This window comes from Clostridium peptidivorans (assembly GCF_900205925.1).
Classification (GTDB): Bacteria; Bacillota; Clostridia; order Clostridiales; family Clostridiaceae; genus Clostridium_AK; species Clostridium_AK peptidivorans.
Genome location: NZ_OAOD01000003.1, coordinates 1 through 57,671, shown reverse-complemented (window position 1 = coordinate 57,671; position 57,671 = coordinate 1). Strand labels below are relative to the sequence as shown.

Genomic DNA, 57,671 nt, shown 5'->3' with positions numbered 1-57,671 from the left:
AAAAGTATACCCTCTAAATGGTCTATTTCATGACAAAAACACTTTGCTAAGTCTCCTGTGCCTGTTAATGTAATTTCTTCACCATTTTCATTTAATGCTTGTATCGTTACCTTTGCTGGTCTTTTTAACTTTCCCCATCTATTAGGAATACTTAAGCATCCCTCTATGACTTCTTGTATCCCCTCTTGCTTAATTATTTTTGGATTAACTAATTTTATAAGTCCTTGTCCCATATCCATTACAACTAATCTTTTTAACATACCTACTTGAGGACCTGCTAATCCTCCACCGTTTTCTGTGTTATACATAGTATCAGCCATATCATTTAGAATTTGTTTTACTCTGTCATCTACTACTTCAACCTCTTTACACTTCTTTCTTAATATTTCATCACCTAAAAGTATAATTTGTCTTAATGCCATTTAACATTCACCTCTACTTTGCTGTGCTCTTGATTTTCTTTCACTTTCTTCAAATAAAAAAACTTCCTCTATTGAACTATTAAATATTTTAGAGATATCATATGCTAACCATATAGATGGTTCAAACTTTTCTGTTTCAATAGAATTAATAGCTTGCCTTGACACCCCTACAAGTTCACCTAATTGTTCTTGAGTTAATCCTAGTGCTTCACGTAATTGTTTTAGTTTATTTTTCATTTACTATCACTCCTGTAATGTTAACCTTACATTACAAATGTAACACTACATCTCATTTGGGTCAAGTCAACCTTACATAAATGAGAATTTTAGTCTGTATATTTTCAATTCTTATAAAAAAATCACTCTTATCGTTGCTTTAGCAACTTAAGAGTGATCCATAGGTTATAAAAATATTAATCTTATCCCTCAAATTCTTCTGGGAACTCAGCATTGTGATAAACGTCCTGAACGTCATCATCATCTTCAAGTTTATCTACAAGCTTTTGGAACAGCTCTGAGTCTTCCATTGAAAGACTAACTGTTGTATCAGGAATCATAGTTATATCTGCTGATAAGAATTCAAACCCTGCTTTTTCAAGTTCTTCTCTTACCGCTGAGAAGTCCTCTGGAGTTGTAATAACTTCAAATACTTCATCTGAAATTTCTACGTCTTGAGCTCCAGCTTCTAAAGCTACCATCATCATTTCATCTTCATCCATATCTTCTTTCTTTTCTATAACTATCTGTCCCTTGCTTTGGAACATCCAACCTACACAGCCAGTTGCTCCAAGGTTTCCACCATATTTTGAAAATGCTGGTCTTACATTACCTGCAGTTCTATTTTTATTATCAGTTAAAGCCTTTACTATTACAGCAACTCCTGAAGGGCCATATCCTTCGTAAACTATTTCTTCGTAGTTTACTCCTTCCATTTCCCCTGCACCCTTTTTAATTGCTCTTGTAATAGTATCTTGAGGCATATTATTTGACTTAGCTTTTGCTATAACATCTCTTAATTTAGAATTAGTGTCAGGATTAGAACCGCCATTTTTAGAAGCTATTGCAAGTTCTTTTCCTATCTTTGTAAATATTTTACCTCTTTTTGCATCTGTTTTACCTTTTTTAGCTTGTATATTATGCCACTTAGAATGTCCTGACATAGTACCTTCCTCCTCATGAAATCAAAAAATTTTAAAAATTCCTATGTAATAGTTTAGAACAACATAATAATAAATCAATATTCTGCTAAACCATCACTAATTTTTATAAAAACACCTCAAATATTATATCATATTTTATAATATAAACTCAAATTTAAGTGAATTTTATAATCCAAAGCTGATATTATAACTCATCTAGACCTCTTCTATAAGTCTATTGTTTAATTTAAAATAATGCTTTTCATCTGCTATACTAAACTCACATTTTCCTGATGTAATTTGTGTTATTTCCTTTTTTATAGCCTCTGCATCTTCTAAAGTACACAAAATAATGATTTTTACCTTATCTGTATATTCTGTATCTTCTATATGCCACATATTTTTCGCGCAACTATACTGGACTTTTCCCAAAAGGTCATATTCCATCGTTATGTGAAGAGCACACCCTAAAACCTTTTCTACTATTTCTCCTTCCTTTAAAGCCTCTGCTGCACCTTTACTATAGGCTCTTACTAATCCTCCTTTGCCAAGCAATATTCCACCAAAGTATCTTGTGACAACTACCGCTACATCTGTAACATTATTCTTTTTTATAACATCAAGTACAGGTACTCCTGCCGTACCTTGAGGCTCTCCATCATCGCTATATCTTTGAATTCCCATATTCTCTCCTATAATATAGGCATAGACATTATGAGTTGCGTCTTTATATTCTTCCTTTATTTTATCTACGAAAGCTCTTGCTTCTTCATCGCTATATACTCTTTTAGCATGTCCTATGAATATAGACTTCTTTTCTTCAAATTCACTACTAACTTCATTTTTTATGGTAAAGTATCCCACCTGATCACCTCTTAATTTATCTTAAATATTCTTATTCCTCTTCCAAATCATTATCTGGACTTAAGAAATCTTTGCAAGCTTTTCTTAAATATTCTTTATCTGTATTTTCCATAATATATGTAATTTTTCCCTTTACTAATTCACTTTTAAGTTCTGTTAGCCCTTTTATAGCATATAATAATACCTGAGGATTTTCATCTTCAAGTGCTCTAATAAAAGCTCTTTCAAAGCTTTTATCATTTATTTTTCTCATAGCTGATATTGCCATTCTTCTCACATTTACAAACTTATGAACAGAAGCTTTTGTAAGTATTTCATTACATTCTCTTTCTTTAAGCTCCCCTATAATCCATATAGCTGTTTCCTTATCCCTTGAGTACATATCTACGTAGTTATTTTTTATATATTGAATTAATCTATGCTTAGTATCTTCATCTAATGAATTTATAATATCCAACTTATCCATCTTTCCTGCTTTGCTTATGTTATGAATGAGTTCTTTTTCATTACTACTTTTAGCAAGAAGTCTATATTTTATCTTACCTTCTACGATATGTTTTTGAACTATACTTTTATCTAAATTTCTTATTTTACATATAGCATTTATAGACTTCCCTTCTAAAAATAAAAAATAAGTTATTTCTTCATCAGAATATGAGTCTATATCATCCCAATTTAACTTTACAAATCCTAAATTCACTTAAAATTCCCCTATTCTTATTATAATAGTGTATTTAATATGTCAATTCCATTTTCAATATCTTCATCTTTAACTTGAGAAAAGCCTATACGAAAATATCTCTTGCCTTCTTCAGGATTTAAATAAAATAATACTCCAGGAGTTATAAGAAGTGCCTTTTCTCTACATTTATAAAATAACTTTATAGAGTCTATATTATCATTCAAAATTTTCATATAAAAATAAAGCCCACCGCCAGGATATATGACCTCTACTTTATTATAAAGTTTTATGCTTAACTGCTTAGCAATAATCTCATATTTTTGTTTATAAAATTTATTTAAATCGCTTATATAACCTTTCCAAAGCCCATTATATACATATAACTCCAATACTCTTTGCATTAAACTAGATGTAGCTATATCTGTGCTTACCTTTGAATTTTGTATATTCTCTTTAAAAATCTTAGGACTTATTAAATATCCAAGTCTTATACCTGGTAAAAACACTTTAGAAAAACTTTTTATATATATAACTCTATCATTTATATCCATACTTTTAAAGCTTTTATATTCCATATTATTATATATAAGCTCTGATAAATAATCATCTTCTATAATATAAAAATCATATATTTCTGCCATATTTAAAAGTCTCTTTTTCTTCTCTAAGCTGTAGCTTATACCCGTTGGATTTTGAAAATAACTCATAATATATATACATTTTATCTTATTTTTCTTTACTAGTTTTTCTAATAAATCAAGGTCCATACCATCATCTTCAATAGGCACTTCAAATATGTTTGCTCTGCGCCACTTAAATACAGTAAGGGCTCCTCCATAAGTTGGCTTTTCAACAACTATATTATCATTTACATTAATCAACGCTTTAGAAACTATATCTATTCCCTGCTGCGCTCCTGAGACTATCAAAACATTATCACTACCTATATTTCCATTCCAAAAAAAATCATTAATGGTTTTTCTAAGTCCTTCATATCCTAGTGCCTCCTGATTTACTAAAGCCTTTACTCCATCTCTCTCCAAAACTTCATCTATTATATTTTTAAAAATATCTATATGAAATAATTCACTTGAAATACTTTCCCCAGTAAAATCTATATAATTAACTGACTTATCATCTAGGCTTTTTCTTATTACATCTCCATATCTCTTTCTAAAATTTAACACAATTTCTTTCTTTTTAGCATAGGTCCCGCTGCCGATTTTTTGAACAGCGTATCCTTCACCCTCTAGCTTTTTATAGGCATTTACTACAGTAATTCTGTTTACATTAAGCATACTTGCCATATCTCTAATAGGAGGAAGCTTTTCTCCATCCTTTATGATATTGTCTTCTATTAACTTTTTTATATGTTGAACTACTTGAACATACTTTGGAGTGTCATTATCTTTAAAACTTATTTTATATTTTTCCATAGTTATCTCCAATTACTTATTTTAAAAGCGAACTTAATTTAAAATCAAGTTCGCTCTTAATTACATGCTATACAAAGAATACTATTTCATTAAATAGTACTTTGCCATTATTAGTTTTAAACGGTCTTGTCTCTTTCTTTATAACTTCCTTTTCTGAAAGCTTTTCTAGAACAGCTTCTATAGCTATGTCAAAATCCGAAAAAAGAGCGTCCTTTTTTATATCTTCAGCACTTAAAAATGAATCCTTACTTTGCATATACTCTAGTAATATTGAACTTATATCCTTTAAATTGGCCTCTACATACTTTTCGATAAAAGTTAACATATTTTCAATTGCTTTTATTGTATCTTCTTTATTGAAAAAAAGCTCATCTACTTTTTCTTTAAAAGCATCATTTAAATCCATAGCCATTATAGTAGCATCTTTACTTATCATATATCCTAATAAATTCACATATAATTTTGCAAATTCTTCAGCACACTTCACAGCTGATGTATATGCAGTATATACACCATCGTTATGTAAATACTTTCTACAAACATCAATGTTTTTTAATAATTTCCCAAAATAAACCATATTCCATCTTTCTCTGTCTAAGTCCGGATAGAATCTACCTTTATCATAGTACCCTGTTATGTCTTGATCTTTTGAGAATACCAATCTAGACGAAGCAAAAATTCTATGCATAAAGCCCCCTTTTAAATCCATTGTATGAAGCTTTAAAAACTTACTTTTGCTCATGAATTTTACATGTACTGGTATTTCCATTTCTTCCATGTATATATTTTTTATATCACTAATTCTTTCACTAGTTACAACAAACATGTCTATATCAGATTTATCCCATAAGTCTCCTGTAACCATACTACCAAAAACCATTGCTGCAAGAATTTGTTCATTATTTTTTAATCTTTCTACCATATAATTGAATGCCTTTTGGTATTGAGAAATTGTCTTTTCCAACCGTCTTCCCCCTTTTTGGTATATCCACAACTAAAAATTAAATTATTCTTAATTATATAATATTATTAAGCAAATTAAAATACTATATGTCAACTTTTAACACACTTTTACGTACTAATTCATTACAACATTCACATCGAAACACATGAAAGCAATAATTTTCTGTATCTTGTATTGGCATATTTTCACTATAATCACCAAAATAGTCCTGTACTCTCCCATTATCTATGCAGCTTCCTCCACAGTTACCACAAATAGGTCTTATATCTTTTATCTCATTGCACACCGGACAAACCTTACTCATTTTAAAATTCCTCCTTGAAACTTTTTACCATACATTACTTTACCTTTTTCAGCTAGTATTTATACATAAAAACTGAAATTTAGTTAATAGTTAATATATTTGTCAAAATTTAACTAAATTAAATTTTAATATATTAAAAAGGAAGTTTGTTTTCTCAAACTTCCCTTCATTTTACTTGTTACTATCTTACTGATTGCTTAACTTAACAACCAGCTGTCCAGTCTTAACCTGTTCCCCTTCTTTTGCATATATCTTTTCTACTTTTCCATTTACAGAAGATACTACATTGGTTTCCATCTTCATAGCTTCTATTATTGCTATACTATCACCTTCATGTACTATATCTCCTTCTTTAACTAATATCTTATACATATTTCCAGGTATACTTGCTCCAATTTCATATACATCCTCTACATCTGCCATAGGCGCTTCTGTATCTTCTAGTAAATTTTTCATTTGATTTGCTTTATCTATTATTTCTATTTCTCTTCTGTTTCCATTTACCTCAAAAACTAAACTTCTTTTTCCTTTATTAAGCTTTCCAATTTGAAGTAATTTTACTATTAGTGTCTTACCTTCCGTAAGCTCTATTTCACTAGTTTCACCTTCATACAATCCATGGAAGAACACGTCACTTCCCATATGGCTTAAATCACCATATTCCTTTTTGTACTTGATATATTCGTCAAATACGTCTGGATAAAGTGCATAACTTAAAGCATCTTTATCATCAGCTTTTATATTGTACGTAGTCTCCAAATGATTTTTTATACTGTCAAAATCTTCTGCAGGAAGTAATTCTCCTGGGCGAACGGTTATAGGTTCTTCACCCTTTAATACAAGCTTTTGTAATTTTTCAGGGAATCCACCACTAGGCTGCCCCATCATTCCTTTAAAATATGAAACCGCAGAATCTGGGAATGCCATGTTATGACCCTTTTCATATATATTTTCTGGAGTTAAGTCATTTTTAACCATGAATATAGCTAAATCTCCTACCATTTTGGATGAAGGAGTTACTTTAACTATATCTCCTACCATATCATTTACCTTTTTATACATTTCCTTTACTTCATCAAATCTATGACCTAATCCAAAGCTTTCAATTTGAGGCTTTAAATTTGAATATTGACCTCCTGGAATCTCATATTTATAAATTTCCGCAGAAGCCACCTTTAATCCTGTCTCAAATCCTGCATATACAGGTCTTACAGCACTCCAGTAATCAGATACTTTTTGTAAATTATCTATATTAAGTAATGTATCTCTTTCAGTATTCTTAAGTGCAGCAACTATAGAGTTCATAGAAGGCTGACTTGTAAGTCCTGACATACTGCTAAAGGCACTATCTACAATGTCAACTCCTGCTTCAGCAGCCATAAGTATTGTAGCTACTCCATTTCCTGTAGTATCGTGAGTATGGAGATGTATAGGAATTGAAATTTCATTTTTTAATGCTCTTATAAGTTTTGATGCTGCATAAGGCTTTAATAATGCTGACATATCTTTAATTCCTAAAATATGTGCTCCTGATTTTTCTATTTCCTTTGCCATATCTACATAATATTTTAGTGAATATTTATCTCTTTTTTCATCTAATATATCTCCTGTATAACATATACAAGCCTCTGCTATTTTACCAGTTTTAAGCACTTCATCTATTGCAACTTCCATACCTTTAAGCCAATTTAATGAGTCAAATATTCTAAATACATCTATTCCTCTATCAGCAGATTCCTTTATAAATTTTCTTATTACGTTATCAGGATAATTTTTATAACCTACCGCATTAGATCCTCTTATAAGCATTTGAAGCAATACATTTGGAATTCTTTTTCTAAGCTCCTCAAGTCTTTCCCAAGGATTTTCCTTTAAATATCTATATGCTACATCAAAGGTTGCTCCTCCCCACATCTCTATAGAGAAAAGATCACTTGCTAGATTAGCTTCTGCTTTAGCAATTTTTATCATATCCTTACTTCTCATTCTTGTAGCCATTAAAGATTGATGAGCATCTCTCATTGTAGAATCTGTTATAAGAAGCTTCTTTTGTGACTTAATAAAATCAACTACTCCTTTAGCACCCTTTTCATCCAATATTTGCTTTGTTCCTTTTAATCCATCCTTATGATCATATTTAGGCACATGAGGCACATCAAAACTAGGCTTATTTCCATGAGTTTCATTTACTACCTTTTCACCTATATATGTTAATACTCTTAATTCCTTATCTGCCTTAGGTTTTATTTGTAAAAGTTCCTGATTATCGGCTATAAAGCTCGTAGTACATTTTCCCTCTAGAAATGTTTCATGGTTTAACACATTTATTAAAAATCCTACGTTGGTTTTTACCCCTGAAACTGTAAGCTCTCTTATAGATCTTATAGCTTTTCTTGCTGCATCTTTAAAATCCCTTGCCCAAGCAGTTGTCTTTACAAGTAAGCTGTCATAATAAGGACTTATTACAGAACCCGTAAATCCATTTCCTCCATCTAGTCTAATACCAAAGCCAGAACCACTTCTATATATGTCTATTCTTCCTGTATCTGGAGCAAAATTATTAGCAGGATCTTCTGTGGTAATTCTACACTGTATTGCATATCCTCTTGCTTCTACATTACTTTGAGATTTTATATTAATTTCTTTAGAATCTAATTCATATCCCTGTGCCACAAGTATTTGACTTTGTACAATATCTATACCTGTAATCATTTCAGTAACGGTATGTTCAACTTGCACTCTAGGATTTACCTCAATAAAATAGTGATTTCCATGAATATCTACCAAAAATTCTACAGTTCCTGCATTTCTATATCCCACATGTTTAGCAATTTTAAGTGCATCATTACATATTTCTTCTCTTTTTTGCTCACTTAATGAAAAAGCTGGTGCAAATTCTACTACTTTTTGATGTCTTCTTTGAACAGAACAATCTCTTTCATGTAAATGAACTATGTTGCCATATTTATCTCCAAGTATTTGAACTTCAATATGTTTAGGTCCTTCTATGTATTTTTCTATAAATAGATCATCAATTCCAAATGCTTTTTTTGCTTCATCCTTTGCATTTTTAAAAGTTTTAACAAGTTCATCTTTGTTTTTAGCTATTCTCATACCTCTGCCACCACCGCCGGCTGCAGCTTTAATCATTACAGGATATCCACATTCCTCTGCTATATGCAAAGCTTCTTCTTCCGATGCAATAGCCCTTTCTACTCCTGGAATTGTAGGAACTTTTACCTCTTTTGCAACTATCTTAGAATTTATCTTATCTCCTAATCTTTCCATTATCTCAGGGGTAGGCCCTATAAACTCTATTCCTGCTTCAATACATTTACGTGCAAATTCAGGGTTTTCTGATAAAAATCCATACCCAGGATGAATTGCATCTACACCTTTTTTAAGTGCCAGTTCAACTATCTCATCTATATTTAAATATGCTTCCACTGGTCCCTTATTTTTACCTATTAAATAAGATTCATCTGCTTTTGTTCTAAACAAAGCACATTTATCTTCATTTGAATATATAGCTACTGTTCTAATGCCTAATTCATGGCAAGCTCTAAATATTCTTATGGCAATTTCTCCTCTGTTGGCAACTAAAACTCTTTTAAATTTTTTTACCACTCTTAAACAGCTCCTTTTGTATTAACACTTTGTGTATAATTATAAACTTTTATGAATATTAACTGTATATATTTGTGATTTTGCTATGCATATGAATTAATAATTATATAAAAATTTCACTTATAATTAACTATTAAATTATAAATATAATGTTTAATCTGATTTATGAATACATTTTCATTAATTTATTTTACAAAATTGAAATTTATAACGAACATCTCTTGCAAATATCATATCTCAAAGTTGCATAATAATCAATATAAAAATAACATAAAAGGGCTGTATCAAATACTTGATACAACCCTTTTATGTTATTTTTTAGCTTTTAAGCTTCTTTTTCAAATTGATCTTTACCTACTCCACAAAGTGGGCATACCCAACTATCTGGTATTTGAGCAAATGATGTTCCTGGAGCTACTCCATTATCTGGATCTCCTTCTGCTGGGTCATAAACATATCCACATACTACACAAACGTATTTATCCATAATTAAATCCTCCTTAAAATTTCATGTAAAATTTTCTTTCCTTTATTTTACTACACAAGATTTTAATTGGCAATATTTTATCATATAATATTTATTATTTGTTAATAATTTAGCTAATCTCCTTATAAACAATAGTTATTATATTATTTAGTCATATACTCCTCACAAGTGTTATATACCATTTCACTTACTTCTGCACATACATAAGTTCCATCTTCTTTATATTCTTCAGAGATAACATTTGAATTCCTATGCAAATAAGCTACAATGGATTGCTTGTCATAAGGAATTAAATATTCTGCTTTTTTAAGCTTATTTGGAAGTTTTGAGCTTATAAGCTTTAAAAGTTCTTCTAAATTTATATTATGCCTTGCTGAAATTTTAATATTCATTTTATCCTTAAATAACTCATTTATTTCCTCAAGCTTTTCTTCACTAAGTTTATCAATTTTATTTAAAACATAAACATAAGGCTTATCGATGGCTCCTAATTCTTCTAAAACTTTATTTACTGCTTCAATTTGTTCTAAATAATTTTCTAGGGACACATCTACTACATGAAGTAACAAATCTGAATATATAACCTCTTCTAATGTTGACTTAAACGCTTCTACCAAATCATGAGGAAGCTTTCTTATAAAACCTACTGTATCTGTTAGTGTGATAGTTCTGTTATCTGGAAGAATTATTGCACGAGTTGTAGTATCTAGTGTCGCAAAAAGCATATCCGCTTCTAAAACACTTTCTTTTTTAATAGTTTCCTTTGCAGCTATCGTGCATAACGTATTTCTCAAAGTTGATTTTCCTGCATTAGTATATCCAACCAAAGATACCTTAGGAATTTCATTTCTACTTTCCCTTTGGGTAACTCTTGTTTGTTTTATCTTTTCTAATTCGCTTTTTAAATCATATATTCTTTCTCTTATATGTCTTTTATCTGTTTCAAGTTTCTTTTCTCCAGGGCCTCTTGTTCCTATTCCTCCCCCTGTCCTTGAAAGCACTGTTCCAAGTCCTGAAAGTCTTGGAAGCCTGTATTTAAGCTGAGCTAGTTCTACTTGTATTTTTCCTTCTTTACTCTTAGCTCTTTTTGCAAATATTTCAAGTATTAATGTAGTTCTATCAATAACTTTAACTCCTATTATATCTTCTAAGTTTCTTACTTGAGATGCTGTAAGCTCATCATCAAATATAACTACATTTGCCCTTTTAGCCTGCCTTAAAAGAGCTATTTCTTCTACCTTACCGCTTCCAACATAAAAAGCTGTATCTATTTTATATCTATTTTGAATCAATTTATCTACTACTTCTACATCACAGGCCTTTGCTAGTTCTTCTAATTCATCTAAGCTTTCTTCACTTTCTACTCCTACAAGTATTGCCTTTTCACCGGTTTCTTCTTCCACAGTAGTGGTTCTAATTAAATCTTCTATATACTTTATTTTATCTAATATAGGATAGTTTATAGCTTTTTCTAAGATAAGCTTCTTAGTAGTTTCTGCTATAAGCATGTTATCCTTTACACTGCAAAATCCAAGTGTTATATCTGTAATATCATTTTCGTCCACTCCAACCGCTGCAATACAGTCTAATTTTAGCTTTATTAAAGCAGATATATCTAAAGCAGATAAATGAGAATTACCATTGGGATGAGTATGAATAATTCTTACCCCTGATAGTTTTCTTTCCTTTATATCTATCATAGGCATTTCTACAGAAGTACTGTCACCAATTGCAACACTCTCAACCATTCCTTTTCTATTTATCGCCACACTTACTTCTCTATTAACGTCTAATGTAACACCTACAATTATATTAATTAGCTCTTCTGTAAACACTTCATCTTTCGGAATTTTCAAATCATATATATACTCTAGCTTTTTTAATGTACTGTCTTTTATACCCTCTATATTTCCATTTATCAATTACATCACTCCCATAAAAATTACTATACCTTGACAACTTTCATATTATTTTATACTATAATAGCAACATTGTAAATAACATATAATTATGTATATTTGGAGGGCGCTTATGGAAGTAAAAAAAGAAAATATTTTAATTTCTAAAGAAGAAATAGAAAAAAAAGTTGCAGAATTGGGTTCTAAAATTTCTAAAGAATATGAAGGTAAAAACTTATATGTTTTATCTCTATTAAGAGGAAGCTTTATCTTCGCTGCGGATTTAGTAAGACATATTACTGTTCCAACGAAAATAGGATTTATGACTACTTCAAGTTATGGTCATTCCGAAGTTTCTACAGGAAGTGTAAAAATTGTTAATGACATCCCAGACAATATAGAAGGCTTTGATGTTTTAATTGTTGACGATATAGTAGATACAGGAATTACTATGGATTTTGTAGTTAATCATGTTAAATCCTTAGGTGCCTCTTCTGTTAACTGTTGCGTACTTTTAGACAAACCAGAGAGAAGAAAAGTAGCTATTACTCCTAATTATTGTTGTTTCCAAATTCCAGACGTATTTGTTGTAGGATATGGACTTAATTATGGAGATTATTACAGAAATGTTCCATACATATTTAATTGGGAAGAAAATTAGTACATATTATAGAAATTTTGCGACTCAAAATTTCTAGTCACTAGTCACCAATCTCTAATCACTAGTATAGATTTGTAGGAATTTCGCTAAAGCGAAATTGCTTCCTTCAGCAGTTTAATGAAGACATTTTTAATGTTGAGAAGAGCATAGAATTTTCATCGTAGAAGACATTGAATAAGCTTTAAAACGGCTTTATTTATAAATTTAAAATACCGTATAGAGCTTCCTATTGTCTGAGCGACAGCGAGTTTAGGAGGCTTAGGTATTTTAAATTTATAAATATTAGCCGTTTTTAGCGAAATGAACGTCTTCCTAGATAAAAATTCTATGCGACCAACTCAACATTAAAAATGTCGCAATTTCCTTTTAATTTCCCCTAATTCTAAATCCTGAATTATCTAAACTTCCTCCTAGGAAGTTCTCCGGTATCTTTCCTACTATTATAGTTTCACAGACTGGTATTTCATTTAAAATCTCTACATCCTCACTTTTTGTAGGTATTATAACTCTAATATTACTCTTTACTTTAATATAAATTTTATGTCTTGTTTGATTAAAACCTACGGATTCAAAATCAGATATATATTTTGTTTCAATATATCCTATAGGACTCATTTTTACTGTAATATTTGGACCAAAATATGCAATCACATTATTTTGCGTTATATATCCCATAGGAATCTTCATTCCAACATCACCCATATCTTTTAGTTTTTGTTGACATTCTAATGCTACATCACAAGCTAATTTATTTAGTTTTAAAGTATCCGACTTAACTAGTGTTATATTCCCTGAACTATCCTTTTCTATTTTTATTATATCATCATATTGAAAGCTTTCTAAATATTTACTTACTATAGACTGATTTACAGTTTCTATTGCTTTTCTTTTCATTTCAGCATTTGCAACATCTAATACCCTAGAAGCAACCATTTTATCAAAAGCATATATAAAAACATTTACTATGATACCTATAAGCATTATAATTATCCATATTTTAATCTTAAGGCTAATTTTCCTTCTTTTAATAATTCTCACTTCCTTGTATTACTCACATATTCTTTATATTTACTTATTATGAAATTCTTTATTTTATTACTAAATATAACTTTTTATTATGTTTATATATTTTTTTATTATTAGTATATATCTCCTCATCACTAAACATATATATTTTATTAAAGCCCTTTTATATGTTATAATATTTTAAAGTTAGTCAGAATTAATAATATAAAATTTCAGGAGGAAAATTATGAGCGACAAAAAAATGGGGAAGAAAACAAAGAACACCCGTTTTAAAGTTTTTAAAATTACCATTATTACTCTCATTTTACTTTTTGTATTTGGTACTATAGCAACTATGGGGGTAGTACTTGCCATGGTAAAAACGGCTCCGCCACTTGATGTAAACAAAGTATTAAGTTTAAATGAACCATCGGTAATATATAATGATAGTGGACAATTTATGGATACTGTTATTTCAGATATAAATAGAAAAGTAGTATCTTTTAAAGATATGCCCCAAGATCTAAAAGATGCCTTTATTGCTATTGAAGATGAGAGATTTAAAACGCATAGTGGCATAGATATTAAAAGAATATTGGGTTCTACCCTTAGTAATGTATCTAACAAGATTACTGGAAAGCGTGGACTACAAGGTGCTTCTACTATAACTCAGCAGCTTGTAAGAAATACTATGCTTACTAATGAAGTAAAGCTTAAGAGAAAGGTACAAGAAGCTTACTTAGCTTTGCAGTTAGAAAAACATTTAAGCAAGGATCAAATCTTAGAAGCTTATATGAATACTATAGCACTTGGAGGCCCAGCTTATGGTGTAGAAGCTGCATCGATCCAATATTTTAATAAAAGTGTTTCCAAATTAAATTTATTAGAGTGTGCTTTTATAGCAGGTCTTACTCAAAGTCCATCTGTGTTTTATAACGCAGTTGTAACAAAAAAAAATACTTCTTCATATATAAATAGAACTAAGTCAGTTTTAAGTAAACTTCTTGAAAATGGATATATATCTCAAGATGAGTATAATAAAGCACTATCAGATTTAAATAATAATAAGCTAACTTTTAATCTTACTACACAAAGTAATAGCCTTAAGTATGAATGGTTTTCCAGAGAAGTAATAAAAAAAGTAAAACAAGATCTTATGGCTCAATATCATATAGATGAAGATGAAGCAAATAGAATGATAATGTATGGTGGGCTTAAAATTTATTCAACCATGAATAAAGATATGCAAGAACATACTCAAACCACACTAGACAATATGGATTCCATACTTGGCATGAAGTCTAAATATGTAGATAAAATAGCTCAACCTCAAGCTTCTGCTGTTATAATGGATTACCACACTGGTGAAGTTAAATCTATTGTTGGTGGTCGTGGCAATCAGCCTCCTCTTTCCTTTAATAGAGCTACACAATTTTATAGAGCTGCAGGGTCAAGTATTAAGCCATTAAGTGTATATGGTCCTGCTATAGACTCAAAACTTGCAACTGCTGCTACCATATATGACGATGCTCCAGTTCCTGCAGGAATAGGACAATTTTATCCTGATAATGGAAAACCTTATAGTCCTAGTAATAGTCCTGCTATTTATGAAGGTCCTATGACTTTAAGAGAAGGATTAACTAAGTCTAAAAATGTTATTTCTGTTAGAATTGAGCATCAGCTAGGTCTTAGCACTGGCGCTGATTATGCTAGAAAGTTTGGGCTTAAAATAGATAAGAATACAGATGAGTCAAGCATGGCAGCTATGTCACTTGGACAGCTCGGAGGAAATCCTGGAGTTAGTGGTACTAATACCTTAGCTATGGCTGCAGCTTATGGAGTATTTGGAAATGGCGGTATGAGAGTAGATCCTATTATATATACAAAGGTGCTAGATAGAACAGGTAAAACTATATTAGAAAGTAAATTTAACTCTACTAAGGTTTTATCTCCACAAGCAGCTTATATTATGTATGATCTTTTAAGGGGTCCTGTTTCTGGAGTAGGTGGTACAGGTACTGCTGCAAACTTTAGTCCTATGGCTCATGGTAAAACAGGTACAACTAATGCGTCCATAGATTTATGGTTTACAGGTTTAACTCCTTATTATTCTGGAGCAGTATGGATTGGTAAGGATGATCATGGAAGTTTTAATGAAAATTATACCTTTGGAAAATATATAGGAAGTAATGATGCTGCAAAACTTTGGGGAATTATCATGAAAGATGCTCATAAAAGCTTAGCGTATAAAGAAATACCTATGCCTTCTGGAGTTGTTCAAGTTCCTATATGTACAGTTACAGGAAAAATTCCTACGGATGCATGTCCTTCTACTACTATTCGTAATGAACTATTTATAGAAGGCACTGTACCTACTGGAATATGTGATTATCATGTTACAGTACCTAAAGAAGAAACTAATAAAGCTGATGATAAAATCGATAAGGATGCAAAAGATAATATAAACAAAGATAAAACAAATAAAGATGAAAATTCCTCAGATCCAAATAATAACTCTGGTGATAATGCTAATACAGGTACAAGTGAAGATAATACTGACAGTAATGGTACTCCACCGGACAACACTAATTCTGATGATAGTAACATTATTCATAAATTCATTAAACCTAAAGGTAAAAAATAAAAGATTAGGATGCTATTTAGCATCTTAATCTTTTATTTTTTTGTCTTTGGATTAAACAATAATGCCATTATGTATCCAAATATTATAGCTGCAGTTATCCCTCCTGCTGCTCCTTTTATTCCCCCCGTGAATGCTCCTACTAATCCCTTTTCATTAACTTCCTTTATTGTAGCTTTAGCTAATGAATATCCAAATCCAGGCAAAGGTACTGTTGCACCTGCCTTACCATACTTTACTACAATATCATAAACATTTAGCGCTCCAAGTATTACTCCTATGGTTACAAAGCTAACAAGTATTCTCGCTGGAGTAAGCTTTGTAGTATCCATAAGTATTTGAGCAATTACACATATTATTCCTCCAACTACAAATGCGCTTACATAATCCATATTCATGCTTTATCTCCTCCAGTACCATATTCTATAGATACGGCATGAGCAATACCTGGTATACTTTCACCTTGAAGTGAAGAAGTAGTGCTTAACAAAGCTCCTGTTGAAACTAATAGCACTCTCTTAAATTTTCCTTTGCGCATATTTTTATATATATATCCACTAGCTACTACTGCTGAACATCCACATCCACTTCCACCAGAGTCAGTTTTTTGTCTTTCATTATCAAATATTTCTTCTCCACAATCTATATAATTAGAATACATATCATACCCATATTCTTTTAAAAGTTTTTGAGTGATTTCCCTTCCTATTTTGCCCAAATCTCCTGTAGCTATTAAATCGTAATCCTTTGGAGTTCTCCCTGTATCCTTAAAATGCCGATATATAGTTGAAACTGCTGCCGGTGCCATAGCTGCTCCCATATTATTTGCATCCTTTATTCCATAATCTTTAACCTTTCCTATAGTTACATAAGTGATATATGGATAATTACCTTCCCTAGCAAGAACCATCGATCCAGACCCAGTTACTGTCCATTGAGCTGTAGGAGGTCTTTGACTTCCAAATTCCAATGGATATCTAAATTGTCTTTCTGCTGCAGAAAAATGAGATGATGTAGCTGCTATTACATTTTTCGCAAATCCTCCGTCCATTGTAATAGATGCCATACATAATGATTCTGTCATTGTAGAGCATGCACCATATAGTCCTATAAATGGTATTTCTAAATCTCTTGCCGCAAAAGTTGATGATATAATCTGATTTAATAAATCTCCTGCAAATAAAAAGTTGATGTCTTCAGGCTTTAATTTTGCTTTTTTTATACTTTCTGTTACAGATGTGTATATTAAAGTACTCTCTGCCTTTTCATAACTATCTTCGCCATTTAAGTCATCATCTAAAATTAAATCAAAATAATCTTTAAGTGGTCCATCTCCTTCTTTAGGTCCAACTACACTAAAAGTTGAAATTATTCTAGGTTTGCTTTCTATTTTTAATGTTTGCTTTCCTATCAACTTTAATTTATCCAAGGCTTACACCACCCTCTTTTATCTATAGCATTTTTAAAAAGTAATATATAATTCCTATAACTACTGAAGTACTTATTCCATATACTAGTACTGGTCCTGCAATAGTAAACATCTTAGCTCCTACTCCAAACACATATCCTTCTCTTTTAAATTCCATAGCAGGAGAAACAATAGAATTTGCAAATCCAGTTATAGGTACCACTGTACCTGCTCCTGCATAACTTGCTATCTTATCATATATTCCAAGTCCGGTTAAGAAAGCTCCTATGAATACCATAACTATTGCTACATAAGTACCAACTTCTTCACTTGGTACTCCCATATTTATAAAAAAGTTATTAAAAAACTGTCCCACATCACATATAAGTCCTCCTATGATAAAAGCATATATGCAGTTTCTAACTAAATTATGCTTTGGCTCAGCTTGAACAGAAATCTTATCGAATTTCTCTTTAACTTCTTTCTCACTTTTTTTCATAAAATCCCCTCCGATACTTATTTTGTGCATAAAAAGATTTTTAATTCAAAAAAGAAATAATAGGATAATACCCTTATCCTATTACTTCAGTTTTTCTTTCATTATTTTAAGTACCTTTTTTTCTATTCTTGAAACTTGAACTTGGCTTATTCCCAGCATCCTTGCTACTTCTACCTGTGTTTTATCTTTAAAGTATCTAAGCATTATTATTTGCCTGGATTTTATGTCTAGAGTTCCTATAACTTCTTTTAAAGCAAGCCTATTTACGAGTTCTGAGTCTTCTTCATAGTTATCACTTAATTTATCTATAAGCATAATAGGTGCACCATCTTGCTGATGTATGGTGTCATATAAATACTGCATGCTATTTGCTGATTCTGTAGCAAATATTATTTCTTCTTTTTCTATACCTGAATAATTAGATAATTCTTCTAAAGTAGGTTCTCTATTTAACTCTTTAGCAAGTAGCTCTTTATCATAATGTAATTTCCTAGCTGTTGTTTTTACACTTCTACTTACCTTAATCATGCCATCATCTCTTATAAATCTTTTTATTTCACCCATTATCATAGGAACAGCATAAGTAGAAAATTTCACTCCATAGCTGGTATCAAAATTATTTACTGCTTTTACCAGCCCCATACATCCAATCTGATATATATCCTCATACTCATATCCTCTATTTAAAAATTTTTTAGTTATGGCCGATACTAAAGGTAGATTTATTTCTATTAGTTTATTTAAGGCACTTTTATCTCCTTTTCGTGCTTTTTCAATGAGTCCTAGGTTTTCTTCATAACTATACGTACTCCTGTTTACTGCTTCCTCATTCATAATATTCACCTAACTTATAGCTCTAAAAGTTTTTTTCATTATTATTTTAGTTCCTTTGCCCTTTTCCGATTCTACCTTTAACCCATCCATAAAAGACTCCATAACAGTAAATCCCATACCTGAACGTTCTAAATCTGATCTGGAAGTATACAATGGCTGCATGGCAAGTTCTATATTATCTATTCCTCTACCATCATCATAAATTATTATAGTGAGTTCTCTATTCTTAATATAAGCTTCTATCTTAACAGTGCCATCTTTATTTTCATATCCATGTATAATTGAGTTAGTTACTGCTTCTGATACTGCAGTCTTTACATCAGTTAATTCATCAATAGTGGGATCTAATTGAGATGCAAAAGCTGCCACTGCAACTCTAGCAAAGCTTTCATTTTGTGACTTACTTGCAAATTCTATTTTCATAACATTATCATACATTATAGTTTCCCCCCATTAAATATTTTCTAATGCTTCTTCATTTGTTTTATATAATTTTATTATTTTAAACATGCCTGATAATTCAAAAACTCTATTTACGTTTTCATTTACATTTGTAATGCATATTTTGCCATTTTTATAATTTATTTTTTTGTATCTTCCAATTACTACGCCTATACCTGAACTATCCATAAAAGAAACATCTGAAAAATCCATTATAACCTTACTCACATCGTCTTTATCAATACGGTTATCTATTTTATTTCTAACTTCCTCTGCACTATGATGGTCTAATTCTCCTGCTAAACAAACTAATAATTTATCATCTACATTTTCGAATTTTAAATACATATATTTCCCCCCACTTATGTAAATTTGTGCAATTCCCATTTATACTTAAACTTATTCTACATATTACATAATTTTCCTTCTTTTTTATGAATATTTTTTATTTTATTACTAAGATATTTTTCATGTATTGTTTAAATTTAATCTTCTTGCCACATTTTTAAATCATTGCTATAATGTTTTTATTGTATCACATGATTTACGATATCTGTAAATCATAACATCTCAATATATTTGGGATGCTGAATATTTATATTAATGGGAGGTACTATTTATATGGATTTATGGCTAAAAGAAGGTCAAATATCAGATGCTGTTATGACTTATAAAATAAAGGAAACGTTAGTTACAAAGCAAACAAAATATCAAGATCTTGCTATTGTAGATACTTATGCTTTGGGAAGAATGTTAGTATTAGATGGTATAGTTCAAACTACTATAAATGATGAGTATGTTTATCATGAAATGATTGCACATATTCCACTATTTACTCATCCAAATCCTAAAAAGGTATTAGTTGTAGGTGGTGGGGATGGAGGAGCAATACGTGAAATATTAAAGCATCCTTCCGTAGAACAAGCTGTATTATGCGAAATAGATGAAGATGTTGTAAATGAATGTAAAAAATATCTTCCTGAAATAAGCTGTGCCTTAGATGATAGAAGATGTGAAGTTTTCATAGGTGATGGAATTAAATACGTTCATGAGCACAAAAATGAATTTGATGTTATAATAGTAGACTCTACTGACCCATTTGGAGCAGCAGAAGGACTATTTGGAGGAAGTTTCTATAAGGAAATATACGAGTGCTTAACTGAAGATGGAATATTTATTGCACAAACTGAAACCCCTTTCTATCTTCCAGAAGTAGTTAAAAGAGTTTATGATGATGCAAAAGCAATTTTCCCTGTTACTAAGTTATTTATGGCAGCAATACCTACATATCCATCTGGATACTGGAGCTTTACAGTAGGTTCTAAAAAACATGATCCAGAAAATGCTAATGTTCCAGAAAGTCTTTCTTTTGAAACAAAATACTATACTCCAAGATTGCATAAAGCTTCTTTTGTACTACCTAAATTTGTAGAAGAAGTGCTAAAATAATAGATAATAATTACGGAAGGAGCTGCCTCAAAATTTTATTTTGAGGCAGCCCCTTATTATATAATTTAATATCTGTAATTATATTTAAATACATTAATATGTTTCAATAATTATTATCTATTATTTATTATTTTAAAAAAAGTTACTCACAGGCTTTCTTCAATGATCTTTTTTTCCTCATCTGTTATCTCAAAATACTCATATAATTTATTTTCTTCGAAAAAAGTTATATCACATTTTAACGGTATCATTAATTCCATTAATGTATTAGGATAATATTCATATAAATCATCCCCTAGCTTTTTTGCAAAACAATGATAGTAAAATTCATATATACTACTATTCAATAAAAATAATAATGTTTTATAATCATAACTTGCATCTTCTTTTAAAATTAAGCTATATATATCTGCACTAAAAAAGCTTCCTTTATCTAATGCAAATTTATTACTATTACTTTTATAAGGAAATATTATCTTCTCTCCTTCAAAGATAAGAGGTTTTCTCCCCCATTGTAACTGATACCACTTTCTTATACCATTTCTGCACTCTCTTCTATTCATAAGTTTATATTCATAAGGTTTTATATGATTCAATGTATTAACATATTTATTCTCATCATCATTTATAAAATCAGCATAAATTATGTGCTCTTTTGCATCTTTTATATGATTTTTTTCTATATAACTACTTTTTATCCAAGGTCTCAGTATATCCTTTTCTAAATTTTCATTTTTAATAATTTCCTCAGATACTATAAATGCTTTATCACATCCTGTTATGATTCCTTGATAACTATTGCATATATCTTTTAACTTTAAACTAGACTTCTTTATAATTTTATCTAGTATATTTCTCTCCTCATTACTTCTAAGTATCCAAGTACTATTTTTTAAAGTATGTTCTCCTATACTAAATCTATTATAATTATGTGCTTTATTTAAAAATAGTGATTCATAAAACTCTTTCTTATTTTGTCCCTTAATTTTTAATGGCTTTATAATATTAATATCATTTTCTATATTAGAATTATTAGCATAAATTATAACCGGATCTACTCCTGTATTTTTAAAGGGCCTTAATCCATAAAAATCCACTATCTCTCTTATAGAGAAATTATTTGATATATATTTTCTTAAGCTCATTCCATTTTGAGCTTCTATAAAATACCGTGCTAAAATATATACTACTTTTCCTTCGTACTTTAATAATTCTTTAGTTTTCTTAAAAAAACAATAACAAATGTCTCCCTTGTCACTATAAACTTCTTTATAGGCTTTCTTTAACTTTACTGAGTAGTCCTTATCTATAGACTTATGCCCTATATATGGTGGATTTCCTATTATAATTTCATATGTATCTTTAATGTCATTTAATAAAAAATCTCCATTTCTAAAGTTTTTAGGCGATACTTCTCCGCTTATTAAAAATAAATCTATTATAAGTATTTTTAACGCTACATCATCTATATCCATACCAAAAATATTATTTTTAACTATATGGCTTCCAATAGTATGTATATTGAGATTTAAGTTATTCTTTCTATTAATTTGGGCTAAGTTATCCTTATAAATATTAAAAAGATAAATATAACAAGGTATAAGTATATTTCCACATCCTGAAGCGGGATCTAATATTTTAATATATGGGTTATTTATTATATCTTCCTTTGAGATAACCATTCTAACCATATAATCTGATATTTCCTTTGGAGTATATATTGTCCCTTTATATTTATCCTTACCAAAATTATTATAATAAAATTCTCCAAAATACTGTTCTTTTTTTAAAAAGAATAATTTTTTGTACTTTTTTGAAGCTTCCAACTTGTAACTATTATCCATTGGAAGTAAAATAATATTATATAGTTCGTCTATTTTTTCCAAAAATATATCAATCATTTTTTCTCTCTCCATCGTATATTAAGTAGTAATACACACAAACTAAAGTATATCATATATTAGGTAGGTGATTAAATATGAAAAAGAAATGTCTTTCCATTTTAGTATCTATTGTGCTTTGTTTTTCTTTAATAGGTTGTAAAAGTAATAATCAAAAGGTATATACAAACCCTGGAGCAAGTTCGGTGAATGAACAAGCTAGTAATTCTTCTGATAATAAAACTGATGATGCTGTGATAAGTGAGGAAAAAGATATTTCAGAAGAAAAAATAAATACTGAAGAGAATAATTCAACTAACGATGGTTCAGATGAAAAAACTTCTAATGACTCTGTAGAAAAAGAGGAAAAACCTATAAAAAATAAGGCTGATGAACCCTCTAAAAATACTACAGAGGAATCTAAGGCTCAATTAAGTACAACTACCTTAGAGACAAAGGAACGCGATTGGTTTTTTATACCTACAAAAGATGGAACTCCATCCACTGTTGATCCCAATATATTAAATTTAATAACTAAGCAAGATGGATATTACCTTGGAAATACAAATGAAAAAGTTTTATATCTTACTTTTGATGAAGGCTATGAAAATGGATATACTGGTAAAATATTAGATATACTAAAAGCTAATAATGTACCAGCAGCGTTTTTTGTAGTAACTCCTTATATAAAAACTAGTTCAGATTTGGTTAAGAGAATGGTAAATGAAGGTCACTTAGTATGCAATCACTCAACTAATCATCCTTCTATGGCTTCAACTGCTCTAAAGGGTAAAGATAAGTTTAATTATGAGCTTGAAAATACAGCAAAGATATTTAAAGATCTTACAGGCAAAGATATGCCTAAGTTCTTTAGACCACCTATGGGTAAGTACAGTGAACTTTCTCTTTCTTATACTAAAGAATTAGGCTACAAAACTATTTTCTGGAGCTTTGCGTATCATGATTGGGATATCAATAAACAACCTTCTCATGAGTATGCTAAAAAGATGATAATGGATAGAACTCATAACGGATCAATAATGCTTTTACATGCAGTTTCTAAAACCAATACTGAAATATTAGATGATGTTATAAAAGAATTAAAAGCTAAAGGTTATAGGTTTGCTTCACTAGATGAACTTAAGTAGAAACTAGTTACTCGATTACTAAGTAAAATAAAAAGCACAAGGTTATTTTTAATAAACTTCCTTGTGCTTTTTATAATTTAAATATTATTTCATATAATTGGCAAGTATAATAATTACATTTTACTTAACTCTTAAATATAGCCTTTGCAATAAATACAGGAATTGAACCAAGTCTCTTTATTCTATAAGGTTCCTTGCTTACTCTATAAAGCCATTCTAAGCCTAAATTTATCATCCATTTAGGTGCTCTTTTTACTTCTCCTGCAAATACATCAAAACATCCTCCTACACCCATGAATATATTTGCATTTAACCCATTCATATATCTAGTTATGAATAACTCCTGTCTAGGAGCTCCCATAGCTACAAAAAGAGCATAAGGTTTCAAGTTATTTATTTCTGTTATTAGTTCATCACAATTATTTAAATCGAAAAAACCATTATGACTTCCTGATATAATAAGCCTTGGATGCTTTATTTTTAAGTTTTTTATGCACTTTTGAAGCACTTCTTCTCTTGCTCCTAAAAGATATACACTTTTTCCTTCACGCTCACAGTTTATTAAAAGCTTTTCCATTAAATCTATTCCAGCTATTTTTTTTTCTATACCTTGCTTTAAAGCCTTGGATGCAATAACTGTACCTATTCCATCAGGAATAATTATGGAGTTTTCCGAAGTAAAGTTTTTAAACAGCTCCTTATTTTTAAGACCATTATTTAATACTTCCGGGTTTCCAGATATTATATGCACCTTATCATAATTATTTATACATCTAAAAAGTTCTTCTTCCCCTTTATTAAATACCTTATAACCTAATATTGAGCTAAACATATGTTAAAATGCTCCTTCTTTTTTAAATACAGAAAATACTGTTTTAAATAGTATTTTTATATCTAACCATACTGAAAAATTCTTAATATATGTTAAATCATAATATATAGTTTTAGCAAGTTCTATTTCTCCTCTTCCACTTACCTGTGCAAGTCCTGTAATTCCAGGTAAAACTAGCAGCCTTTGTGCATATTCAGGAGGATAATATTTTACTACATCAGGAATTTCAGGTCTTGGCCCAACTAAACTCATGTCTCCCTTGAATACATTAAAAAGCTGTGGAAGTTCATCTAAGCTTGTTTTTCTTAAAAAAGAACCCATTTTTGTAATTCTATTATCTTCCTTACTTTGAAAAACAAAATTACCTATATCTTCTGGATTTATTTCTAAACTTCTTTTTTTCTCTGCATCCACAATCATTGTTCTAAACTTATATATCGTAAAATCTTTATTATCTTTTCCCACTCTTACTTGCTTAAATACAGCTGGACCTTTAGAGTCTAATTTTATAAGCAATATAAGAATTAAATATATAGGAGACAAGACTATTATCCCAAATAAAGATAATACTATGTCTATAAATCTCTTAACGGCAAATTGAACTCTTTTATCTCTTATATGATCTTGTTCATTTATCTCTATTAAATTATTTTGCATGCAAAATTCCTCCCTATTTATTTTTTATTTCTTTTATTTTTTAACAAATTTAAAAAATAATAAATTTCTTCTACTTTTAAAATATATATACACATAAAATATATAGTTAATCCTATTACAAAATTTACAAGTAATGAAATTAAGCTTCCATATGCATTATTTCCAAAAGTATTCATACAATAAATACTTATTATATTTATTATAATACCCATAATTGATGCTGAAAGTAAAGTTTTTATAAATGTAACGCAAATATTTTTTAGCCCAATTCCATTCATCTTTTCATTTAAATTTATGAGCATTAATACTGTAATAATTATAGAAGAAATACTTGTAGCAAGTGCTAATCCCGAAACCCTCATGTACTTTACTATAAATATGTTTATAATAACATTTATTATTATCCCAATAAAACTATTTATCATAGGAGTCTTAGTGTCCTTAACTGCATAAAAGGCTTTATTCAATATATCCCTTAATCCGTAAGCTATCATTGCAGGTGAATAAAATAATAATGCATTTGCCGTTAGATTTACAGCATTCTCATCAAAGGCTCCTCTTTTGAAGATTAAAGTTATAAGGGGTACTCTAAGTACTGCTATTGCAATGGAAGCAGGGACCATTATGAGTAATATCATATTTATCCCTTTTGATAAAATTTCCTTATATTCCTTTGTTACTCCATTTACTGCATATCTAGATAGAAATGGATATATAACCATAGCTATACCTATAGCAAAAACCTCATAAGCCAATGTATTTATTTTATTTGAATAATCAAGCACTGTCGGTGCTCCTTCAAATAACTTAGTTGCAAAAGCCCTATTTATAAAATTATTTAATTGAATAAGTGAAGTACTTATTATAACAGGAGTCATAAGCATAAACATACTTATTAAATTCTTATCTCTTATATTTAAAATCCATTTATATGTATACCCTAGCTTTTTATATTTAGGAAGGTTTATTATAAGTTGTGCTAAAAAACTTATTACCGTTGCCCAAGCAAATCCATATATTCCATATTTACTTGTTAAGAAAACCAAATAGATTATAAATACAATATTTGAAACAAGTGACATGGCTGCTGGCTCATAAAATTCATTATGAGATTGAAGTACCCCTGTAATAACACTTTGAATGCTTATAAAAAGCAGTGACAAAAGCATAATTCTCACAATATTTACGGTGGTACTAAATACATACTGATTATCTTTAAACCCAGGCGCAAATATTAAAACAATATATTTTGCAAAAATTATTGATATTAATATTAATAATATTGTAAAAATAGTATATACATTTATAGTATTATTTACAAACTTAATTCTAGAAGCCTCATCTTTTTTCTCAATGTATTCTGTATTCATTGGTATAAACGTAGTTGTAAGTCCATAACTTATTGTAGTAAGTAAATATACTATTCCTATAGAAAAATTATATATATCTGCAGTATATGATGCTCCAAACTTTGCTGCCACTAAGGAATCTCTTATTACAGCCAAAAGCTTGCCTATTATGGTAAACATCATTACTATTAAAGAACTCTTTACAAATTTAGATTCCTTCATCTAATTCACTCCGCTTAAAATTTTACTATATGCATCAAAGTATCTCTTCCAAAAGTTATCCAATGAATATTCATGTATAACTTTATTATAAAGATTTCCACCCATTAATTCTAATTTATCTCTATTATTATAAGCACATTTCATTTTATCATATATGTCATCTATATCATAAGGATTCACTAAGAATCCCTCATTTTCACTTATTATACTTTCCATATCTCCAACCTTAGAGCATATAATTGTCTTTTTCATAAAAGCAGTTTCAAGTACTGCTAATGGTGGAGCCCCTCCTTCACTAAAAGAAGTTAGTACTCCAATTTCTGATGCGTTTATGTAATCTAATATGTTTTCTTTAAACCCTGCAAATATTACTTTATCCTGTATATTTAATTTTTTAACCTTTTCTTTTAATCTTTCCTCTAAATCTCCAAATCCCAAAAACATTAATTTTGCATCTTTTATTTCCATTTGAAGTTTAAAAAAGGCATCTATTAACCCATCATGATTTTTTATTGGATGCATTCTTCCTACCATTGAATATAAAAATTCATTCTTAGATATGTTATACATATTTCTTATTGAATCTCTATCTTGCTTTAAATAAGATTTTTCTAAAGAAATACCATTAGGTATTACGTATTTATTTCCTTTAAAGTTATTTTCACTTATTAGATTTTTTAGATACTGTGATACACAAATATAATTTTTATACTTTTTTAACCCTAAAATACTTAATGGAGTAAAAAATACTCTTTTAAATTTGCTGTTTATAAAGTCATATCTATAGTCACTATGAATTGTAACAACACATGGAACTTTTATTTTATGCGCTATCATAAAATATAAAAAGTTTGCCTTGGCTCCATGGAAATTAACTATATCTATTTTATTTTTTTCTATATGTTCTATAAGTCTATTAGATAAAAGCTCTTTAAAGCTATAGTAGCTTACAGGTATATGCAATTCCTTAGCCTTTTCATATAGCATCCCATCTCCAATTAAGCAAAGAGAGCACTCCATTTCATCTATATTATTTAAACATATATTTATAACATGATTCCCTCCACCACCGTTATCAGTTCCTGTTATTACTTGCAATATATTAATTGGTATCACCTCCATATTACATAACTTCAGGTTCCTTTGAATTAATTGGTATCGATATAATAACTATAAATATTAAGATAATTTTAGGAGCTGAGAAAAAATCATCTAACATATTCATTATGAAAATAAAAACTATAAAAGAAATGTAAAATCCCCTGTAAAAATTTTTATGTAAACTACTGGAAGTTTCACGTATGTATTTTTTTATTTTTATAATTATAAATATTATTAAGCTTATAATCAATATAGTTCCTATAATGCCTAATTCAGCCTGCACCTGCAAAAATACATTATGTGGATGAAATATTGGATAATCCGCATACTTAAGTTCTTCAAATCTTTTTATATATTTGTCATATTGATAAGAAAAATTTCCTACTCCTACACCCAATAAAGCATGTTCCTTTATCATTAGCAATGCAGTTTCCCATAATTTAATTCTAGTAACATTTTGACTAAAATCATTAAATTCAGTTAGCCTTATTGAAATTTCAGGAATTAATAATCCTATTAAAAACACTCCTAAAAATGGCACTATAAACTTTTTATTATAAATAATTACTATTAATAAGCATCCAGCCCCAAAGGCCATCCAGGCATTTCGTGAATAACTCACGATTATATTAAATAAGCATAAAATTGAAATTATTATGTACAAGTACTTTTTTCTTTTTTCCTTTTCATAAATAGATAACATTATAAAAGGAAATATAAATAATATAAAGAACGCCCCAAGATTATTTGAATTTTCGAGTAATGATTCTACTCTTATTCTATTTACCCCTTCTGCTGTTTGTTCTATTCCAATCCCCTTTAAGGTATCAATAAAGGTCACAATAGATACTACTATTAAAGTAAATATAAAACTATTAAGTATATTATCAATATATCTTTTATTATGTGTCTGATCCTCAATTAAAAAATATATGAATAGATATTTCATATACATTACAATTTCTGATATAGCAGAAACTTTATCCGCTGAATAAGTTACACTAAATATCATCCATATTACACAAAAACTAAGAACAATATTACATTTATTTTTAAAAAATCTTATAACTGAATTTATAGATCTGTTTCTAATTTCCTTATTTAAAATTATTCCAGATACATAATAAATCATAAGTATATTTAGTACAACGTGTATATTTAACCCTACAACCTTATATTTTGACGTAATTGGTAATGCTATGAATAGAAAAATATATATACACAGTAACATATTTAAAAAATTATAGTACATTTTCATAGTAATTATCTTCCTCTAATTCTCTTGATTCTTATATAATATTCCTTCAAAATTAGCTACTAAAATCCAAAAAAAAGCTATTACTTTAGGGGCGGAAAAAAAGTTATCTATAACATTCATAAATATAAACGCTATAATTGAAGCCAAAAATCCAGTGTAAAATACCTTATAAAATTTAGTATCAACCTTTTTTATAAATTTCACCACATTAGCAACTATACTTACAATTACCCCTACGAAAGCCATGGTTCCAAATAATCCCAATTCACATTGTATCTTTAAAAAAACATTATGTGTATGAAAATTATCTGTTGGATAATACTCTATTTTCTTTTTGTACTTTAGCTTATATATATCATACATAACTCTATAATTCCCATTGCCAACTCCAGTCAATGGATGATCTTTAATCATCATAAATGCAATATCCCATAACTTTATTCTAGATAAATTTTGACTTCTATCAGTAAATTCTAGTAATCTATTGCTTATTTGTGGAATTAATAATGCTATAACTCCTAGTCCACCCATACCTAATATTATCTTCCAACTATAAGTTAAAGATAATATTACACTTCCTATTGCTAATCCTAGCCAAGCATTTCTTGAAAAGCTTAATATTATGTTCATAAACGTTAATAAACTTACTATTCCTAGATATATTTTTCTTCTTTTTTCTTTTTCATTTAACATTAGCATTATTATTGGGAAGAATCCCATTAGCATAAAAGCACCTAAATTATTAGAGTTTTCTAAGGTAGAAAAAATTCTAGTTCTTATTCCATGCTCACTCTTTTGTATAAATCCTATACCTAGTATATATTCAAATATGCCTATAGTACTTACTAAAGTAACTATATAAATATATAGCTTTAGTATATTATTTGAAATATACTTATTATTTAATTCATACTTTATTATAAAAAATAATGCTCCATAAGTACTAAATCTTATACTTTCACTCAATGCTACTTTTTTATCTGTAGCGTAAGATATAGAAATAAACATTATAAATATCAATAAAGATATAAATATAGTCAAATAATTCGAAAAAAAGTCTTTTAATCCATTTACAAATCTATTTCTTACAGTTTTAAATATCACTATCATAATTAAATAAGAAACTATAAGCAAAGCTACTAATACGTCTCCATTAAAAGGAATATTGCTTATTTTAAACTTGCTTGGAATAATGGGTAGTAAAATCATATATATGTATAATAAAAAGCTTAAGAATCTAGTGCTTGTTTCCATTTTTATTCTCCTTTCAGCACATCTCCATTTATTGAGATGTCTCCCTATATATTATACACAAATTAAGCACACAAGGTATTGTAAATTTTCAATATCTGTGTGCTTCTTATATTTATCTCGACATTTTTGTATTTTTTTCAATGGATTTCTTAGATTTAAATATATAAAAGTTGAATATTCCATTTACGAAACCTAAACCATAGCTTAAATGAAGAATAGGAAATATTAAGAATATATATGGAAATATACTTTTATTATTTTTTATAAGCTTTGATGAAAATATAATGTCTCCTATTAAATATAAAAATATTTCTAGAAACCATAAATAAAGTATCCATTTATAAAATAATCCTAGCCCTATTCCTAGTATATTTGTAATAACAAATAATGCTGGAATTAGATGTCTTATGGATGCCGGCCTTCCATGTTTTTGCATTACCCTTACTTTCCAAAATCCATACTGATAATATTGTTTCCATAGCTTTTTTAAAGAAGATCTGCTGTAATAATAAGATTTTATCTTAGGTGATAATAATATTTTATATCCATTTTTTATTACCCTAAAATTTAATTCGTCATCTTGATTTCTTACAAGCTCATCATCAAAATATCCTATTTTATTTAATACCTTTTTAAAGTAGCATCCAAATGCAACTGTATCAACAAACATTTCTTCCTTAGCATATCTAAACAAGGCATTTCCAACACCAAAGGGAGAACTCATTGCCGCAGAAATAGCTGTCCCTTTGTTATCTTCATTAATAGTTTCTATGGGTCCGCCAACACACCCTATTTCTTTATTTTTAACAAGAGCATTTACATTTTCTTTTATAAAGTCCTTATCTGCATATGCGTGAGCGCCAAATATTATTATTACATCAGCTTTGCTATAGTTTATTCCTTTATTCATTCCTTTAGGTGCTGATAATCCTTCATTATCTATAATCTTTATATTTGAATGTTCCTTCATATAATCTTTTATAATTTCTCTTGTTTTATCCTTTGACATACCATCACAAACAAGTATTTCATATAACTCTTTAGAATAGGATTGATTTATAAAGGAGTCCAAACACTTTTTTATATAATTTTCTTCGTTTCTGCAAGGAATTACTATAGAAACTGTAAGGTTATTATTATTCATGTAAACCTCTCCTATAATTTAAAATTAGTTTTTTAAGCTTTCACTTTCTTCGTTAAGTATAGAAATTAAACCAAAAATTATAAATATCACAAGAGTTCCTGTTATTACACCTTTATGATTAAATTCATTTCCTGTTAAAGTAGAAAATATAATATATATAGCTACTGAATTAATCATTGCCCTATTATATGAATAATTTTTAAAACAAACTATTAATCTATTCAATATAATAGCTATAAATATTATTAAGGAAATTATTCCAAATTCTACCCCAATTTGCAATAAAATATTGTGAGCATGTTCTAAAGGATAATGTGCAACTGTTGCATTAAATCTTATATTTTCAGGCATTGCTAAATATCCCTGAAAAGAAAACTTTTTATATGCAACTGGAAAATTACCTCCCCCTATTCCAAAGGGGTATTTAAGCATAATTACTAAATCAGTAAATATAGATTGCAATCTAGCCACCGCTGATTCATTTTGTAAAAATGATGTAGTTGTTCCTCTATGCATTATATAAGAAAATATTGGCTTAAATCCAACCACAAATGGTATTAATCCTATGTATAAAATCTTTATATACTTTTTACTTAGTAACGCTATAAATATAGTAATTAATAAACATAACCATGCTCCCCTACTAAAGGTTAATATTATAGCTAAAATATAGTTCAAAAGCATAAGACTTAAAAATACTTGTTTTTTAAAGCTGTTCTTTTTATATAACACTAATTCTAATAAAAGAGGAAACACTGTAAGAATTATGCCTGCAAAAATATTAACGTTATGGAAACCATAAGTTAAGTAAATTCTATTACTTTTTATGGCTGATAGAGAAATTCCTCTGCTAAATAACTGCAAGTAACCATACACACAGCTAAAACTTAATGCTAATATTAAAGCATAAAATACTCTTTCTTTATCTTCCTTGTTAAAATAAGCTATAAAGCTTAATAAGAACATTATAGGTGTTGCTACACCTATATATACCTCACTTAATCCCTTCATTAAATCTGGAGAAAAAAAGCTACTATTAATACAGAAGATTAAAAAGGTCAGTACTAAAACAATAAAATTAAAGTTTCTTTTATCATTTTTATAATAACTCACAATCTTAATTTTTATATCTTTAAAACTAAATATAAACAATACTAATACATAAATTGTTTCAAAGGTAACTCTAAAAAAAAGTATATCAAAGTACACTACTCTTCTTACTGTTGTATAAATTGGCAAAAACAGTATGAACATCAATATAGATAGTTTTTTATCCTTTTTCATTAATATTATATCTAATAGCAATAGAAACAAAGCAGCAAATAGCATCAAACTAGTGCCTATTCCTATACTTTTCATTAGTATAATTGATACTATGAAAGAAACTAAAAAACATCCTACTATTACTTTATAATAATCCTTAATTGTATTTTTGAAGTAATTTATATATGTTTCCATTTACTTCACTTCTCCAATCTCAGTTTTCCTATTATTTCATTTTATAATATTGAAAATCAAATTTTTCTTTATCTATGGCAAAATCATAATATTTTTTGTATTGATTATTTAAACCTTCAATAACGCTTTCCACACTACTTTTAGATTTTATAGCATCTAAAACCAAATTCAACTCATATCTTGAATTTCTACTTAAAAATATAGTAGGATCTAACCTTTGATTAGAAAAATCATTAACATCATTGTATCCTGAATAAACATCATTGCTTATGGTAGTATTATTAACGTTAATAGGCAATGCATTTTTTGTTTGTAAAATTTCATTATTCACTTCATTACTTACTAAATACTCATATACCTTTTTTACAGCCTCTGCTTTTTTTGTTTTTTCCTGTATGCTTTGCTCTGTATCATCCTTTGTTTTTTCTATAGAAGCTTTATTTAAAACTAAAAAATTTGAGTTATTTGTAAAGTAATATTTATTTTTATTTTTTTCATCAACTTGCATTAAGTTTGAAACTCCTACTTCAAAACCTAAAGGTAATATATTAGAAAAATACGCTTTGTCCTCATAAGTACTTATCATCATTGCTATATTTTCTTGATAAAACTCAGATCTCAATTGATTTTTAGATTTCTTATCAAAATCTTCCTCTAATATATTTTTTGAATATAACTCCCTATATATATTTAATATATCTTTTGCATAACTAAAGTCATACTTTCCCTCTTTATAATTCCAAAAGGTTGTATAAATTGAACCCGAATTTACACTAGGTTCCCCTATAGCGATATTCATATCTTCATATTCCTTAAATGGAAATGCAAAGGTTGTAATATCTGGAAACTTATTTTTAATCTTATTAGAGTACTCTATCAATTCGCCCCAATTTTTTGGAGGCTTATTAGGATCTAGTCCAGCTTTTTTAAATATTTCTTTGTTCCAAATAAACTTTACGTTATTTTCCATAAGTTTAATACCTAACGGCTTATCCTTGTAGTATACAATGTTATCCTTATTCACTTTATTAAGATCCATATTTATTTCATCTAAATATGCAATTTGATCATTCTTCATTAAAGCATTAAAACCATATTCAAATATATCTGGTCCCTGGCCTGATGCAAGGGTGGTTCTTAAAGCATTGTAATAATCCTCTTTATATTCGGAGAATATTATATGTATATTGTCCTTATTAGTATTATTAAACTTTTCTATTTGATAAGATCTGGTAGGAGATATAATGCTTTTTTTCATCCATAATCTTACTATAGTTTTATCTTTTAATTCAGGAGGTAATTGCTTTTCTCCTGAATAACTTTCATAAAAATTCATTTTATAAAATGCTGATATTGAAATCAATATTATAATGATTATGGTATATATAACATACCTTATATTCTTTTTAATCATTATTTATCTCCCCTAATTCTTATTTTAATTTTTTATTTTTTAATAATCCTTTTATTTCATCAACCCTTAATATTATTAGCATAATTACATATATGAATGCACCAATTATAGTACAAATTATTATATTTGATATTATAAATAAATTACTTTGAGGCATTAACCTATAAAGCATATTATAAGTTAAAACTACTGCTTCATACATGACGAACCCTGATATAGCCATCTTTATAAAATTCATGGAAATTTTAAGATAACTTACTTCTTTAATTCTTGCCTTAAGTTCAATAAATAATATTAAAGCTAAAATAGTTACAGATAAAGTAGTAGCTAAAGCTATACCATTTACCCCCATAACAGGTGCTAGTATAACTACAAATAATATATTTACCACAACTAATATAAATCCATTTATCATAGGCACAAAAGTATTTTTCATAGCAAAAAATACTTTCCCTAAAATATCCATTAACGAATAGCCAAAAGCAGAAAATGCTAAATATTTAAGGCATACGGACGTAATTTCAGTAGCATTACTATCAAATTTTCCATGTTCTAAAATCACTTTAATTATAGGTTCACTTAAAGCTACTAGTCCAAAAATTAGTGGAATGGTAACAAGTACTACCATATTTACAGACTTAACAAAAAGTTCTCTAAAGCCCTTATAATCTTGCATAGCATATTTTTCCGTAAGCTTTGGATATAATACTGTAGTTATAGCTACAATAAATACCTGATTTATTATAGTACTAAATTTACTTGCATAATCTATTACTGAAATACTTCCTGGTACCAAATTAGATGCAAAATTTTTAGATACCATAAGATTTATTTGAGATACTGCACTGCTTATTAAAATAGGTACAGCTAATGTAAGCATCTTTCTTACATTAGGGTCTTTAATATCTATATAAAATTTATACTTATAATCATTTCCCATAAAAGGTCTTTGAGTTAAAGCTTGTGCTATTGCTCCTACAAATACTGAAACTATTGCAGCAGTTATGCCATAATATTTATAAAATACTATTAGACCTATTATTATAACTATATTAGCTACAATTCCAGTTAAAGAAGGCTGAATAAACTTTCCATAGGACTGCAAATATCCTGTATATAATCCACTCATCCCTAAAAATATTATAGATGGCATCATTATTCTTGTCATATCAACTGTTAATAAAAAGTCCTGTCCCTTAATTCCTCCAGCAAATAACTTTACCAATTGAGGCGAAACTATTATTCCTATAATCGTTAAAAATACACATAAAATAGTTATTATATTTAGTACATTATTAAAAAGCTTATTTGCCTCATCCTTATTAGATTTAACATTAGAGAATATAGGAATAAATGTGGTAACAAGTGCCGCTGCCACAGCACTAAAAAACACCTGTGGCATAGTACTTGCAACCTTAAATATATCCGATTCCCTAGTTGCTCCTAATTGTATAGCAACTATAAACTCCCTTAAAAAACCTGTCATTTTACTAATTACCAATATAATCGTAATAATTATACTGTACTTAGCTGCAGTTTTCATATCCTTTTTTACTTCAGACATACTACCTCCAAATTTACTCTAAGCTTTTATAAGCTTCTAGCAATCTTTTTTCACATACGTTCCAATTATAGGACTTACATACCTTATGATATCCTATATTCCCCATACGTTTTGCAGCTTCTAGATCCGCAGCTATCTTTGTAATAGCTCTTGCTATATCATCTTCTGATGAAGGATCTGCTAAAACACCGCTATCTGGATTTTTGACTATTTTTTCCATCATTTCAAAGTTACTTCCTATTACTGCAGTTTTACTTATCATGTACTCAAATAATTTTATTGGTTCAGAATTAACGTATCTCCAATTATCCGGCTGAAGTAAAACAAAACCTGCATGAGCTTTTTTTAAATAATCAAATACTTTTACATGAGGTACCTTGCCAACAAAGGTTACATCTTTATTTTTCAATTCTTCCTTTAAATAATTTTCACATTTATTTTTAAAGTCCTCTGTTTCAAATGGACCTACAAATATGTACTTACAATCTTCATTTACCTTTTTTATAGCTTGTAGGGTTTTAAATATTCCTCTATCTTCTCTTAACCCTCCTACATAAATGAATGTAGGTTTTTCATTATAATCTTTTTCTACTTCTTCATTTAATACAGGATAATTAGGTAAGAGAACTACATTTTCATTATACTTTTTAAATTTATTTATTAAAATTTCATTTACAGATATAATATAATCTGCATTTTTTCCTAAACTTTTTTCGTAGGTATATATAGCTTTTTCTACAATTCCTTTTCCTAATTTAAAATGCTCTGCAAAGCCTTCTGGATGATATTCATGGGAATCATAAATGGCTTTTGATCCTAGCTCTTTTTTTAACTTAATAGCTACTTGAAAGGAGTCAGGCTCATGAGCATGGTAAACATGAGCCTTTATTTCCTTTGCTATTTTAAACATGTCATTCATAGGTCGTATTCTATCATGCCAGTTTTTTCTCTTTTCAAAGCATTTTACTATAACTCCATCTTCCGTAACAAAGTCCTTTTCTCCTGGAGCTACAATATATATTTCATCATATACCTTTTTTAAGGATAGTATTTCCTTATAATATATTCTGTTATCAAAAACATCGTGTCCTGATGTTAACATACATATTTTCATTAATTACACCTCATAGGTATTATTGATTTTTAAGAAGTTGATCTTCTGGCACTTGTCTTAAATATTTAGCTGGATTTCCAGCCACTATAGCCTCTTTATCTACATCTTTAGTCACTACGCTGCCTGCTGCTGCAAATCCATCTTCATGAATAACTTTTCCTGGTAAAATAACAGAACCTGCTCCTATTCTACCACCTTTTTTAACAGTAACGCCCTTAAACTTACCAAATCTTTCTTTTGAACGAGCAGCATAATTATCATTTGATGTGGTTACACAAGGTGCTATAAACACATAGTCCTCAACTTTTGAATAAGCTGTTAAATAAACATTGGTCTGTATTTTACAATTAGAGCCAACTGTACAGAAGTTTTCTATCGTAGTTCCTCTGCCTATTATAGTTTTTGATCCTATGGTTACATCTTCTCTTACTACAGCTGTATCTGCAATAAGTGTCTTTTCACCTATTTCACATCCGCAGTATATTATAACTCCTGCTCCAATTAGACACTCATCTGATACTTTTGCTGGAGGTAGTTTCTTCTCATCTTTAAATATACTGTTTACAGATCTCATAGGTTCTTTTCCTATTACAGTATTATCATCAATTCTTACGTTATTACCTATTTTAGTACCTTTATGAATAACTACATTATTTGCAATAATGCAGTTATCTCCTATAGTAACCTCATCTTCTATCACTACAAATTTTCCCACAGTAACATTTTTACCTAAATTAGCAGTTTCGGATATATAATTCATATCTCTTTCTCCCCTACTTATTAAACTATTACTTATGAAGTTTATCTACATTTACCATGTCCATTGTAGAAAAGTTTTCTAATGGGAATTTCACAGGCATTCCTGTAAGTCTTGACTTATAAGCAGCAAGTATTATAGACATTCCTATTTTACCTGCTTCTCCATTTATAAGTGGTTCTCTGTTGTTATTAATAGCATCTAAAACATCCTTATAAAGTGCAGTGTGGCCAAAACCATAAACTGAATCTGGATCTTCTCCATGCTCTTTTAATATTTCCTCTTCGCTGTCTTTGCCATCAGCAAATCTCCAGTTTTCGATTTTATTTACAGCAAGACCGCCTATACTTACTGTTCCTGCTTCACCAAATATGCTTAATGTTTCTTCAAGATTTTTTGGATATACACAAGCAGTTCCTTCTATTATTCCAATAGAACCATTTTTAAATCTTATAATAATTGCTCCAAAATCCTCTGCTTCTATATCTCTTAAGAAAGTATCACACTGAGCATATACAGTATCTATTTCTCCACCCATCATCCATTGTAATAAATCTATATTATGTATGCATTGATTCATTAATGTACCACCGTCAAGTGCCCACGTACCTCTCCAAGGAGCTTGTGTATAATAACCCATATTTCTATTCCATAGTATTCTTGCAGTACCATTAATAAGTCTTCCAAATCTTCCTGCATCTACAGCTTCTCTTAATTTTTGTATAGGCTCATTAAATCTATTTTGATGACTTATACAAAGCTTTACATTATTTTCTCTAGCACACTTTATCATAGCGTCTGAATCTTCTATAGAAAGTGCCATAGGCTTTTCAACAATTGCGTGTTTACCCTTGTTCATACAATATATAGTTATCTCAGGATGATATCCACTTTCTGTAGCAATAGCTACAACATCTATATCTTCTTTTTCTAGCATTTCTTTATAATCAACGTAAATTCCTACATTTACTGTAGTATTCATTCCTTTTATGTATTCTTGTGCTTTAGCTTCTGCCTTTTCCTTATCTACATCGCAAGTAGCTACAAGCATTGCTTCTTCTTTATTATTTAATAGCGCTTCCACATGTTTATATGAAATTCTTCCGCAACCAATAATTGCAAATTTTAACTTTTTCACCAAAAACACCTCTTACCTTAATTATAAATTAGGATAAGCCATAATAGGCCTATCCCTTAAATTTACTCTTATAAATTTATTCCATTAAATTTTAGATGGAGTTTTTGCTCCATCTAAACTAAGTTTTATCTTATAATTTATAAATTTTTTCTCTATTATTTTTAACTTCTTTAGTAGCATTTCTAGTATCATATACAATCTTAGCTTTCTCTACTAAAGTTTCGTAATCTATATTGCTATGATTTGTAGTTATAACCACTATATCAGATTCATCTATAACTTCTTTCCAATCTACTGAGTAATATTTGTTATTCTTATGCTCAAATTCTGGAACATATGAATCACAAATTATTACGTCTGCTCCATGCTTTTCTAAGTGCTCTATTACCTTTAATGCTGGAGATTCTCTCATATCATCTATATCATTTTTATAAGCTACTCCCATTAAAAGTACTTTTGCTCCATTCATGGATTTCTTGTCCTTATTTAATAACTTCATAACATTATCTACTACGAATTCTGGCATTCTATCATTTATGTCTCCAGAAGTTTCTATAAGTCTTGTATGGAAATCATATTCTTTAGCTTTCCATTCTAAGTAAAATGGATCTAGTGGTATACAGTGTCCACCTAATCCTGGACCTGGATAGAATGGCATAAAACCATATGGCTTTGTCTTTGCTGCATCTATAACTTCCCATACATCTATCTTCATTTTATTACATAGCATAGCTATTTCATTCACAAGTGCTATGTTTATATTTCTAAATGTATTTTCAAGTATTTTTTCCATTTCTGCAACCGCTGGTGAGGATACTGTATGTATTTCTCCCTCTAATACATTTTTGTATAATACAGCTGCTACTTCTGTACAATCTGGAGTACATCCACCCACAACCTTTGGAGTGTTTTTAGTTTTAAACTGTTTATTACCTGGATCTACTCTTTCTGGTGAAAATGCTAAGAAAAAGTCTTCTCCACATTTTAATCCTGTTTCTTCAAGTATTGGTCTTAACACTTCTTCAGTTGTTCCTGGATATGTAGTACTTTCAAGTACTATAAGCATTCCCTTATGTAAGTATTTTGCTATACTTTTTGCAGAGCTTACCACATATGATAAATCTGGCTGTTTATATAAATCAAGTGGAGTTGGTACTGCAATGGATACTGCATCTACTTCTGCTACAAAACTAAAATCAGTTGTTGCTTTTAACTTTCCTTCGTCTATTATCTTCTTTAAGTCAGCATCCACAACATCTCCTATATAGTTGTGTCCTTCATTAACCATTTCTACTTTTTTATCTTGAACATCAAAACCTATTACTTCATATCCTGCCTTAGCTTTTTCTACTGCTAGTGGTAATCCTACATATCCGAGTCCCACTACTCCGAGTTTTGCTGTTTTATTTTCTAATTTTTCTATAAGCATATCTCTTAATTGTGACATGTTTTGAACCTCCTAGGTTTGTAAATTTAAATAACCACATAAAATTATACACTTTGCATGTAATATGGTCAAATTTTTTTATAATATATATTTTAAATAATATATGTGTTATATTTTTGGTACTCTTAAATGATTATTATACATATTGATCATTTTATCTGCATTTATATCCCAAGTTAAATTTTCTTCTACATACTTTCTAGCATTTTGTCCAACTTGATTTCTCTTATCTTTATCTTTTATAAGAATTTCAAGTATATTATAAATTTCCTCATTATTTTTAGGATTAACTAAAAATCCATTTTCGCCATTTATTATAATATCTTCTATTCCTTGACCCTTAACCCCTATAATAGGCTTACCTTGCGACATAGCCTCTATGTATGCAACTCCAAAACCTTCATTATAACTTGGTAATGAAAATATATCACATTTCTTTATATAGTCAAATACTTTTTCATGTTTAACTCTTCCTATAAATGCAACATTTTTTTCTATATTTAATTCCTTAACTAAATCCTTTAATTCATCTCTTAAGGCACCGTCTCCTACTATTGTGTAAATTAAATTAGGATACTTTTTAACAAGTTCACTAACTGCCTTAATATTAAACTCTAATCCCTTAATAGGTATAAGATTAGAAACACTTAAAATTTCTATATAATCCTTGTTAGTATGTTTTTCACTATAAGAATCAATATATTTTTTACTTATACCATTATGAACTACAGTTATCTTAGATGAAAATTCGAATTCCTTAACTATATTTTTCAACTTATTACTAACAACTACAATACTATCTACTGAATTTAAAACCTTAAAAAGCGCCTTTTTAGTTTCTTCATTCTTATGTAAAGTTTGTTGAAAGTCTTGGCCATGTACAGTTACTACATGTGGGACTTTATATTCTTTATTTGCAAGCATTCCTGAATACCCATCTGGAAGAGCTACATGGCTGTGAATAACATCAAATTTAAATTCTTTATATATCTCAGCTATAGTATCTTTTATGCCATTAAACATAAATTTCCCAGATTGATGAAATAAAAATCCCCTAGGGAACTCTATATACCTTGGATAATATACTTCTACGCCTTCTAAATAAGCTTTGTTAGGAATTTCAGAATATAATTTCCACTTCTTATTTAAATATTGTAAAGGAAAAGGGGCCCAGGGTACTGGGCTTACCACTTTTACTTCACATCCATTATTTATTAAAGCCTTAACTTGCTCGTGAACAAAAATTCCAGCCATTGGGTTAAAAGTTGAAGGATACATATGAGAAATAATCAAAACCTTCATTTTAATACATCCTTAAATATTAATTGTTTTTATAAAACTCTTTTATGCAATTTACTACATATTCCTGCTGTTCTCTTGTAAGTTCTGGGAACATAGGTAATGCCAATGCTTTTTCACAAGCTTTGTCAGATACAGGTAAATCCCCTTCTTTATATCCTAGGCTTTTATAAACTTCTAAAAGATGAACTGGTATTGGATAATATATTGCATTTCCTATTCCTTTTTCATTTAAGTATTTTGCAAGTTCATCTCTTTTTTCACATCTTATTACATATTGATGATATACTTGCTTGCAATTTTTATCTTCAAATGGAACTACTATATCAGTATCCTTTAATAGTTCATGATATACTTGAGCTCTTTCATATCTATTTGAACTCCACTGATTTAAGTAATTTAATTTAACTCTTAAAACTGCTGCCTGTATTTCATCTAATCTGCTGTTATATCCTATAGCCTCATGACGATATTTCGCCCTAGCGCCATGAACTCTAAGCATTCTTATGTTTTCTGCTAATTCATCATCATTAGTTACAACCATTCCTCCATCACCGTAGCATCCTAAATTTTTTGTAGGAAAGAATGAATATGTTCCTGCTATACCGATAGAACCTGCTTTTTTACCCTTGTATTCAGCTCCAATTGCCTGACAAGCATCTTCTATTACAGGTATATTATATTTTTTGCTTATTTCCATTATTTTATCCATATCACACATCTGTCCAAATATGTGAACTGGTATAATTGCCTTTGTCTTATCGGTTATTTTCTTTTCTATACTTTCAGGGTCTATACATAAAGTATTTTTATCTATATCTGCAAATACAGGTGTAGCCCCTAAAACTGAAGTAGTTTCTGCTGATGCAAAGAATGTATATGGAGTAGTTATAACTTCATCTCCAGGTCCTACTCCTAATGCTCTTAATATAAGCATTATAGCATCTGTTCCATTAGCAACTCCTAATGCATGTTTTACTCCCGTAAATTCTGATGCTTCCTTTTCAAATTCCTTTACATTAGGTCCCATGATAAAGTGAGTGCTTTCTAACACCTCTTTTATAGCTTTGTCAACTTCCTCCTGAATATTATGATACTGCACCTTTAAATCTAATAAATCAACCTTCATATTCTTCTCTCCTTTTCTACTACTTTTAGTTATTTTTCTTTCTTTTATAAGTCGGAACCTTTTCTTCCATAAGCTTAAATATTTCTTCTTTACTCTTATAAATTACTTCTTTAAATTCTTCAATTGATTTTTCTACAAACTCAATATTATTGCCTGTAGGCTTTTCTACGAATATTTTATCATGTTCAGTAGATGTTAAAGCTACTTCATCTATTAGTAGTTCTTCATATAGCTTTTCTCCTGGTCTTAATCCTGTGTACTCTATTTTTATGTCTAAACCTGGTTGATATCCAGAAAGCTTTATTAAATCCTTAGCTAAATCCACTATTTTAACAGGTTCCCCCATGTCTAATACAAATATCTCTCCGCCATTAGCCATACTTCCTGCTTGTATAACTAATTGCGCAGCTTCAGGTATAGTCATAAAATATCTATTTATTTCTGGATGTGTTACTGTAACAGGCCCTCCATGTGCTATTTGCTTTTTAAACAGCGGAATAACTGAACCATTACTACCAAGCACATTTCCAAATCTTACAGCTACATATTCTGTATTACTTATAGTATCAAAAGCCTGAATTATTATCTCGCAAAACCTCTTAGTTGCTCCCATTATGTTTGTAGGATTTACTGCTTTATCTGTACTTATTTGTACAAATTTCTTAACTCCATAAACATGACTAAATTTTGCAATATTATAAGTTCCTATAACGTTATTTTTTATTGCTTCCCCGGGATTACTTTCCATTAGAGGAACATGCTTATGAGCCGCTGCATGAAAAACAACATCTGGTTTATATTCTTCGAATATGCTTTTAATTTTCTCCTCATCTCTTATAGAAGCTATTAAAACTTCTTTATCTAAACTAGGATAATTATAATTTAACTCCATTTGCAAATCATATGCATTATTTTCATATATATCCATTATGAGAAGTTTATTTGGATTAAACTTAGCTATTTGCCTACATAATTCTGAACCAATGGAGCCTCCTCCACCTGTTACTAATATAACTTTGTCCTTTATATACTTATCTATATCTTTATTATTTAATCTTACTTCTTCTCTTCCAAGTAAATCCTCTATGTTTACATCTCTTATCTTATTCACATTTACTTTTCCATCTATTATCTCATAAATACCTGGTAAGGTTTTTAACTTAGCTGAAGTATTCTTGCATATATTTATTATTTTTCTCTTTGTTTCTATTTCCGTAGAAGGCATTGCTAAAATAATTTCTTCCACTTTATTTTCAGCACATATTCTAACTATATCATTTCTCTCACCAATTACCTTAACTCCACTTATGTGCTTTCCTTGTTTAGATGAATCGTCATCAATAAGTCCTACTATATCATAATTTAGATAGTCACTCTTCTTTATTTCTTTTATAAGAAGTGCTGATGCATCACCAGCCCCTATAATAATAAGCTTCTTTTTCTTTTCTTCACAGCTCTTATTTATATTCATTTCCTCTAATAATCTAACTATAAACCTAGTTCCTCCTAAAGAAACTATTGATAAAAGCCAAAATATTATATGAACTGTAAAGGGAAATCTAAAATATCTAGTTTCTAGTATTTTATAACTTATAAAATAACTATATAAAATAAAGATTACATTTGATAATGAAACTGAGTATATTATAGAAATAAGTTCTTCTATTGAAGCATACTTCCATATACTATCATACAAATGAAAAATCTTATTAAAAAACAATGTAATAATTATTACAGGGAGAAATGATAAATAAAAAAACTCCATATATTCCCTAGGAATTTTAAAATCCAACCTTAGGAGAAGGGCTATATATAACGATAAAATAAGCAAAGCAATATCATAAAAAATTAACTTTTTGTCCTTTTGCACTTTAATCACATCCTATGTCAAAATTATTGAGATGTTTCCTTGCATAATTTATAGAAATCTATGATTTTGTTATAAATTAGCACATCTCATTTAATGAGATGTTTCCTTAAACTATTTTACATCATTCAAAAAATTATTCAACTCTTAATATGCCCACATATTAAGAGTTTACCATATTAATAAAGAAATTTATATAAATTTTTGCATAATTATGATACAAAACCCCTTAATATGCGGACAAGCATATTAAGGGGTTTTACATAATTTATAGCAATATATGATTTTATTATTAATTATCAAATCCAATAAAGTAAGCTGTTTTCTTATCTTTGTATATTAGATGAATATTTTTCATATAACTCTGCAAAATTTTTATTATTTTTCAAGTTTAATAAATAATTCATAAATTCTTCTTTTAAGTCATCTCTTTTAAGTGCATATTCAACTGTTGCCTGTAAAAATCCTAATTTATCTCCAACATCATATCTTTTTCCATTAAAGCAATAAGCATACATGGCTTCCACTGAAGATAATGACCTTAAGGCATCCGTCAGTTGAATTTCTCCACCCTTCCCAGGTTTAGTGTTTTCAAGTATTTCAAATATTTGAGGAGTAATTATATATCTTCCAAGTATTGCGATATTTGAAGGTGCCTCTTCTGTTTTAGGCTTTTCTACTAAATCCTTCACCTTATAAACCCTATCTTCTATATAATTTCCCTTTATTATTCCATACTTATGAACATCACTTTCTGGAACTTCCTGCACTCCGAGTATTGTAGTCTTGTATTCATTATAACAATCAATAAGTTGTTTTAAACATGGGACTTCACTATCTACTACGTCATCACCAAGCATAACCGCAAAAGGTTCGTTGCCAACAAAGGTTTTAGCACAATTTATAGCATGCCCAAGTCCTTTCGGTTCTTTTTGCCTTATATAATATATGTCTACCATATTTGATATGTCATTTACCATGCAAAGCAATTCTTCTTTTCCTGAACTTTGTAATTGATTTTCTAATTCTATAGACTTGTCGAAATGGTCTTCTATGGCTCTTTTATTTCTACCTGTAATTATAAGTATTTCTTCTATACCTGATGCAACGGCTTCCTCAATTATATATTGTATAGTAGGTTTATCCACTATAGGAAGCATCTCCTTAGGTTGAGCTTTTGTAGCAGGAAGAAATCTAGTTCCAAGTCCTGCTGCAGGTATAATAGCTTTTTTTACTTTCATTACTCCATATACTTCCTTTCTCACTTGCAAAAGATAATTTAATTACATATCTTTAAACAAATTATCTATTTCTATTACAACTTCATCGTTAGGATTTAACTTTTTAGCTATATTCAAATGAAGCTTTGCATCCTCTATTTTTCCAGCATCTAAGTAGCACATTATAAGATTTGTACAAATTTCTACAGACTTAGTAGCTTCAAAAGCTCTTCTTAAATAAATTATAGCTTTATCAAAATCTCCCATGGATGCATAATTTATTCCAAGCTCATTTACCACTTCAGGCATAGCACTATCTATACTTAAAGCTTCATTTAAATAATAAATTGCCTTTTCATGAATTGCTAAATTTCTATAGCATACAGCTATATGATAATATAAAACAGCATCATCATTAAACTCTGAAATAAGCGGCACTAATAGCTTTAATGCTTGAGCTGGATCTTCATAAGAAAGATTTTTACCTTTCTCATAATCAACTATATTCTTAAGTGAAAGCTTTAAATCTGTAATATCAGCATTTTCTTCTCCACCTCTAGAAATATAGTTATTTAATGCAAATAATGCACCTTCATAATCCTTCTCATCCCTTTTTAAAAGTGCTTCATATAAATAAGTACTAGGAAGTGCTTCAAATATTTCTTTAATTCTATCTAATATACTTCTTTCTTCTTCAACATATGCATTGTCTAAAGTTCTTAATTTATCTACTAAAATTATTAATTTATTATAATTTTCCTCAGTTTCTTCTACTTGCACTAAACCCTTGAGCAATATATATGCATCTTCATAATTATTATTTTCTACAGCTTTGTATATTTTGCCTTTTATCAAATTTATAACATCATCAAAATTTAATAATATACTCTTATATATATGATTAAATTTAAAATTATCATCTGCTCCCATTACAAAGCACATAGCTTCTAAAAAATATACAACTGGAATTGAATCTACATTCTGACCTGACTTAACCTTATCTATAATATCTTGAGCTTTTATAGGCATATAGACATTATCTTCTATATTCATGTTAAATATATTACTTAATTTTTTATTATTTACTTCTAAAAATAGTATATTTGCTAGCTTGTCGGAAAAACGAGATTGTATACCCATAAGCGTTACCTCCTAAATATAATTATAAGGTTTGAGCATTGTTTACTATATCCATTACATTGTTTTCAAAATCCTTTATTTTTGTTTCAGCTTCTTCCATGCTTTTGCCTTTAACTGATAAATATACTTTCATCTTTGGCTCAGTTCCAGAAGGTCTTACTACAAGCCAAGAACCATCCTCAAGTATGAATTTTAAGACATTAGATTTAGGAAGGTCAATAGTAGTCTCCTGTATATTTACAACATCTTTTTCTATCCCAAGCTTATAATCAGCTTTTTTTACTATTTTTATTTCTGCTATAGCTGGGCTCATGGAATGTCTTAAATAATGAAGTATTTTTTCTATTTTTTCCTGTCCTTCTTTTCCAACAAAATCCATGGATATTAAATTTTCTTTAAAATATCCATATTTATCATAAAGCTTAATTAATCCTTCATATAAACTTAATCCTTGCTCCTTATAATATAAAGTCATTTCACATATAAGTGCTGCTGCAATTACGGCATCTTTATCTCTGACAAAATCTCCTGCAAGATAACCATAGCTTTCTTCAAATCCAAATATATAGCTAAACTTTTTATTTTCTTCAAATTCCTTTATCTTTTCCCCTATATATTTAAATCCAGTTAACACATTCATTACAGTGATATCAAATTCCTTTGCAATTTCCTCAATCATATCTGTTGTAACAATGGTTTTTATTACAGTTCCATTGGAAGGCAATTTATTAAGATCCTTTAATGATGAAAGCATGTAATGGGATAAAAGTAATCCTACTTGGTTTCCGGTAAGAACCTTGTACTCACCCTTATTATCTTTTACTACAGCTCCTATTCTATCACAATCTGGGTCTGTTCCAAAAATAATATCAGCATTTATATCTTCTGCCATAGTTAATGCGATATCAAATACTTCCTTTTTTTCTGGATTTGGATAAGGTGCAGTTGGGAAAGTTCCATCTGGAGCTTCCTGCTCTTTTACCACCTGTACATTTGCATATCCTAGTTCATTTAACACTCTTCTAACTGGAATGTTTCCAGCACCATGAAGAGGAGTATATATAATTTTTAAATCTTTAGCCTTTTCCTTAATTAAATTCTTTCTTATAGCTAATGTCTTTACTTTTTCATAATAAGTTTTGTCTACTTCTTCACCTATTATATTTATAATTCCATTTTTAACGCCTTCATTAAAATTAAGCTTTTTTATTAATGCAAAGTTGTCCACATTTTCTATACATTCTAATATATCCTTTGCCTTTTTATCAGTTATCTGTCCCCCATCTTCCCCGTACACTTTATATCCATTGTAAACCTTAGGATTATGGGAAGCAGTTACACATATACCTGCCTTACACTTTAAATATCTTGTTGTATACGAAAGCATAGGAGTTGGTCTTAAAGAATCAAATATATATACCTTTATTCCGTTAGCTGCTAGAACTTCTGCTGCTGTTTCTGCAAATTCTCTAGACATTATTCTTGAATCATACGCAATTGCTACAGACTTGTCTTCTATATAATTTGAATTTAAGTAATTAGCCAATCCTTGAGTAGCTTTGCCCACAGTATATACATTCATTCTATTTGTTCCTGCACCTATTATACCCCTAAGTCCACCAGTACCAAACTCTAATTCTCTATAAAATCTATCTTCTAAATCTTTTTCATTTTTTATATCTCTTAATTCTGCCTTTGTATCTTCATCTATATAATTAGAGTTAATCCATAGGTTATACTTGTCTACATATGCCATAATTACACTCTCCCTTATGTAAATTTAAAGTGTTTATAAAAATAATTATACTACGTTTTTATTTTGAGAATCCACTTTATACTCTAAGCAATTGTATATATATTTTACCATATAAATTCCAAATTATCACCAATAAAATATTTTTCAATTTATATTGCATTTACCTATCATTTACCTTATAATGATATTGTTTTATAAAAAATCCACGGAAACCATTGAACTGACATAGTTTCACGGGTGTAATTTTGTGAAAGAAGGTGCTTATCAAGGTGTATAAATTAGATCAAAATGAAACTCCTTTATTCGACGCATTAATGGAGTATGTTAATAGAGAGACAATTCCTTTCCATGTTCCTGGCCATAAAAAAGGCATAGGTATGGATGAGGAATTTAAAAATTTTATAGGGATAAATCCATTTAAAATAGATGTAACTGTTTTTAAATTAGTAGATAGTCTGCATCATTCTACAGGCCCTATAAAAAAGGCACAAGAATTAGCTGCAGATGCTTATGGCGCTGATGCAACGTTTTTTTCTATTCATGGAACTTCTGGTGCTATTCAAGCTATGATTATGTCTGTAGTAAAATCTGGGGACAAAATATTAATTCCTAGAAATGTTCATAAATCTGTAACTGCAGGTATAATTTTAAGCGGAGCAAATCCAGTTTATATGCAACCGGAACTAGATAAAACAGTTGGAATAGCTCATGGTGTTACTCCTGAAACAGTAGAAGAAACATTAAAAGCACATCCAGATGCTAAAGCAGTACTTATTATAAATCCAACTTATTATGGAGTGGCTGCAGATATCAAAAAAATAGCTGATATAGTTCATAGCTACGATATTCCATTAATAGTAGATGAAGCTCATGGTCCTCATCTTGGATTTAATGAAAAATTACCTATGTCTGCAATTGAAGCTGGAGCTGATATATGTGCTCAAAGTACACATAAACTAATTGGTGCATTAACTCAATGCTCACTACTCCAAGTATGTTCTAAAAGAGTAGATACTCACAGAGTTAAACAACAATTAAATTTACTTCAAACCACATCACCTTCTTATATATTAATGGCTTCACTTGATTGTGCTAGAAGACAAATAGCCTTACATGGACGTGAATTATTAGATAATACCATTGAACTTACAAATTATGCCCGTGAAGAAATAAATAAAATCCCAGGATTTTACTGCTTCGGACGTGAAATTTTAGCTCAGCCTGGTGCATTTGCACTAGATCCTACAAAGATAACTATTACTTGTAGAGATTTAGGAATCACAGGATATGATTTAGATATGATACTTTCAAATAAGTACCACATTCAAGTAGAATTATCAGATTTATACAATGTACTTGCTGTAGGTTCCTTTGGAGATACTAAAGAAAGTATAAATGCACTTTTAAATGCTTTAAAAGAAATAAGTGAAGAATGCTATGGAAAAGGAGAAGTAAAATCTGACTTCATAGATATTCCAGCTATTCCAAGACAGGAGTTAAATCCAAGAGAAGCATTTAACAGCGAAAAAGTTTCTCTTCCTTTAAAGCAAAGTATAGGAGAAGTTAGTGGAGAATTCTTAATGGCTTATCCACCAGGAATCCCTATATTATGCCCTGGAGAAGTAATCACAAAAGAAATAATAGATTATGTTCAAAGACTTAAAGATACCGGATTATACGTTCAGGGTACTGAAGATCCTGAAGTTAACTATATAAAGGTTGTAAACCTGTAGTATCAGTTAATACTTAATAATGAACAGCTTACAATTATTACAAAAAGTCGCCATTTGGGCGACTTTTTTCTTAAATTATTAATTATTAAACATTAGCTATTTAAGTTCGGCTATCGTTGCGCCTTCTCCGCCTTCTCCATATGCTCCTATTCTATAGGTTTTCACATGAGGATGGCGTTTTAACATATCATGTATGGCTTTTCTAAGAACTCCTGTACCCTTTCCATGTATGATTGTAACAGAGCCAAGCCCTGCCATATAAGCTTCATCTAAATATTTATCAGTGTTATAAACTGCTTCTTCTGCATCTAATCCTCTTAAATCTATGGAGGATTCTACGTTTCTTAAGTTTAATTTAGCTTCTCTCTTTTTAATTTTCTTTTGTTCTTTGCTTACTCCACCAGCTAATCTTAAATCCTTTGCCTTTACGCTTATTTTCATTATACCAGCTTGAACTTGAACTTCCCCTTTATTATCAGGCTTTGTAAGTATAATAACCTTTTGATTTAATGAAGGTAGGAAAACTTCTTCTCCAATATTTATATTTTTTAATTCCTGTCCTTCATCCTTTTTAATAGCCTCTTCCATACTATCTAATTGATCCATTTTATTTTTAAGCTTTGCTCTTTCCCGTTCAAGCTTTTGTCTTGCATCAGAAGAATAACCCATTCTTTCTAATTCTCTTATGTTTTTAAGTATAGTATCTGCTTCTTCCTTAGCTTCTCTTAATATATTTTTTCCTTCTCTTTGAGCTTCTCTTAAGGCTTTTTCTCTAGTTCTATCTACAGTATTTAATTTTTCTTCATATTTTTCCTTTAAGCTTTCAGCTTGCAGCTTTAGCATTTCAGCCTTACGCGCATCCTCTGCAGCCTTTATACTCTTTTCTTGAAGGCTTTGAATTAAATCCTCAAATCTTAAACTATCACTAGAAATACTTTCCTTAGCATCATCTATTATATAATTAGGTAATCCAAGTCTTTTAGATATTTCAAATGCATTTGACTTTCCTGGAACACCTATTAAAAGTCTATAGGTTGGTCTTAAGCTTTCCACATTAAACTCCACTGAAGCATTTTCTACTCCTGGAGTTTTAAGTGCATATCCCTTAATCTCGCTATAGTGAGTAGTTGCCACTACTTTAGTATTTCTTTTTCTTAAATTTTCAAGTATAGATACAGCCAGCGCTGCTCCTTCTGTAGGATCTGTACCTGCTCCTAATTCATCGAATAACACTAAAGAATTCTCATCTGCTTCATCCATAATCTTTACTATATTTGTCATATGAGATGAAAATGTGGATAAGCTTTGCTCAATGCTTTGCTCATCACCTATATCTGCAAATATTTCTTTAAAAAAGCTTACTGTAGAATTTTCCTTTGCAGGTATCATAAGACCACTTAGTGCCATTATTTGAAGAAGTCCTACTGTTTTTAAAGTAACAGTTTTTCCTCCTGTATTTGGTCCTGTAATTATAAGCGAAGTAAAATCTCTCCCTAAATATATATCATTATATACTACTACTTTAGGATCTATAAGGGGATGTCTAGATTCTATTATATCAATTATTCCATTCTCATTTACATGAGGACGAGTTGCATTCATAGCGCTTCCAAACTTAGCCTTCGCAAAAACAAAATCAAGTTCCCACACTATTTCTGCGTTGTTTTTAACAGCAAATATATTGTCATATATCTTTCCTGAAAGCTCCTGAAGTATCCTTTCTATTTCAGCCTTTTCCTTAAGCATGAGCTCTTTTATTTCGTTATTTAAGTTCACTAAACTCATAGGCTCTATAAATAATGTTGCTCCAGATGAACTTTGGTCATGCACAAGACCTGGTACTGCTCCCTTGTGCTCTGCTTTTACAGGAAGTACATACCTATCTCCTCTAATGGTATATATGGTTTCTTGAAGATGATCTGCATGTGATCTCATAAGTGAATTTACCTTATCTCTTATGGAAGCATTTTTATCCTTTAATGTTCTTCTTATATTGTAAAGAGTTGAACTTGCTCTATCTGATATTTCCTCTTCTCCTATTATGGCATTAAATATTTCATCTTCTAAAGATTTAAGAGGTACAATTCCCTCGCATATACTTTCAATAACTTTATAGTTTTCTTCTTCTTCCTTATGAGATACATAATCTTTAAATCTTCTTGCACTTCTAACTACCGCTGCAATTCTTAAAAGTTGCCCTGGTAAAAGCACAGAGCCTTTCTCAGCTCTATTTATGCCATCTCGCACATCATGTACTCCTTCAAAAGGAGGAGCACCCTTTTTAGTTAAAAGTAGCAATGCTTCATGAGTTTCCTGTAAATGCTCTTCTACTTCATATAAACTTTTATAAGGCTCTAACTTTTCTATTAAATCCTTACCTGCTCCAGTTACTGTATAACTTTTAATCATTTCTCTTATTTTATTAAATTCTAATACTCTAAGTGCTCTTTCGTTCATTTATTAAACCCACCTTATTATTTTACTCTACGCCTCTTTTAAAGTGTCCTCTTGTATAGTTTTCAAAACCTTCATTCCATTCCTTATGTCGAAGGGCCTTAACTATTTTTACAGTTTCATCATAACTTTCATCTGTAAAATCTATTCTCATACTATTTATATTTAACTTTTCTAATTCCTTAATATTAGGTATTAAATTTAATGGTACTGAATTTAATATATAACTTCTGCAAAATTTATCCGTATATACTGGGAACTTATTTCCTAGTCTATCTATTAATTTAAAGTTGCCTCTTTCACAGTAATTATTACACTGCTTAGAATTACACTTTCCACCATAAGTACTTCCTATAGGACAATACTCACTTACCATAACTTCTATTCTTCCATATACAAGCATTTGAATTCCTGTACTTATCTTCTTACTTAGAGAAGCCATTTCTTTTTTATTAAGTTCTACACTAATCAAGCTTCCATTTATAACTTTATTAAAGAAATTAAGTGAATAGCTATTAAATATATTTAATTTATAATCTCCAATTATAGAAACAATACTGTTAAATTTATGTATTATTCCTAAATTTGAAGTTACAATTCCCTTTATATTTTTTAAGTTATTATTAATATATTTTTCTACATAATTAAACTCTTCTTTAATTATATTTGGAGCCTTTAAATAAATGTTTATATTTTCTTGTAAAAGACTTTCTATATTAAGTTTACTGTTTCTTATGAAAGGATTAAATATTATATCTTTTTCACCAAGTTCTTTTAAAGCCTTTAACTGCTCTAATGTACTTATATAAAACATTCTTTCAGGAGCTTCACTTTTAATATATTCATCATTACTAGCCTCAAAATTTGTTTCATTAAGTCTCTTATTTTCATTATAAGAATTTATAATATTTTCTTCTAAAGTATCTGTGAGTTTTCTTCGTACTTCATTAATCGAGGATACAGGTAGAAATCCTTCTTCAAATATATTAAACTTTATATTTTTAAATTGAAAAGGAGTATCTCCTGTTTTACTTAAGTTTTCTATAATTTTTTCTTCAGCCAACGGTCTTTTTATAGCCTTTTGAACTTCTTCACCCTTTATTATAATTTCCTTATTATTTATATTAGCATATAGTGTTATAGATTTTTCAACCTGAAAATCTATACTAATATCCACAGATATTTTTCTTCTATAATGATTTTTATAGTACTCTTCATAACTTGCCATAAGCTCGTTATCTAAGGTTTTATATATGTCATCTCCTATATTATAGTTTTGAGGTAAAAGCGTTACTATATCTCCTTTATAGGCCTTTTCTACTTCTTTACCTTTTACTATAATCTTATTTATAATAAATCCTTTATCTCCAATTCTTACTCCATCTTTTATAGCTATATTTTGTTCAAGCTTTATAGATTTATTATTACTTACCCTTCCTAAGAAAACACCAGTATTTTTAGGGAAAGAAAAAGACATCATATCCTTTCCTACATTTCCATAAAGATAAGCCTTTGAAAAACCTTCTCTATTAAATAATTGAAGAAGTTTATTGTATTTTTCCTCAAATTTAAACTCTTCATTATTATATATACTATCTATTGCTCTTCTATAAATGCTTATTACTCCTGCCACGTATTCCGGCCTTTTCATTCTTCCTTCTATTTTAAGTGAAGTTACCCCACTATTTACTATATCCTTTATGTCATTTAAAGTACATATATCCTTAGGACTTAATAAGTATCCTTGCTTAGTTTTTTCACTTCCTTCTTCCTCTAAAGTATATGGAAGTCTGCAAGGCTGGGCACATCTTCCCCTATTTCCGCTCCTGCCCCCTATAAGACTGCTCATAAGACATTGACCAGAATAGCATATGCATAATGCCCCATGGACAAATATTTCAATATCCGCTCCTAAATTATTTGAAATATGTGTTATTTCCTTTAATGAAAGCTCTCTTGAAAGCACTATTCTCTTAAAATTATGGTTTTTAAGAAATTCTGCTCCCTCTAAATTATGTACAGTCATTTGAGTGGATGCATGCAGTTCCATTTTAGGAACATACTTATTTATCAAACTTACAAGACCTAAATCTTGAATTATAAGTGCATCTACTCCAATATTATATAAAAATTTTACATACTCAAGTGCTTCTAAAACTTCATCTTCTTTAAGTAAGGTATTTACTGTAACAAATACCTTCACTCCATACAGATGACAATAATTTACTACCTTCTTCATGTTTTCTTCATCAAAATTAGAGGCATAAGCTCTAGCTGAAAACTTACTGCCCCCTAAATATATAGCATCAGCCCCTGCTTGCACTGCAGCTATTAAACTATCCATATCTCCTGCTGGAGCTAATAATTCTATCTTTTTCATTTACATCTCTCCCATTTGAAATCCTAAGGTTTATTATACAATAATTAACTATAATAGTTAAAGGTATTTTTATATAAGTTATTATTCCCCATGTAAATAACAACTTATAAATAATAATTAATATAGTTGAAGACTGCTGATAAAAACATATTTGTCAGCAGCCTAAAATTTAGTTTAAGAAATTTAGTGTCAAAACTAATACTGCTTCATATTATTATATTAGATAGCTTAAAAAAATCCTTAGGGGTGTATATATTGAATACAAAATTACATGGAACATCCTGCTTTGTATGTTCAGAACCTATAATAATTGACCCCTGTGAAAGTTGTAAAAATATTGAACTTCACATAAAAATGCCTCCTTGTCCAAATCCAAATAAACCATGTAAATTTAATAACAAGGCACTAATTATTTTAATATTTATTTTACTTTTATTTAAGTGCTGCTCTCCCTCAAATTGTACTAATAAATGTTATTATTATTATGCTTAATAGCCTTTTATAATCTCAAGTTTTTAAATTTAACCTTCAAATTTTAATTCATATGTTTTAGTGATTAGAGATTAATAACTAAAAACATTAATGACATATCAAAAATTAACGCTAAACTAGTTAATTTTAAAAAATGCTGTACTTATAGTTTAAATACTATAAAATTTAAAATATTTAGGAGTGAATTTATAATGGCATTAGAATGTAGTAATCAAGTACCTGTTGAAAATTGTCAATTATGTGCTCAAATAGATATTGAACAAACTATTGTGTTAAATTCCGGCATACTAATAACTGTAACTGCTACTGTAGAGAATGTATGTGTAGGAAGCACATTATCCGTAGGAGCTATTCTTTGCGAAAAATTTGATACAGATAATGATGGTGACTTCGATATATGTAGAGCAATAGCTACTCAAGTTACAGAAGAAGTAGTAACTGCAGGTCGAGATGTAGTTTGCACAAATGTAACAAGAACCTTTACCTTCTTAATAGCTGATCACTGTAGAGCGAATAATCGTCCAAGAGAATTTACAGCTGCAGTTGAGGCTCATTATGTAATAGATTGTGACTGTCCTTGCGAAAATTGTCCAAACGAAGATATCTAAATTCAATAAAATATAATTTAAACTTAGAAAAAATTTAAGACATCTTTAATAATTATTAGCCAGTAGCCAGTAAAATGTAGTTTTGTCGTGTAAGACATCTATAGCTGGTTACTGGCTATTTTAATTTTTTTGTCTTTCCTTTTTTTCATTTCAATTTGTATTACATTTAATATACTATCTGATTCATATGGATTGAAATAGCGAATATGAAAAAGAAATTCAGACTAAGCTGAACTTCTAATATTGTAAAAGATATTGTATTTTATTTTTACAGCAAACTATTCTACTTGAATATATTTATACTTTTTATTTTCTATAATCCTTTCATATATTCCGTTTATGGTAATATTATACTTTTGAGCTTGTTCCTTTATTATATCAAATTGCTCTCTCCTGCATTTTATTGACCTGGTACATCCCTTAGAAAGTTTACAAGGAGTAGCCATAATTCCTACATCGTAGCCTAGCTCAATCAATTTTTTATATAAAAATGCAGCTCTATTACTAGATGAAATAATCACAATAAAATTTCTATTATCAGGTTCCATACATAGTTCAACTCCTACTACTAAAGTAAATAATAACTTATTGTTAGTTATTATCTTTTAATAGCAGTATATGATAATTTTTTTGCAAAGGTACTATAAAAGGAAATTGCGGCATTTTTAATGCTCTGGGTCGTATAGAATTTTCATTTAGGAAGGCATTCATTTCACCGAGAGCGGCTAATATTTATAAATTTAAAATCCCTAAGCCGCCTAAACTCGCTGTCGCTCAGACAGTAGCCGGCTCTTAACGGTATTTTGAATTTATAAATAAAGCCGTTCTAGGGCTCATTCAATGCCTTCTAGGATGAAAATTCTATGCTCCCAGAGCATTAAAAAGTTCTTCATGTGAACTGCTGAAGGAAGAAATTCAGCCAACTGAATTTCTAAAACATTTTAGAACTTAGCACATAAAAATCTTTTAGGGCGGCAGCCCAGGATGTTACAAGAACTTATATTAAATAAATGATAAAATTTAATTTACAAGTTAAAGATAAGGTAATACAATAAAAGATTTCTGATAAAAAATAGAATAATTAATATCTTACGA

General features: G+C 29.4%; 48 protein-coding genes (1 of these 48 running past the window's edge). 6 read left to right on the top strand and 42 right to left on the bottom strand.

All coding sequences use genetic code 11. The features are described from left to right. The 11 genes from def to hflX all read right to left on the bottom strand — a co-directional run. A protein-coding gene (gene def, locus CRN98_RS03490) for a peptide deformylase (RefSeq protein ID WP_097026040.1) crosses the window boundary here: on the bottom strand, positions 1-422 show its 5' portion. The gene continues 31 nt to the left of window position 1, outside the view; 422 of the gene's 453 nt are visible here — the first part of the coding sequence; its start codon is at positions 420-422; its stop codon lies beyond the left edge, outside the window. Next, complete coding sequence (locus CRN98_RS03485; RefSeq protein ID WP_097026039.1) at positions 423-659, bottom strand: helix-turn-helix transcriptional regulator; 237 nt, start codon at positions 657-659, stop codon at positions 423-425. A gap of 182 nt (positions 660-841) precedes the next feature. Then, complete coding sequence (locus CRN98_RS03480) at positions 842-1,582, bottom strand: YebC/PmpR family DNA-binding transcriptional regulator (RefSeq protein WP_097026038.1); 741 nt, start codon at positions 1,580-1,582, stop codon at positions 842-844. A gap of 195 nt (positions 1,583-1,777) precedes the next feature. Continuing rightward, positions 1,778-2,425, bottom strand: coding sequence for a YigZ family protein (locus CRN98_RS03475; RefSeq protein WP_097026037.1), 648 nt, complete (start codon positions 2,423-2,425; stop codon positions 1,778-1,780). 31 nt (positions 2,426-2,456) lie between these two features. Then, entirely contained in the window at positions 2,457-3,125 is a 669-nt protein-coding gene (locus CRN98_RS03470) for a helix-turn-helix domain-containing protein (RefSeq protein WP_097026036.1), read from the bottom strand. 20 nt (positions 3,126-3,145) lie between these two features. Continuing rightward, positions 3,146-4,543 (bottom strand): MocR-like pyridoxine biosynthesis transcription factor PdxR, encoded by a 1,398-nt coding sequence (pdxR, locus tag CRN98_RS03465; RefSeq protein ID WP_097026035.1) that lies wholly within the window; start codon positions 4,541-4,543, stop codon positions 3,146-3,148. A 67-nt stretch (positions 4,544-4,610) separates the two neighbouring features. After that, a complete protein-coding gene (locus CRN98_RS03460) occupies positions 4,611-5,507 on the bottom strand; it encodes a nucleotidyltransferase domain-containing protein (protein ID WP_097026034.1) in 897 nt (298 codons plus the stop codon). Positions 5,508-5,589: 82 nt separating this feature from the next. After that, positions 5,590-5,811 carry a hypothetical protein gene (locus CRN98_RS03455; protein ID WP_097026033.1) on the bottom strand — a complete coding sequence of 74 codons (222 nt, stop codon included), beginning with the start codon at positions 5,809-5,811 and terminating at the stop codon, positions 5,590-5,592. 186 nt (positions 5,812-5,997) lie between these two features. Then, entirely contained in the window at positions 5,998-9,438 is a 3,441-nt protein-coding gene (locus CRN98_RS03450) for a pyruvate carboxylase (RefSeq protein ID WP_097026032.1), read from the bottom strand. A gap of 325 nt (positions 9,439-9,763) precedes the next feature. Continuing rightward, on the bottom strand, positions 9,764-9,925 hold the full coding sequence (gene rd, locus CRN98_RS03445; protein WP_081957132.1) for a rubredoxin: 162 nt from the start codon (positions 9,923-9,925) through the stop codon (positions 9,764-9,766). 143 nt (positions 9,926-10,068) lie between these two features. Continuing rightward, positions 10,069-11,847 carry a GTPase HflX gene (hflX, locus tag CRN98_RS03440; RefSeq protein WP_097026031.1) on the bottom strand — a complete coding sequence of 593 codons (1,779 nt, stop codon included), beginning with the start codon at positions 11,845-11,847 and terminating at the stop codon, positions 10,069-10,071. Positions 11,848-11,956: 109 nt separating this feature from the next. Between hflX and hpt the strand changes: the two genes are divergently transcribed. Beyond that, positions 11,957-12,484, top strand: a complete 528-nt coding sequence (gene hpt / locus CRN98_RS03435; protein ID WP_097026030.1) for a hypoxanthine phosphoribosyltransferase — start codon at positions 11,957-11,959, stop codon at positions 12,482-12,484. 366 nt (positions 12,485-12,850) lie between these two features. On the opposite strand, the gene yunB is transcribed toward hpt, so the two are convergent. Then, positions 12,851-13,522 carry a sporulation protein YunB gene (yunB, locus tag CRN98_RS03430; RefSeq protein WP_278335403.1) on the bottom strand — a complete coding sequence of 224 codons (672 nt, stop codon included), beginning with the start codon at positions 13,520-13,522 and terminating at the stop codon, positions 12,851-12,853. A gap of 229 nt (positions 13,523-13,751) precedes the next feature. Between yunB and CRN98_RS03425 the strand changes: the two genes are divergently transcribed. Further along, positions 13,752-16,133: a transglycosylase domain-containing protein gene (locus CRN98_RS03425; protein ID WP_097026242.1), complete on the top strand. Its 2,382-nt coding sequence runs from the start codon at positions 13,752-13,754 to the stop codon at positions 16,131-16,133. A gap of 32 nt (positions 16,134-16,165) precedes the next feature. Here the strand turns inward: CRN98_RS03425 and spoVAE are convergent, their stop codons facing one another. From spoVAE to spoIIAA, 6 genes are all read right to left on the bottom strand, one after another. Next, entirely contained in the window at positions 16,166-16,522 is a 357-nt protein-coding gene (spoVAE, locus tag CRN98_RS03420) for a stage V sporulation protein AE (RefSeq protein ID WP_097026241.1), read from the bottom strand. Positions 16,523-16,524: 2 nt separating this feature from the next. Next, positions 16,525-17,559 carry a stage V sporulation protein AD gene (gene spoVAD / locus CRN98_RS03415; protein WP_179631888.1) on the bottom strand — a complete coding sequence of 345 codons (1,035 nt, stop codon included), beginning with the start codon at positions 17,557-17,559 and terminating at the stop codon, positions 16,525-16,527. A gap of 22 nt (positions 17,560-17,581) precedes the next feature. Beyond that, the gene (gene spoVAC / locus CRN98_RS03410; protein ID WP_097026028.1) at positions 17,582-18,037 is read right to left on the bottom strand and encodes a stage V sporulation protein AC; all 456 of its coding nucleotides are present in this window, start codon (positions 18,035-18,037) and stop codon (positions 17,582-17,584) included. An 81-nt stretch (positions 18,038-18,118) separates the two neighbouring features. Then, complete coding sequence (gene sigF, locus CRN98_RS03405) at positions 18,119-18,871, bottom strand: RNA polymerase sporulation sigma factor SigF (protein ID WP_097026027.1); 753 nt, start codon at positions 18,869-18,871, stop codon at positions 18,119-18,121. 9 nt (positions 18,872-18,880) lie between these two features. Continuing rightward, positions 18,881-19,309 carry an anti-sigma F factor gene (spoIIAB, locus tag CRN98_RS03400; protein ID WP_097026026.1) on the bottom strand — a complete coding sequence of 143 codons (429 nt, stop codon included), beginning with the start codon at positions 19,307-19,309 and terminating at the stop codon, positions 18,881-18,883. Between the two features lie 15 nt (positions 19,310-19,324). Next, positions 19,325-19,660: an anti-sigma F factor antagonist gene (spoIIAA, locus tag CRN98_RS03395; protein ID WP_097026025.1), complete on the bottom strand. Its 336-nt coding sequence runs from the start codon at positions 19,658-19,660 to the stop codon at positions 19,325-19,327. A gap of 273 nt (positions 19,661-19,933) precedes the next feature. On the opposite strand from spoIIAA, the gene speE reads away from it, so the two are divergent. After that, positions 19,934-20,761 carry a polyamine aminopropyltransferase gene (gene speE, locus CRN98_RS03390; RefSeq protein WP_097026024.1) on the top strand — a complete coding sequence of 276 codons (828 nt, stop codon included), beginning with the start codon at positions 19,934-19,936 and terminating at the stop codon, positions 20,759-20,761. A 146-nt stretch (positions 20,762-20,907) separates the two neighbouring features. Here speE and CRN98_RS03385 read toward each other — a convergent pair whose 3' ends face one another. Continuing rightward, positions 20,908-22,662, bottom strand: coding sequence for an Eco57I restriction-modification methylase domain-containing protein (locus CRN98_RS03385; protein ID WP_242960811.1), 1,755 nt, complete (start codon positions 22,660-22,662; stop codon positions 20,908-20,910). A gap of 77 nt (positions 22,663-22,739) precedes the next feature. Between CRN98_RS03385 and pdaA the strand changes: the two genes are divergently transcribed. Continuing rightward, positions 22,740-23,789, top strand: a complete 1,050-nt coding sequence (pdaA, locus tag CRN98_RS03380; RefSeq protein ID WP_097026022.1) for a delta-lactam-biosynthetic de-N-acetylase — start codon at positions 22,740-22,742, stop codon at positions 23,787-23,789. A gap of 124 nt (positions 23,790-23,913) precedes the next feature. On the opposite strand, the gene CRN98_RS03375 is transcribed toward pdaA, so the two are convergent. The 20 genes from CRN98_RS03375 to CRN98_RS03280 form a co-directional block, all read right to left on the bottom strand. Continuing rightward, positions 23,914-24,621: a WecB/TagA/CpsF family glycosyltransferase gene (locus CRN98_RS03375; protein ID WP_097026021.1), complete on the bottom strand. Its 708-nt coding sequence runs from the start codon at positions 24,619-24,621 to the stop codon at positions 23,914-23,916. Positions 24,622-24,624: 3 nt separating this feature from the next. Further along, positions 24,625-25,278: an exopolysaccharide biosynthesis polyprenyl glycosylphosphotransferase gene (locus CRN98_RS03370; protein ID WP_097026020.1), complete on the bottom strand. Its 654-nt coding sequence runs from the start codon at positions 25,276-25,278 to the stop codon at positions 24,625-24,627. Between the two features lie 17 nt (positions 25,279-25,295). Continuing rightward, positions 25,296-26,849 carry a murein biosynthesis integral membrane protein MurJ gene (murJ, locus tag CRN98_RS03365; RefSeq protein WP_097026019.1) on the bottom strand — a complete coding sequence of 518 codons (1,554 nt, stop codon included), beginning with the start codon at positions 26,847-26,849 and terminating at the stop codon, positions 25,296-25,298. After that, positions 26,850-27,971 carry a glycosyltransferase family 4 protein gene (locus CRN98_RS03360; RefSeq protein WP_242960809.1) on the bottom strand — a complete coding sequence of 374 codons (1,122 nt, stop codon included), beginning with the start codon at positions 27,969-27,971 and terminating at the stop codon, positions 26,850-26,852. 1 nt (position 27,972) lies between these two features. Then, positions 27,973-29,208, bottom strand: coding sequence for an O-antigen ligase family protein (locus CRN98_RS03355; protein ID WP_097026018.1), 1,236 nt, complete (start codon positions 29,206-29,208; stop codon positions 27,973-27,975). Positions 29,209-29,223: 15 nt separating this feature from the next. Next, positions 29,224-30,462, bottom strand: a complete 1,239-nt coding sequence (locus tag CRN98_RS03350; RefSeq protein WP_097026017.1) for an O-antigen ligase family protein — start codon at positions 30,460-30,462, stop codon at positions 29,224-29,226. Positions 30,463-30,574: 112 nt separating this feature from the next. After that, positions 30,575-31,606 (bottom strand): glycosyltransferase family 2 protein, encoded by a 1,032-nt coding sequence (locus CRN98_RS03345; protein ID WP_097026016.1) that lies wholly within the window; start codon positions 31,604-31,606, stop codon positions 30,575-30,577. Positions 31,607-31,630: 24 nt separating this feature from the next. After that, positions 31,631-33,064, bottom strand: a complete 1,434-nt coding sequence (locus CRN98_RS03340; protein ID WP_097026015.1) for an O-antigen ligase family protein — start codon at positions 33,062-33,064, stop codon at positions 31,631-31,633. A 31-nt stretch (positions 33,065-33,095) separates the two neighbouring features. Next, a complete protein-coding gene (locus CRN98_RS03335; RefSeq protein WP_097026014.1) occupies positions 33,096-34,478 on the bottom strand; it encodes an ABC transporter substrate-binding protein in 1,383 nt (460 codons plus the stop codon). Positions 34,479-34,497: 19 nt separating this feature from the next. Further along, a complete protein-coding gene (murJ, locus tag CRN98_RS03330) occupies positions 34,498-36,042 on the bottom strand; it encodes a murein biosynthesis integral membrane protein MurJ (RefSeq protein ID WP_097026013.1) in 1,545 nt (514 codons plus the stop codon). Positions 36,043-36,055: 13 nt separating this feature from the next. Continuing rightward, the gene (locus CRN98_RS03325) at positions 36,056-37,156 is read right to left on the bottom strand and encodes a glycosyltransferase family 4 protein (RefSeq protein ID WP_097026012.1); all 1,101 of its coding nucleotides are present in this window, start codon (positions 37,154-37,156) and stop codon (positions 36,056-36,058) included. A gap of 19 nt (positions 37,157-37,175) precedes the next feature. Beyond that, on the bottom strand, positions 37,176-37,916 hold the full coding sequence (locus tag CRN98_RS03320) for an N-acetyltransferase (RefSeq protein WP_097026011.1): 741 nt from the start codon (positions 37,914-37,916) through the stop codon (positions 37,176-37,178). 28 nt (positions 37,917-37,944) lie between these two features. After that, positions 37,945-39,051 (bottom strand): Gfo/Idh/MocA family protein, encoded by a 1,107-nt coding sequence (locus tag CRN98_RS03315; protein ID WP_097026010.1) that lies wholly within the window; start codon positions 39,049-39,051, stop codon positions 37,945-37,947. 130 nt (positions 39,052-39,181) lie between these two features. Then, the gene (locus CRN98_RS03310) at positions 39,182-40,498 is read right to left on the bottom strand and encodes a nucleotide sugar dehydrogenase (RefSeq protein WP_097026009.1); all 1,317 of its coding nucleotides are present in this window, start codon (positions 40,496-40,498) and stop codon (positions 39,182-39,184) included. A 108-nt stretch (positions 40,499-40,606) separates the two neighbouring features. After that, positions 40,607-41,800: a glycosyltransferase gene (locus CRN98_RS03305; RefSeq protein WP_097026008.1), complete on the bottom strand. Its 1,194-nt coding sequence runs from the start codon at positions 41,798-41,800 to the stop codon at positions 40,607-40,609. 19 nt (positions 41,801-41,819) lie between these two features. After that, complete coding sequence (locus CRN98_RS03300; protein ID WP_097026007.1) at positions 41,820-42,926, bottom strand: DegT/DnrJ/EryC1/StrS family aminotransferase; 1,107 nt, start codon at positions 42,924-42,926, stop codon at positions 41,820-41,822. A 25-nt stretch (positions 42,927-42,951) separates the two neighbouring features. Beyond that, on the bottom strand, positions 42,952-44,796 hold the full coding sequence (locus CRN98_RS03295) for a polysaccharide biosynthesis protein (RefSeq protein WP_097026006.1): 1,845 nt from the start codon (positions 44,794-44,796) through the stop codon (positions 42,952-42,954). 323 nt (positions 44,797-45,119) lie between these two features. Continuing rightward, on the bottom strand, positions 45,120-46,034 hold the full coding sequence (galU, locus tag CRN98_RS03290) for a UTP--glucose-1-phosphate uridylyltransferase GalU (RefSeq protein WP_097026005.1): 915 nt from the start codon (positions 46,032-46,034) through the stop codon (positions 45,120-45,122). 42 nt (positions 46,035-46,076) lie between these two features. After that, positions 46,077-47,153, bottom strand: a complete 1,077-nt coding sequence (locus CRN98_RS03285; protein WP_097026004.1) for a tetratricopeptide repeat protein — start codon at positions 47,151-47,153, stop codon at positions 46,077-46,079. Between the two features lie 22 nt (positions 47,154-47,175). Continuing rightward, a complete protein-coding gene (locus tag CRN98_RS03280) occupies positions 47,176-48,909 on the bottom strand; it encodes a phospho-sugar mutase (protein WP_097026003.1) in 1,734 nt (577 codons plus the stop codon). A 269-nt stretch (positions 48,910-49,178) separates the two neighbouring features. Between CRN98_RS03280 and CRN98_RS03275 the strand changes: the two genes are divergently transcribed. Continuing rightward, positions 49,179-50,642 (top strand): aminotransferase class I/II-fold pyridoxal phosphate-dependent enzyme, encoded by a 1,464-nt coding sequence (locus CRN98_RS03275; protein ID WP_097026002.1) that lies wholly within the window; start codon positions 49,179-49,181, stop codon positions 50,640-50,642. A 96-nt stretch (positions 50,643-50,738) separates the two neighbouring features. Here CRN98_RS03275 and CRN98_RS03270 read toward each other — a convergent pair whose 3' ends face one another. Both CRN98_RS03270 and CRN98_RS03265 read right to left on the bottom strand, forming a co-directional pair. Continuing rightward, positions 50,739-53,099 (bottom strand): endonuclease MutS2, encoded by a 2,361-nt coding sequence (locus CRN98_RS03270; RefSeq protein WP_097026001.1) that lies wholly within the window; start codon positions 53,097-53,099, stop codon positions 50,739-50,741. A gap of 22 nt (positions 53,100-53,121) precedes the next feature. Further along, positions 53,122-55,476 (bottom strand): U32 family peptidase, encoded by a 2,355-nt coding sequence (locus CRN98_RS03265; protein ID WP_097026000.1) that lies wholly within the window; start codon positions 55,474-55,476, stop codon positions 53,122-53,124. Positions 55,477-56,159: 683 nt separating this feature from the next. Here CRN98_RS03265 and CRN98_RS03255 point away from each other — a divergent pair. Beyond that, positions 56,160-56,576: a hypothetical protein gene (locus tag CRN98_RS03255; RefSeq protein ID WP_097025998.1), complete on the top strand. Its 417-nt coding sequence runs from the start codon at positions 56,160-56,162 to the stop codon at positions 56,574-56,576. A 278-nt stretch (positions 56,577-56,854) separates the two neighbouring features. On the opposite strand, the gene CRN98_RS03250 is transcribed toward CRN98_RS03255, so the two are convergent. After that, on the bottom strand, positions 56,855-57,124 hold the full coding sequence (locus CRN98_RS03250) for a putative Se/S carrier protein (protein WP_097025997.1): 270 nt from the start codon (positions 57,122-57,124) through the stop codon (positions 56,855-56,857). Positions 57,125-57,671 lie beyond the last annotated feature (547 nt).

Excerpts from the sequence above, each read along its gene's own strand:
- CRN98_RS03485 (WP_097026039.1), bottom strand. The coding sequence starts at position 659 with ATGAAAAATAAACTAAAACAATTACGTGAAGCACTAGGATTAACTCAA.
- CRN98_RS03480 (WP_097026038.1), bottom strand. The coding sequence starts at position 1,582 with ATGTCAGGACATTCTAAGTGGCATAATATACAAGCTAAAAAAGGTAAA.
- pdxR (WP_097026035.1), bottom strand. The coding sequence starts at position 4,543 with ATGGAAAAATATAAAATAAGTTTTAAAGATAATGACACTCCAAAGTAT.
- CRN98_RS03455 (WP_097026033.1), bottom strand. The coding sequence starts at position 5,811 with ATGAGTAAGGTTTGTCCGGTGTGCAATGAGATAAAAGATATAAGACCT.
- rd (WP_081957132.1), bottom strand. The coding sequence starts at position 9,925 with ATGGATAAATACGTTTGTGTAGTATGTGGATATGTTTATGACCCAGCA.
- hpt (WP_097026030.1), top strand. The coding sequence starts at position 11,957 with ATGGAAGTAAAAAAAGAAAATATTTTAATTTCTAAAGAAGAAATAGAA.
- CRN98_RS03425 (WP_097026242.1), top strand. The coding sequence starts at position 13,752 with ATGGGGAAGAAAACAAAGAACACCCGTTTTAAAGTTTTTAAAATTACC.
- spoVAE (WP_097026241.1), bottom strand. The coding sequence starts at position 16,522 with ATGGATTATGTAAGCGCATTTGTAGTTGGAGGAATAATATGTGTAATT.
- spoVAC (WP_097026028.1), bottom strand. The coding sequence starts at position 18,037 with ATGAAAAAAAGTGAGAAAGAAGTTAAAGAGAAATTCGATAAGATTTCT.
- sigF (WP_097026027.1), bottom strand. The coding sequence starts at position 18,871 with ATGAATGAGGAAGCAGTAAACAGGAGTACGTATAGTTATGAAGAAAAC.
- spoIIAB (WP_097026026.1), bottom strand. The coding sequence starts at position 19,309 with ATGTATGATAATGTTATGAAAATAGAATTTGCAAGTAAGTCACAAAAT.
- spoIIAA (WP_097026025.1), bottom strand. The coding sequence starts at position 19,660 with ATGTATTTAAAATTCGAAAATGTAGATGATAAATTATTAGTTTGTTTA.
- speE (WP_097026024.1), top strand. The coding sequence starts at position 19,934 with ATGGATTTATGGCTAAAAGAAGGTCAAATATCAGATGCTGTTATGACT.
- CRN98_RS03385 (WP_242960811.1), bottom strand. The coding sequence starts at position 22,662 with ATGATTGATATATTTTTGGAAAAAATAGACGAACTATATAATATTATT.
- pdaA (WP_097026022.1), top strand. The coding sequence starts at position 22,740 with ATGAAAAAGAAATGTCTTTCCATTTTAGTATCTATTGTGCTTTGTTTT.
- CRN98_RS03375 (WP_097026021.1), bottom strand. The coding sequence starts at position 24,621 with ATGTTTAGCTCAATATTAGGTTATAAGGTATTTAATAAAGGGGAAGAA.
- CRN98_RS03370 (WP_097026020.1), bottom strand. The coding sequence starts at position 25,278 with ATGCAAAATAATTTAATAGAGATAAATGAACAAGATCATATAAGAGAT.
- murJ (WP_097026019.1), bottom strand. The coding sequence starts at position 26,849 with ATGAAGGAATCTAAATTTGTAAAGAGTTCTTTAATAGTAATGATGTTT.
- CRN98_RS03360 (WP_242960809.1), bottom strand. The coding sequence starts at position 27,971 with ATGGAGGTGATACCAATTAATATATTGCAAGTAATAACAGGAACTGAT.
- CRN98_RS03355 (WP_097026018.1), bottom strand. The coding sequence starts at position 29,208 with ATGAAAATGTACTATAATTTTTTAAATATGTTACTGTGTATATATATT.
- CRN98_RS03350 (WP_097026017.1), bottom strand. The coding sequence starts at position 30,462 with ATGGAAACAAGCACTAGATTCTTAAGCTTTTTATTATACATATATATG.
- CRN98_RS03345 (WP_097026016.1), bottom strand. The coding sequence starts at position 31,606 with ATGAATAATAATAACCTTACAGTTTCTATAGTAATTCCTTGCAGAAAC.
- CRN98_RS03340 (WP_097026015.1), bottom strand. The coding sequence starts at position 33,064 with ATGGAAACATATATAAATTACTTCAAAAATACAATTAAGGATTATTAT.
- CRN98_RS03335 (WP_097026014.1), bottom strand. The coding sequence starts at position 34,478 with ATGATTAAAAAGAATATAAGGTATGTTATATATACCATAATCATTATA.
- murJ (WP_097026013.1), bottom strand. The coding sequence starts at position 36,042 with ATGTCTGAAGTAAAAAAGGATATGAAAACTGCAGCTAAGTACAGTATA.
- CRN98_RS03325 (WP_097026012.1), bottom strand. The coding sequence starts at position 37,156 with ATGAAAATATGTATGTTAACATCAGGACACGATGTTTTTGATAACAGA.
- CRN98_RS03320 (WP_097026011.1), bottom strand. The coding sequence starts at position 37,916 with ATGAATTATATATCCGAAACTGCTAATTTAGGTAAAAATGTTACTGTG.
- CRN98_RS03310 (WP_097026009.1), bottom strand. The coding sequence starts at position 40,498 with ATGTCACAATTAAGAGATATGCTTATAGAAAAATTAGAAAATAAAACA.
- CRN98_RS03305 (WP_097026008.1), bottom strand. The coding sequence starts at position 41,800 with ATGAAGGTTTTGATTATTTCTCATATGTATCCTTCAACTTTTAACCCA.
- CRN98_RS03300 (WP_097026007.1), bottom strand. The coding sequence starts at position 42,926 with ATGAAGGTTGATTTATTAGATTTAAAGGTGCAGTATCATAATATTCAG.
- galU (WP_097026005.1), bottom strand. The coding sequence starts at position 46,034 with ATGAAAGTAAAAAAAGCTATTATACCTGCAGCAGGACTTGGAACTAGA.
- CRN98_RS03285 (WP_097026004.1), bottom strand. The coding sequence starts at position 47,153 with ATGGGTATACAATCTCGTTTTTCCGACAAGCTAGCAAATATACTATTT.
- CRN98_RS03280 (WP_097026003.1), bottom strand. The coding sequence starts at position 48,909 with ATGGCATATGTAGACAAGTATAACCTATGGATTAACTCTAATTATATA.
- CRN98_RS03270 (WP_097026001.1), bottom strand. The coding sequence starts at position 53,099 with ATGAACGAAAGAGCACTTAGAGTATTAGAATTTAATAAAATAAGAGAA.
- CRN98_RS03265 (WP_097026000.1), bottom strand. The coding sequence starts at position 55,476 with ATGAAAAAGATAGAATTATTAGCTCCAGCAGGAGATATGGATAGTTTA.
- CRN98_RS03255 (WP_097025998.1), top strand. The coding sequence starts at position 56,160 with ATGGCATTAGAATGTAGTAATCAAGTACCTGTTGAAAATTGTCAATTA.
- CRN98_RS03250 (WP_097025997.1), bottom strand. The coding sequence starts at position 57,124 with ATGGAACCTGATAATAGAAATTTTATTGTGATTATTTCATCTAGTAAT.